Consider the following 57,671-nt stretch of genomic DNA (forward strand, 5'->3'; position numbering starts at 1 on the left):
GCACCGCGATCTTCACGAACGACGGCGGCGCCGCCCGCAAGTTCCAGAACGAGATCCAGGTCGGCATGGTCGGCATCAACGTGCCGATCCCCGTGCCCGTCGCCTACCACTCGTTCGGCGGCTGGAAGCAGTCGCTCTTCGGCTCCGCGAAGGCCTACGGCGCCGCCGGCTTCGACTTCTTCACGCGCGAGAAGGCGATCACGCAGCGCTGGCTCGACCCGAGCCACGGCGGTCTCAACCTCGGCTTCCCCGAGAACTGAGATAGCGCATGCGTAGGGCAGACCTGCGCGGGCGGGGTGCCGTCGTCACCGGTAGTGGCGGCGGCATCGGCCGTTCGATCGCGCTCGCGCTCGCCGGAGCCGAGATGGACGTCGTCGTCGCCGACATCGAGCTCGAGGCGGCCGAGCGCGTGCGCGACGAGCTGCTCGCGCTCGGCCGCCGCTCGGTCGCCGTGCGGACGGATGTCTCTCAGGCCGCGGAGGTCGAGGCGCTCGCCGACGTCGCCTACGCGGAACTCGGCGACATCGCCGTGCTCGCGAACAACGCCGGCGTTACGTGGCGGCCGTACCGGGCGAGCTGGGATGCGTCGATCGGCGACTTCGAGTGGATCATGGGCGTGAACTTCTGGGGCGCCTTCCACGGCCATCGGGCGTTCGTGCCTCGCATGGCCGCATCGCCGCTGCCCGCGCACATCGTGAACACCTCGTCGATCGCGACGCTGAAGCCGACGCCCGGCCACGCGGCGTACACGGCGTCGAAGGCGGCGATCGGCGGCTTCTCGCTCGCCACCCGAGCGGAGTATGCGGCGGCCGGGCTCGGCATCGGCGTCACGGTGCTCTACCCCGGCCCGGTGCAGACGGGCTTCGCGACGAGCGAGCGACTGCGCCCGGCGGCCGACCGCGCTGACGCGCGCGGCGTCGTCCCGTGGCAGACGTACACCGACGGCGAGCCGATGCGCGCCGGCGCCGAGACGCCCGGTGCGATCGACCCGGCCGCCGTCGGCCCGATCGTGCTCGACGCGATCGAGCACGATCGCCCGTACGCCATGACGCATCCGCTGCCGCCGTACGTGCACGAGCGCGCCCGCCTGCTCACCGAGCTCTCACCCCATCCGCCGGTCGAGTAGCCGACGAAGTCGGCGTATCGAGACCACTCCTTGTGGGCGGCCGCCCGCAGACTGAGCTCGTGGAGACGCACCGCGCAGCAGCCCCGGCCTTCGCCCGCGACCTCGACCGAGAGGTAGCGGAGGCACTCGGTCCCAGCCGAGAGACCGAGCTCGACCTCCGCTGGAACCCGCGCGGCCACCGCGAGCTCTCGACGCCGATCCTGACCGGCCAGCAGCTCGCCCTCTGGGTCGTGCTGCTGGAGCCCGGCGAGTGGGCGGTGCTCGAGCTGCCCGGCGGCGAGGAGAGCCGCTGGGCGCAGGTGATGCGCGTCGATGAGGACTGCATCGTCGAGGTGCACGACGGCTCCCCCGGCGACTGGGCGAGCCGCGTGCTGCGCGAGCGCGACGCTGGCGCCAACTCCGACGAGGCAGACGGCCTCTGGCACGGGTTCGACGCCGCCGAGATCCTCTGGGCATGGTTGCACGGTGCGCTCCCGAGCGGCTGCCGGCGCGCGCGCCTCATGCGGCGCCGCGCCGGCTCGGTCGGCGATGTCGTCTGGTGCACCGCCGACCTGCCGCACGGCTCTCGCTAGCGCCTCACTCGCCGAGGTAGCTCGCCGGTGTCATGCCGAGCTCGCGCAGTGCCTGCAGCTCCCGGCCAAACACGCTCACCGCCCACGACGCATCCGCTCGCCGCACGCGCCGCGAGAGCTCGACGAGCGCGAGCACGCCCGGCATCGTCGGCGGCCGCCGGTGAAAGGCGACCGCCCAGGCGAGATCGTCGGATGCGTCGTGCAGGTCGACGTCGGGCAGCGGGCTGAGCGGCAGCACGAGCGCGCACAGCGCGCACACGTCGCGATCGGAGTAGGGGTCAGCGGGGCGGCGGACGCCGTCGTGCGGGCAGTCGCGCTGCGCCCGAGCGATCGCCTTGAGCATCGAGGTGCCGTAGCCGCGTGCCGGGTCGGGCCAGGCCGGCGGCCGCTGGCGCCGCTTGAAGTGCTCGTCTCCGGCGAGCGGTGGTTGCACGTGCATGGGAGCTCCGTTCCCTCGGCGGGTACGGCGCGCCGCTCCCGCTGACTTGCCCAACGCGATCGCGCCGGGCCGGCTCTTCCCCTGGGGCACCCCGCTCAGCGGAGGGGGTTGCCGTGCAGCCGGCCAGGTACCGATGGCTGCAGCTCTTGAGCCTGCCCCGACGATAGCGCGCCCCGCCGACACCGGCCGTCGGTCGAGCAACCGACGAAGTCGGCGCATCGAGACCACCTCGCCGATAGTCTCGCCCCATGCCCGAGCGCACCACCTACCTGCTGATCGATGGCGAGAACATCGACGCCACGCTCGGCGTCTCGATCCTCGACCGCCGCCCCGAGCCGCAGGAGCGACCGCGCTGGAACAAGGTGCTCGACTTCGCCGAGCGCGCGTGGCAGCAACCGGTGAAGGGCCTGTTCTTCCTCGCGGTCTCGCACGAGCTGCCGGCATCGTTCGTGCAGGCGCTCATCGCGATGGGCTACCGGCCGGTGCCGCTGAGCGGCGAGGGCAAGGTCGTCGACATCGCCATCCAGAAGACGGCGGATGCGCTGGCCGCGCGGGCAGACGACGTCATGCTCGTGAGCCACGACCGCGACTTCGCGCTGCAGATGCAGCGGCTGGCCGAGGACGGCGCGCGCCGCGTCGGCATCGTGGGCTTCGGCGAGTTCATGGCCGGCGACCTGCGCGACGTCGACGGCGTCGAGTTCTTCGACCTCGAGTACGACGTCGCGGCCTTCACGAGCCGACTGCCGCGCGTGCGGATCATCCCGATCGACGAGTTCGACCCGCTGGAGTTCCTAGATTGATGCAGCACAGCTTCGCAGCCTGATCGCTGCCATGACTTCAGGCAAGGTTGCCTCGCCAGGAGTGTAACGCGAGGTCATGACTGCCGTGGCCTCAAGCAGCCGCGACCGTGCGACGAACCGTGACGGCACCTGCCTGAAAGTGTGTTCCCGATGGGTTTACCCCCATATGGTCGTCTTCAACGGGACGTTGTTGAGTTGCGCGAGGAAGGCTAACCGTGACGGGTTCTCCCATGGACTCATACGATGCGCAGTGGGTGCGCAACATAGAGGCGGCTCGAGAGTTTTATGAGCGCACCGGGAGGATGCCCCGTCTAGCGGGAGGGCAAGATACCGACCCGCATGAGCGACGGCTCGGGCGTTGGCTGCACAACGCACGCACAGCGTCCCGCAATCCAGCCGCTGCAATGCGATGGAGTGCGGAGCGCGAATCTCAGCTCGACGCTTTGCTACCTCGATGGCGGGACTACGGGACAGAGCAAGCGTCTCGCCGCCGATGGACAGCACGTCTCGCCGAACTCGCAACGTTCCTCGCGACAGAAGGGCGTGTCCCGCATGAGACACACGACTCGATCGGGCGGTGGCTGCGAGCACAGCGCCACGCCGAGCTCTCGCGGGTACAAAGCGAGGCGATCGAGTCAGTGCTCGCGGGCTGGGCGACGCCGCCGCCAGGTCGCTGGGCAGCGCGGTTGGACAGAGTTGCGCAATGGTCGGCTCAGCGGGGTCGGCTCCCAAGAGCTTCAGCGGCCGACCGCCAAGAGCGGCTCGACGGCCTGTGGTTGTCCCAGCAAAGGTCAAGATGGCGTAAGCAAGCGTTGTCGCCTATGCAAGTGGGCGCTCTCGACGAATCACTTCCAGGTTGGGAACACCCCGACGGAAGGCAAAGGGCGTCTACGCGCGCTTGATGACCAGCGACCTGCACAACGTGGACGGCATCGGCTACCTCGACCTCGGTACCATGTCGCGGCGTTCACGAGCCGCTTGCCGCGCGTCCGCATCATGCCAATCGACGAGTTCGACCCGCTCGATCTCTTGTCACTCTCTGGCGTCGGCGCATGCCGTCGCACGCGTCCGCGCTGCCGTCGGACGCATTCGCTGTAGATTGCGGCTACTCGCACCTTCACGATGACAGGACCCTCAATGGCACCACGAGCCGTCAACGGCGCCAAGATCGCACGCGTCGCGGTGGACGCGTGGCCGGTCATCCGAGGGCTGATCGAAGCCTTCGACACCCCTGAACGCAGGGTGCAATTGAGGCGCTGGCTGGCGAGGGCGGACGCGGCCATCAGGAAGCTGACGCCGGAAGGCCGCATCAGTGCGCGGATCGCTGTGCTGCGAGCGCACCTCGATCGTCTGGACGCCGATGCCGCCAACGGTCAGGTCTGGAACGAGCGGCTGTCGAAGCTAGAGGCGAAGCGGGCGCTTCTGAAGGGCCCGCTCGATGCTCGCACTCGCCGTGCGCACAACAGGAAGCTGGCCGAGGACCTCGAGTCTCTCTGGGCAGAGGTGTTCGCCGCGATCTGAGACCCGCGCGACCGATCGCGACTCGCTGCTACTCCTGTGAGTCGAGCGGCTCGATCTCTTCGAGGCCACCAGCCCGACGCCGCGCCTCCCGCCTCTCCTGCACTCGCCGAGCGAGTCGCAGAACGGCGTCGTCGCTCCGCTCTTGAACCCCCGCTCCGATGACTTTCGCGCGCGCTGCCACTTCGCCGCTGATGGAGCCAACTTGGTCCGCAGCGTCGCCGACCAGCGCCTGCGCGGCTCGATGCCACGCAGTCTGTTCGAGCCTCTGCACATCGGCGAGCACGAGGTCCGCGTGCCGAGCGAACTCCGCAACGGTGTCGTTGACAGCGTTGGAGCGCTCGGTGACCCGGCGCGCGCTGAACGGATTCGCCACCCGGTCGCGATTGGTCAGCTGGGAGGAGGCGTGGACGGACGCGTTGATCGCGTCCAGGCTGTCAGCGATGCGCTTGGCTCGTGCGGCCCGAGCAATCGTGATGCCCAACCGATGCTGCTCGAGCTGGTGAGACTCCGCCTCAGCCACGCGTGCGAGCTCTAGGACGTACTGCCGATCCTGCAGCGCGATCGTCCGCGCGAGCACTCCGAGCCAGAACGATACGTCGCCCCTAACCTCCTCCAGCACCGCAGCAGACTTGTCCGTGTCGACCCCACGCTCGTTCACCATCTCGGCCAGCGCACTGAGCTGAGCGACAGCCTCCGCCTGCATCGTCTGCAGGGCGAGAGAGTTTGCCTGCACCTTCGACCACGTGACCGACGAGACAGCGCCGGTCGCTTCGAAGATGGCGTTCGCCTCGTCGATGGCGAACATGACGCCGCCGAGCTGGCCGAGTGCCTCGATCTTGCGCTGCTTGAGCAGCCTGTCGAGCTTGGCGTCGATGACCTCCAAGTACTTCTGGATGTCATCCAGCGCCGCTTCGAGCGACGCTTGAGTCATCACCGACGCTAGGGCGAGCGGTGCCGCCGGCGTCAACAGCGCCGCGTTCTCGAACTTCAGGTGCTTGACGATCCGCCCGCCCTTGGTACGAACGACCCCGGTCATGAGCTTGTCAGCCTTGCCGAGGGACTCGCCGTGCTTCTTGACCAGCTCAGCCGATTCCCTGGTGAGCTTGACCCATCTGCCGCTGCTCGCCTGAACTTCTCCGATCACTCCGAGCGCTTTGCCCGCGGCTGAAAGTGATCGCTGCGCGACTCGACGCGTGTCGAGCCCAGCACGAGACTCGAAGTCTCGCAATGTCGTCTCGTCGCCCAGCAACAGGATCCCGTCGTCGCTCTCGATGATGGCGAGCGCGAGCTCTTCGTGACTCATGTGCTGATTCTGACGGATGCCGACCACATCGCGGCGCAACTCTGTCGGATCTAAGCCCGACGCGAAGCACTCAGCCGCTCCGAGCGACTTGAAGGGCAGCCTCCAACAGGCGCGCCTCGCTCATCGTCAGGCGGTGCGGGCCGGTCGGGCCATTGAAGGAGAACTCGGGCTCGCCAACGACCGGCGCGTCGGCCGTCGTCGGCATCTCCCCAGTCGCATCCTGAAACCGCACCGAGGATCGAGGCGCTTGCCGCAAGGCTCGGGGCCGAGGAGCGTGGGTCGGGGCTGGCGGCGCGACGATGTAGCCGGAATCGATGTCGCCGAAGACGACGAGGCGCTGACCTCCGATCGACCACAAGTAGGCAAGCCACGCACACACGATGCCGTCGACCTCATCCTCGATGCGGTTGAGCGCGCCGTGACCAGTGGCCGCCACGGCGATCGAGCGCAGTTCGCTCCACCGCGGGAGCGCGCTCACTCTGAGCGTCGCCTCCGCCTCGAGCAGGTCTAGCAAGCGCTCGAACTCCCGCTTGCGGAAGGCGAACTCGTACTTCGCCTTGTGCTTGTACTTCAGGTTCAGGTCGAGCTCCCAGAGACCGACCATGGCGGGATGCGGATACACCTCGATGGCGACACGGTTGCGCAGGCTCGGATCCACAGGCAAGCCGAGCCGCTCGGCGATCACAGCTCCTCGAGGCGGATTCATCTCCGGCTTGCCGAGGTTCGTCGAGTGCGGACTCGCGTCGAAGCGGCCGAACGCGGCGTGGATGGCCGACTCGCAGGCTCGGCGCCCGGTTCGGTTCGTGACGATGAGCGGCGCATCGATCGCAACCACACCCCGTCGCAGTGCGTGCGCATCGATCCAGTCGATGATCTCGTCATCCGAGCCGGCGCTGCCCGACGCGAGCAGACGACCGTCGGCGCCGACCGCCGCGAGACCGGTGCGGTTCTTCGGGCCCCACGCCAGATCGACTCCGACGTGCACGGTCGTGGCGAGCGTCAAGGCGCCCACCCGCACCAATCGCAGCCTGCGAGCGACATGACCTCGCCGCATCGGGGGCACGGCTCGTTGGCCACCTGGCGGGGGCTGCCGCTCCGCTCGCCACCTCCCGACTGCGCCGATACGGGATGACGCACGCCCCAGCAACCCGGCAGCCACTCACTCGGGAAGGGCTTGACGTCACCGACGAGCTCCTGCACCTCGTCCTCAGAGCGGAACCCGATGGTCGAACTGTGGTGCACCTGGAGTGCCGGCTCCCCCGAGCGCCGCTCGACGCGGAAGTGGTCGCTGTACCGCAACAACGCGGCGGCGTCGACCTTCGCCACGAAGTCGGCGATGAAGCGCTGGTTCTCGAAGGGTGTCCGGTACTCGCGGAACGCGTCCCCGAGCGTGTCGATCGTGCGATCAGTCATTCCGCCATCCTGCCCCGGAGTTCACGCGACGGTCAGCAGATAGTCGCCGAGCCGCTCACTTCTCGCGCCAGGAAGCTCCGTCGCTGCCGCCCTGGACGCATCCGCCCAGTCCGGCAGGTGCGTCTCGGCGAAGAAGTCGCGCTCGGGTCGACCGAGGTGATGCATCAGCACCAGCCGCTCCGATCGAGCATGCAACGAGCGGATGCGCTCCGGGCGCAGGTGGGACGCGGCACCGAAGAGCGAAATCACCGTCTCGAAGCGGCGCTCGCACAGCGCCTGAAGGAACCGCTCGACCGGGAGCACGTGCACGTCGCGGACCCACTGGTGCTTGAACAGGAGCGAGTGCATGAGCCCGCGGCTGCGCTCCACGGCGGTGTACCCGTGCTGCTGGCCGGCGAGGCCGAGGTCGAGCGCGGCGCCCGCGCGCGAGCCGAGATCCGTCACGTGTCGGTCCGTGAGCCCGAGCTGGCGCAGCCGCTCCCCCAGCGCGAGCACTCCGCTCGCCTCGAACGCATCGTCGAAGTCGAGGGCGGCGAGATCCCAGGGCGAGACGAGATCGGTGGCGGTCACCGGCGCGTCCTGGCGGCCGTACTCGGCGGTGACGGGCGCGATGTTGAGCGCCTTGCTCACGCTCGTGCGATGCGACATGAGCCACAGCTTGACTCCGCGCTGCATCTCGCGCTGACCGAGCGGCTCTCGACCGTAGGGCACCCCGACGTCCGGCAGGTGCAGCTCGATGTTCAGGCGCCGGTAGAACTTCCGCGGCATGCCCGCGGCGTGGATGACGCGAGCGGCGCGTTCGTAGATCGCCTCGTCGAGGTGGCGCCCCTTGATGACGTAGGAGTGCTCCGCGCCGCCCTCGAACGTCGACGCCCACTTCCACTGCCATGTCGGCACTTGCGCGGCCAGCCACGCGATCTCGCGCTCCATCTCTGCGTCAGCGGTCGCCCGCGCTGACTCTCCATCGATCACCGTCATGTGGCAACTGTCATGGGAACCGCTGACAACGCTCGATCTGCCGGGGCTTGCCGGGTGTCTGTGGCCGTCGAGCCGCTATCCCGGTTGTCGTCGCCCCAGCGCCGCGAGCATGGCGGTCGCCTGCGCATGGCCGGCCGTCGAGGCAGGCACTTGCTCGAGCTCGTCCTCAAGTCTGCGCAGCGCGTCGCGCAGGCGCCGCTCATCGTCGCTGAGCGACGAGGCGAAGTCGTCGGCGAGGAGGTAGGAGTGCGCGTCGGTCGCGTACGCGACCAGCACGTCGAGGAACACCTCGACGGCGCGTCCGTCAGGCTCTGGTCCTGAGCCGAGGGGACGCATCCGCACCTGGTCCTTCCACAGCTCGGCTGCGATCGGGTCGTCGGTCAGCGTGAGCGCGGTCGCCCGTTCCGCCATGGATGCGGGCTGCGGCAGCGCTCGACGCACGTCGTGGACGATGCGGTGGAAGTGCTCGTCGGCGAGGCCGAAGCCCACGAACAGCAGGTGATGCGTGAGCAGGTTCGCCTTCACGATCGCCGACAGCGCCTCCCGCTGCGATGCATACCCGAGGTAGTCGTCGCGCGTGAGCACGATCGACGCGGGCCTGTCGACGCTCCCGTGCAGCTTGAGCAGCCACGCGTCGCCCGTCTCGGCCGTCTCGCCGTCAGGGATGCGGACGCGCGGCAGGCCTGCGTCGTCAGACGCCTTCTCGAACAGCCGGTCGTAGTTCAGGGTGATCGCTTGCGGCGTGCGGAGGCTCGCGAGCAGGGCGGGCGCGAGCCCGTACCGGGGAACGTCGACGAGCCGCACGACTGCGTCCGCGAAGGCCGCTTCCGCGTCCTGGCTCGTCCTGCCCTGCTCGACGTGCCGCTCGATGGTGCGCTGACGCAGGAACGCAGCGCGATCGAGCTCGCCCCACTTCTCCAGCGCCTTCCGTTGCTTCTCGTCGAGCCCGACGTCGTCAGCGAGCCGATCGAGCAGGTCGTGCCAGCTCGGCGCGCCAGCGCTCATGCTGGTTCCTGCGCCGAGGAAGGGCACCAGCCGGCCACTCTTGGCGAGGCGGGCGAGGCGCTCAGCATCGGCGACCTGCTCCTGCGAGAGGTCGCTCTGCCACCCCGCGCGGCGCTTCCGCAGCTCCTGCATGCGAGCGAAGCTGCGCTCGTCGCGTAGCACGATGGCGAGGTCGACATCGTGCGCGCTCGCCATCTCGGTGCAGACGTCGAGCAGCCGCTCGGCGAGCTGCCCCCTCAGGTGCGCGCCACCGCCCTTCCCGGTTCCGAAGCTCGGCAGTGCCAGCAGCCGCTTCGTCCGCTCGTGACGAGGAGCGGCGGCCATGTGCGCGGCGCACTCCACGAACTCACGCACCGACGCCTCGATGTGCTCGATGCCGGATGCGTCGAGCACGCCTTCGAGCGGTACGGTCGCGAGCACGGTGGCCGGGCCGTCTCCGCCCGGCGCGAGGGGAGCCGCCTGGGTGTCTCCGGTCCGCAGGACAGCGGTGTCCGTCCTGTCGAGTCGTTCCTGCAGCTCCGGGAGTGCTTCGAACCATCCGTCGGTTATGGCGAGCCGCTCGTCCGTCGGCAGCAGCCACGCATCGCACTCGAGATGCGTGATGTCGCCCATGGTGATGAAGACGTGACCGCGACTCATGGCCGCAATCTATCCGGACGCGGTCGCGGCTCTCGCGAGCCGCGCGATCGCGTCCCCCAACGCATCCACCGCCCCGCCGTCGAGGTCGCCGGTGCGCTCATCCATGTACTGATCTCGTCGCAGCTCGACCATCACCGATTGCACCCGGCCATCTCGGCCGAAGTGCTTGAGCGGCACGTACGCGCCGGCGAACGGCTCGTTGTCCGCCTGCTCAAGATGGCCGAACACTTCGCGCACGCAGCTGAGCAGCGACGCCGCCATGTGGCGTTCGTCGTAGCCGACGCACAGCGGCGGCCGACGGCCATCGGCGTGCAGCTCGTACGGCAGAGCCTGGTTTGGGTACGAGTGCACGTCGATGATGAGGGCGCGTCCGTGTTGCTCGAGCGCCCGATCGACGAGCCGCTCGACCGCGCTCGAGTAGCGCTCGAAGTGCAGCAGCAGCTCGGCCCGCGCCGGCTCGGGCACCTCACGGATACGCTCTCGCCGCGCGCCGTGCGTGTACAGCACACCCATACCGACGGCGTTCATCTCCTCCTCGTCGCCGGGGAAGCGCTCGACATCGACGACGAGTCGCGAGACCTCGGCGATCACCGCGGATGCGTCGCACGACTCGAGCGCGCGGCGCACCATGCGGTCGACCGCGTGGTCGGTCAGCGCGAGCAGCTCTCGCCGGAGCCCCGCGTCGTCGATCGTGAAGTGGTCGCGGAACGGTGACGGGATGCGCGTCGATCCGTGCGGCGCGTGCAGGATGACCGGCGAGCGCTCCGCGGCGTCGACCACCGTCGGCTCCAAATCGCCAACGCCATCCGGCTCCACCGCGTGCTCATCGCTCATCCTCGGGTCACTCCCGCCAGCTCCAGCACCCGCACTGCGAGCCGGTCGATGTCGCGACCCAGCTCGTCGTACATCGTGAGCAGCGGCCGCACCCCCACGTGTCGCGTGTGCACGAAGCCATCGGTGTCGAGCACGAACGCCGTCTCGACATCCCTCGTCATCGCCCACAGCCAGGGCCGCACCTGCACCGACCTCGGATCGCCGAAGCGCTTCGCCGCATCGTCGCGATGGTTGTGCACATCGTGGTGCACGGTCTCGAACCCCAGCATCAGCGGCTCGTCCTCCGGCTCGAGGAGGCCGTGGATCATCGGCTGCACCTCGATCGGCACCGGCACCCACGGTCGAGGTGCGTCGAGGTGCATCGCGAGCAGCCGCGCGATCAGCCGGTAGACGATCGAGCGGGCCGTCGTCGCCGGCGCACGGTGCGGGATGCCGAGCCCGCTCGTCACCTCGATGCGCTTGAGCGTGTCGTGCGCGCCGGGACAGTGCAGCACCGTCTCCCACGACCAATGCGACTCGCTCTCCCCGCGATACGCGCGCACGCCCGCCTGCAGGTCGAAGAAGACGCGCGCCTGAGCGTCGTCGCCCGCCTCGGCCGCGACGAGCACCGGCCCGGTGGAGTGCATGAAGCGCTCGATCCACACCCGCGGGTGTCGGCGGCCGAGCTCGCTCGCGAGCCACCAGGCCTGCTGGAGCTTGAACCGGTCCGCGGTCATCGAGCCCCCTCCGAGGCGAGCCGGCGCACCGCGTCGACGAGGAACTGCTGCGGGTTGTAGCGGGGCATCGAGGCCCGCAGCGAAGCGAGCGCGTCCTCGGCATCGGCACCGTGGTGCCGCACGGCGTACAGTGCGGCGACAGCCGCGGTCCGCGAGCGCGACTCCGCGCAGTGGAGCAGCACCTCGTGACCCTCCGAGCGCAGCATCGCCACTGCATCCGCCGCATCGGTGAGCACGAGATCGAGGTGCGGGTTCTTCCCCGGCTGGTCGATGAGCCGCACCTCGATGTGGTTAACCGCCTCGACCCGCGCCTGCTCGCGGCCGACCCGGCACAGCGAGACGACGGCGGTGACGGATGCGGGGGCGACGTCGAGCGCGCCGAGGTCGCCGAGCCAGACGCCCGGGTCGGCGGGGTGCGGCACGAGCAGCGGCTCATTCAGCAGCGGCATGCGCGCTGCCATCGGCCAGCCGCAGGAGTCGACGCCGCGGATGGCGAGCGTAGCGAGTTCGATCAACGTGCGACGGTCGCCAGTCGCGCCCTCCCCTGCCCAGCCGTGCAGGTGCCGGGTGAGCGCGGCCGGCAGAGCGGACGCGCCGTAGACCGCTCCGGCGAGCGAGCCGGCGATCGCGGCGACCGTGTCGGTGTCCTTGCCGGAGCGCACGGCGAGCTCGAGCACCTCGGCGAGCGTCGCACCGTGGACGATCGCCGACCATGCGGCCTGGAACGCGCCGACTACCCAGCCGTTGTTCGCCGTCAGCTCCCACGGCATCCGCAGCTCGGCCTCGCCGGCGAGCTCGCGCCAGCGCTGCTGCCGCTCCTCCGGGAGCGACGCGATGGCACGCTCGAGATCGAGGCCGCCCGTAAGGATCGCGCGGCGGATGGCGAGCGTCCAGATCACGCAGGCGTCGCCGGCATCGACATCGAAGTGCGTGAGGTCGCTGATCGCGCGAGCGGCCCAGGCCGCGTCTCCCGCGCGGCCGCGCTCGAGGTAGCCGAGCGCGACGGGGCCCGTGCGCATGAGCGAGCCGTTGCCGCCGGAACGGCCGCGCCGCTGGTGCAGCTGGGCGGCCGCCGCGCGTGCAGCTGCGGCGGTGGGCTGCTGTGCATCACGGAGCACCGCACGGATCTGGATGCCGACGTCCTTCGCGGTGGCGCTCCAGCCGATCCACTGAGCGACGAGGCGGTCGAGCGTCGCCTCGTTGTCGAGCGAGCGGCCATCCGCGAGCGCGCGGAGGATCGGCAGCGCCATCGCGGTGTCGTCGGTCCACTCGCCGAGCTCCCACCCTCCCCCGGCGTGAGCCGTGATCGCGGTGGGCGGGAGCACGGCCGGGCCGAACTCGTAGGGCGCGCCGAGGGCATCGCCGGCGGCAGACGCGAGGATCGCGCCGAGCGCGCGGTCCGTCTGAGGTGAGGTGAGGGCCATGGTGGCTCCTTCCGGTCGAGTCGAGCGGGTTTGCTCACTCTTGATCTAACTCGTGGCCACTGACATTAGCGCAGGCCTGCTTGAATCGGTGCATGAGTACGAGGGCGAAGAGAGATGCGAGCCTTACCGACTACGCACGGCCGTCGGTCGCGGTCGACACCGCGGTACTGACGGTGCGTGATGGCGCGCTTTGCGTCGGGCTCTTGACAGACGAGCGGACGCGACGACGCCGACTGCCCGGCACCTTCCTCCACGAAGGCGAGGTGCTGGCCGACGCGGTGCGGCGCTCACTGCGCGAGAAGGCTGGCATCCGCGATGTCGAACCGGCGCAGCTCCACGTCTTCGACGCGGTCGACCGGGACTCACGCGGATGGGTCCTCTCCGTCGCGCACATGGCCGTCGTGCGCGCGAATGCGCTCGGCACGCTCGACGCACTCCCCGTCCCGGACGCGGTCGGTCTCGACTTCGACCACGACGCGATCGTCGCCTTCGCCGTCGAGCGAGTGCGCGCTGACTACGCCGATCGGGCCGACCCCTCGGGCCTGCTCGACGAGCCGTTCACGATCAGATCCCTGCGCGAGGTCCACGAAGCGGTGCTGGGTCACCGGCTTCAGCCGGACACCTTCCGTCGGCGCGTGCTGCCACAGCTCGACGAGGTGGGAGCAGTGCGGCGCGGCGGAGTCGGCAAACCTGCATCTCTCTTCGCGCGAAGGCCGTCGACCCGGTCGAGTTGAGCGAATGTCAGCGGTGCAGGCGACACTTGCAGCACCGCCGGATCCCGACACCGGCGGAGCGTTCGGAGGGCGTCGCCAGACGCCCGGAGGCCGAGGCCGTCGTCGGATCCAACGGAGGAAGGAGACGGCCATGGCCGACACCGACTACACCGCCCTGCTCATCGTGCTCGACCGCTCGGGCTCCATGAGCAGCATCCGCGACGACATGGTCGGCGGACTCGAGCGCATGCTCCGGGAGCAGGCCGCGCAGCCCGGGATGCTCACGGTCGACATCGTGACGTTCGATGATCAGATCGAGCACACGCACGTCTCGGCCGCACCGGAGGAGGTGCGCATCGAGCTGCAGCCCCGCGGCGGGACGGCGCTCTACGACGCCGTCGGCATCGCCGTCAACGGCTTCCATGAGCGCCTCTCCGCCCTGCCCGAGCACGCGCGTCCCGCCACGGTGCAGGTGATCGTCGTCACGGACGGCCACGAGAACCAGAGCCGGGAGTACACCGCCGCGACCATCAGGGCACTGGTCGAGCAGCGACGCAAGCAGTCGAGCTGGGACTTCGTGTTCCTCGGCGCCGACCAGGATGCCGTGCTCACCGCACGCGGCCTGGGCATCGCCGCCGACCGCTCGATGACCTACGCTCGCGGCTCCCACAACGTCGACGCCATGGCGACGTCGGTCAGCCGGCACCTGACCCAGACCCGACGCCGGGAGCAGCCGCTCGGCTTCACGGAGGCCGAGCGCGCCGCAGCGGTCGAGCGCGAACCCGACGACGAGTCCTGAGGCGCGCACGCGCATCCCTGACGAATAGGAGCGATCGTGATCCTCGAAGACGAGACCCTGCTGCTCACTGCGAGCGACCTGACCCGAGCGAGCGGATGCGAGTGGCAGGTCTTGACCGCGCTCGACGCGAAGCTCGGGCGGCGAGCGCCGGTGCCCGAGGAGCAGGACGCGATGCTGGAGCGCACCGCCGTGCTCGGCGACCTGCATGAGGCCACGATCCTGGATGCGCTGCGCGCCAAGGGTGAGGTGGTCGAGATCGAGAAGGGCCTCGATCGAGCCGGTCGCGAGGCCGCGGTCGCGGCGACTCGCGCCGCCCTCGATCGGCGCGCGCCCGTGGTCTTCCAGGCGGCGTTCGAGGGCGAGCGCTTCTTCGGCTACGCCGACTTCGTCGAGCTCGTCGACGGCGAGTACGTGGTGTCGGATGCGAAGCTCGCGCGGCGAGCGAAGGTCGCGGCGCTGCTGCAGCTCGCCGCTTACGCGCGAGCCCTCCGGTCCATAGGCGCTCCCGTGGCGGATGAGGTACGGCTGCTGCTCGGCGATGGGACCACCAGCGTCCACCGGCTCCGCGACATCGAGCCGGTGCTGCTCGAGCGGCGCTCGAGGCTCGAGCGGATCGTCGACAGGCGCCTGGCCGCCGAGGCCGCACTGCCCTGGGGAGCCGAGGGCGTTCTCGCCTGCGGCAAGTGCGCTGCCTGCGAGGAGCAGCTCGAGCCGCACGACGACCTCTTCCAGCTCGCCGGCATTCGACGCGATCAGCGGCAGCGGCTCCGCGCCGCTGGGATCCCCACGGTCGCAGCACTCGCGACGGCAGCCGAGCCACCGGCGGGGATGGCGGCGGCGACGTTCGCCGCGCTCCAGCGCCAGGCTCGCGCGCAGCTGCGGTCCCGCGATGAGGGCACGCTCGCGTTCGAGCTCGTCGACCCCACTCCGATCCGCGAGCTGCCGCAGCCGTCCCCCGGCGATCTCTTCTTCGACTTCGAGGGCGATCCGCTGTGGCAGGAGGGCCCGTTCTGGGGCCTCGACTACCTGTTCGGCGTGCGCGACGCGTCGGGCGCGTTCCGCGGATTCTGGGCGCACTCGCTCGCCGAGGAGAAGCAGGCGCTCATCGACTTCCTCGACTTCGTCCGCGAGCGCCGGGCGCAGCATCCCGAACTGCACATCTACCACTACGCCTCCTACGAGCGCACGCACCTGTTGAGCATCGCCGCCCGGCACGGCGTCGGCGAGGAGGAGATCGATGACCTGCTGCGTACGGGCGTGCTCGTCGACCTCTATCCGGTCGTGAAGCGTTCGCTCGTGATCGGCAGCCCGAGCTACTCGCTGAAAAAGCTCGAGCCGCTTTACATGCCCGCAGAGCGCGCCGGCGAGGTGACCAACGCCGGCGATTCGATCGTCTGGTTCCAGCAGGCCACGGACCTGCGCGAGCAGGGCGAACACGAGCAGGCCGATCGCCTCTTCGCCCAGATCGAGGACTACAACGCCTACGACGTCGAGTCGACCCACGGGCTGCGCGATTGGCTGCGGGAACTGATCGCCGACCACATCGACGAGCGGATGCCGTCAGCACTACCGAAGGAGCTGGCACCGGAGAAGGCGGAGGCCATAGCGGCGCGCGAGCAACTCGTCGGGCGTCTGCTTGCGCGCGCCGGCGATGACCCGTCCCGGCGAGACGCCGACGAGACGGCGCTCTGGCTCGCTGCCGCCGCTGTTGGCTTCCACAAGCGCGAGGAGAAGCAGTTCTGGTGGCAGCACTTCTCGCGCCTCGACGGTGCTCTCGAGGAGTGGCGCGAGCAGCGTGACGTCATCACCGTCGACGAGGTGCTGGAGGTCGGCGCGTGGCGCCCGGAGAAGCGGAGCGTTGTACGAAGGATTCGGTTCCGCGGCACCGTCGCCCCAGGTTCCCGTCTCAGCGAAGAGGCGAGGGAGATGTACGCCGTCTACGCGCCGCCGACGGTGATCGACCCGGGCGCGGTCACGGCGCTCCGCGCCCATCGCCGGACCGCGCTGACCTGGAACGGCGACATCTTCGAGCTCGCCGAACGCCAAGGTGTGGTGCCCGAGCCGTGGGACGACGTGCCCATCGCACTCACTCCGGGCTCGGGGCCCCCCACCGACTCGTTGCGCGACTCGATCCAAGCCTGGGCGAGCCGAGTCGCCGCCGCCTCAGAGCACGACCGGCCCCTCGCTACGGCCCTGCCTGACGACCCCGCGCTCGACGTTCTCCGGCGTCGAGCGCCTCGAACCCTCGCCCCGGTCGGCGGGGACGACCGGGGCACCATCGATGCGGTCACCGAATCGCTCGCGGAGCTCGATGCCCGATTCGTCGCCGTGCAGGGTCCTCCCGGAACGGGCAAGACCTACGCCGGCGCACGCGTCATCGCGGCGCTCTTCGAGCGCGGCTGGCGCATCGGTGTGGTTGCGCAGTCACACGCCACGGTCGAGCACATGCTCGACGGCGTCATCCAGGCGGGCGTGCCCGCCCACCGGGTGCTGAAGAACCCGAAGGGCCGCGACTCGCCGACCCGCTCCTGGACGACGTCGACCGATCCGGAGCGCGACCTCGCCGATGAGCCGGGCGTTATCGGCGGAACGGTGTGGGACTTCGCCGGTCTTGCGAACAACGGCCGCCGCGAGCTCGACCTTCTCGTCGTCGACGAGGCCGGTCAGTTCTCTCTCGCGAACACGATCGCCGCCGGCCGCGCGGCCGCGCGTCTGCTCCTGATCGGCGATCCGCAGCAGCTTCCGCAGGTCAGCCAAGGCATTCACCCGGCACCGGTCGACGACTCCGCGCTCGGGTGGCTGTGCGACGGCGCCGCGGTCGTCCCACCCGAGTTCGGCTACTTCCTCGGCACGTCGTGGCGCATGCATCCGGCCCTGTGCGAGGCGGTGTCCGATCTCGCGTACGACGGCAGGCTCGGCGCGCACGGTTCGGAGCGCGACATGCCCGGCGTCGAGCCGGGGCTCGTGCCGCTGCCCGTGGAGCACAACGGCTGCACGACCACCTCGACGGAGGAGGCGGACGAGGTCGTGCGCATCGTGCACGACCTCGTCGGTCGCGAGTGGATCGATAATCACGGCCGACGGCCTCTCACCGCGGCTGACGTCATCGTCGTCGCGCCGTACAACGCGCAGGTCGGTCTGCTCCAGGATCGCTTTCGAACAGCGGGACTCGGCGCGGCCTCCGTGGGAACGGTCGATCGGTTCCAGGGCCGAGAGGCCGCGGTAGTCATCGTCTCGCTTTCTGCGTCGAGCGCCGAGGAGGTGCCGCGCGGCGTCGACTTCCTCCTCTCGATCAACCGCCTCAACGTCGCGATCTCGCGCGGACAGTGGCTCGCCTACCTGGTGCACTCCCCAGGCCTGCGAGCTCACCTCCCCTCGACACCGGATGGGCTGGCGCGGCTCAGCGCATTCCTGCGGCTCGTCGGAATGTCAGAGGACGGACGACCGGTGCCTCCCGCGACCGCGTCTGGCCATCATCAGCGCTGAAGCCCATCCGCCGAATCGATCGCGAATCGCCGCGCCGCTCGGGCGTCGCACGCCGCCAGCTGCCTCGCGCCGTACCCATTGCTCGTAGCCCGCGTAGCTCGGCCGCCCTCCGCGCTCCAGCGAGGACTCGGCGTAAGCCACGACCGCTTCGATGTACTCGTCGGCGGTGAAGTGCAGGAGACCCTTCGGCCGACCGGCGCGCCTGATCTCGAGCCCCATGGCCTCGAGCGCGTCCTTCCATGAACCGTCGCCCAGACGCCTGATGATCGTCTGCTTCGTCGGAGGCCATGGGGAGCGCCCCTTCGCGGTCGACAGTCCCCACCGATCGAGGATGTGCGCGCGAACCGCGTCGTAGCGAGCTGACGCGATCGTCACACTCGGGTCCGCATCGGCGAGATCGCGGGCGGCTGCCACTGTCGCCGCGATCTCGTCGACAGGCAGGCCATCCTGTTCCTCCAAGAAGCCGACCACGTCGGCGCCAAGAGCAGCCCTCGCGACCGCGATGTCGTCGATCGGGCGCACGCGGTGGTCGACGCCGATGGCGTACCAGACTGCGGCGCTGAGGGCATTCTCTGGGAACAGAGCGCGGACGCCCCCTGGCACGAACGCAACCGGAAGCCGCCGCAGCACCCGCTCGATGATCTCCTCAGGGAGTTCCTGGTGCCGGACGACCAACCGCTCGATCGTCGCGCGCTTGCTGAGCCCCTGCTCCGAGTAGCGGGCGACATCGTCGCTGATCGCCGCCTGTGCCGCGGCGACCGCGGCGGCGTCGATCTCGAGCGCACGCTGCTGGCGTTTCGCCCTCATCTCGGAGGCAGGTGGTGCTCCGAGCTGCTTCAGAAGCTGACGGATCCGCTCCCGCGTTAGACCGACCCGTGCGCCGATCTCATCCAGGGTCAGCAGCTCGTCGGTCCACAGAGCGAGGATCTCGGCATCTCGCTGCTGACGATTCCCGCCCGCCGCGGCAGTAGCGGGACGACCGGTCGGGCTTCCCTCCAACGGCCACGCTGACTCATCGAGCGCCCACTGCTGCGCGTCCGGCTCCTCGAGGGTCGGTTGGTGCCGCGGTGTTGCGAGCGCGTCGTCGAGCAACTGCGAGGGCGCCTCTACCCACGACACCGCAAGCTGGTCGCGGGCGCGGGATGCCGCAACGTACAGCAGCGATCGCTCTCGGAGCAGCGCGTCTTCGCGATCGCTCGTCGCTTCTCGGTCGATCCACCAGGAGTTGGGCACCGCCGTTGCCGAGACGTCGAACAGGACGACACGCGAGAACTCGAGGCCCTTGGAAGCATGCATCGTGAGGACCTGGGGACGCGAGTGCTTCCCGGTGCGCGAGCCGAGATCGACGTCGAGCCCTCGCGTTTGCAGCTGCCGGACGACGTCCTCGGCCGTCTTGGTCGTGCGTACGAGCACCGCGACCGACTCTGGCTGCACGCGATCGGTCTCGATCCACTCTTGGATGAGCGCTGCGACCCCGTCGAACTGCTCCTCCATGGTCTCGCTCGGCAGCGAGGCCGGCTCGGGACCGGTGAAGGCGCTCCGGTAGCCCGCGATCGAGTCAGGATCGTCGCTGGAGTCGAGGTAGCTGCCCCCGGTGAGCACAGCGAGCGCGTACCGCAGGTTCTGCGCGGTCGTTCGGTAGTTCAGCTTCAGTCGACGCGACCGGCCGACGATGCCGATGCCCAGCCGAGAGAGCGTGATGTGCTGACCGTAGATGCGCTGGTGCGAGTCTTCCGCGATGAAGAGGTCGTCATCGCCGGGCGCGACGAGGGCTCGCAGGAGGAGCCACTGCGCTGGCCGGAGATCCTGCCCCTCGTCAACCAGGACGTGATCGGCGAGCGTCGTGTCGCTGGATTGCAGCCACCGTGCTGCGACGGCGGCGATCTCGCCGTACGTTACGCGATCGAACATGCGCGAGGCGCGTCGATACGACTCAACCACGAGCCAGACAGCGTCTCGCCGCCGTCGATCGAGCGGCACTCGCCGGCCGGCGCGTGTGGCCTTCCGATAGTCGTCCCTGGTCACGATGAACTGCGGCAGCACGACCTGCTCGTACTCGGCGATGAAGAACGAGACGGATGCGAGATCAGGACCGAGCGCGTCGATGTGGTCATCGATCGCCTCGCGCCAGGCGGTCTCATCCGCCTGACCCGCTGCGGGGCGAGCGGAGCCGATCGGCGAACCCAAAACCTGAAGTGCGGCGTCGTCGAAGGCAGACGGCCCCGCCTGCGCGCGCACCGCGGCCGCCAGTTGGTCGACGCCGAACACGCCGATACCGGGCTCGCCCGGGATAGTCGCGCGAGCGACGTCGGGATCGAGTCGGTCCAGGTCGCGCTGAAGGTTGTCCGCGAGCGTCCGGGTGAACGTCGTCAGCAAGGTGCGCGCATCCGGATTCTCCCGCGCAAGACGGCGCGCTCGGTGGAGCAGCACAACGGTCTTGCCAGTGCCCGCGCCGCCGGAGACTCTGCCTGGGCCGTGGAACGTGCGCTCAACCAGCGACTGCTGCTCGGGGTGCAGGAAGACCCGCCATGCGGCGATATCGCCGCCCTCCACGATGCGTCGGAGCTCTTCGTCATCCTCGCCGTCGACGAACGCGAACTGCATGCGCGCAGCGGGTTGCTGCATTGCCTCCAGCAGGGCCTGGTCGCCAGCCTTGGCAGGCTCGGCAGGATGGGCATCGTCCGTCAGGGGCTCGAGCTCGAGGGACTGGACGATGTCCTCGACGGCTTCGCCCGCGGCGAGGGAGAGCAAGACTTCGGCGTGGTATGGCACCTCGGCGATCACAGCTAGGTCCAGCAGCTCGTCAGCAGTGCGGCATGCGAATGCCAGCTCGACGATGTCCTCAGGGAGGCCGAAAGTCTCGGTCAGGAGCTCCGGCTCGTATCCCGCACCTGCAAGATACGAGTCATCCGACGCATCGTCCTGGACGCTCGACGCCTCGGCCGGGGTGACCGCGGCGCTCGAAGGAGCCGCTGAGCTCGAAGCGTCCGCGCTCGCGACGCGCAGTTCGGACTCAGCCTGAGCTCGCGCCGCGTCGGCCGCGGCCATGGCCGCCTCGAGCGACTCGGGCATGACCGGGACACCGAAGCGCAGCTCGGCGACGCCAGTGATCGGATTGATCATCAGCTGCACCTTGCGTGCGATGTCGATCGCCTCGTCATGCTCGTACGTGCCGAGGTAGCAGTAGGTCGGGTCGCCTTGCGCTCCCTCGAGCCGCACGAGCACCGCGCGGAGCGACTGACTGACGCGGCCGGTCCGAGCGCGCGGATCAGCAGCGTGCCGCATTGGCTCGATGTGCAGGCCCGGTGCTTTGTGGTCCGCACGCAACTTCATGAGGAAATCGAGGACGAGCTTCGGGTGCTCCTGGTCCTTCTCGCGGTTCTTTCGAGCGGACTTAACCATCACGACGTTTGCCATGACTCAGCTCCTTCCAAGCGCGCGCAGCGCCGCTTCGACGTCGGGAGCCACCGTCCACCCGGCCGCTTCGAGCCGAGATCCAAGTTCCGCAGCATCGCGGTCCACGAGGACGAGCCGCTCCGATTGCCATGCGATCGGCACCAGCTCACCCTCGATCTCGGCGCCGATCTCGGGCTTGGGCGCTCCTCCGGCTGCGAGCGCGCGGAGGAGAGGCAACTCGTCGGCTTCCGCTCCTTCGATCAGCTCGAGCCACTCAGGCGGGAGACCGGTCTCGTCCCGCGGCAGCGGTTCGTATTCGACGGAGATCGTGGGTTCGTGCATCGACCTCGCAAACAGGTCGGCGGGCGCGGCGGCGTGCGCAAGGAGGTTGCTCAGTCGCAACCAGATGCGCCAGCGGTCTGCGAAGCCGGAATCGCTGACGGCCGCCGGGCTGTCGTCGAGGGCGAGCGCGGCCCGTGATCCCGACTGCGCGATCACTGCCCCCAGCGCCAGCGCGCCGTCGCGTGAGACGAGGCGTGACTGGAACGACTTCGCGACCTCAAGGCTGCCATCGAGCGCGGCGATCGCCAACGAACGAGGGTCGGCATGCACGCTGCTGGCTTGCGTCGGCGACGGTGCCGCGAAGGGGACGAGATCGGCGATCCGCTGCCATTGCTCTCCAGCCAGCTTCGGCGCGCGGATCCAATCGATGAGCTGGCTGACCGGATCGGCAAGCGCGAGCTCCACCGTGGAGGCAGCCACCCCGGCCTTCTGGGCAAGCGCCCGCAGGCGGGACATATCGAGCCACTGCGCTTTCGCGAACCATTGGGGCTCTTCGAGGTCTCGGTGGGTCACTGCAACTACGTGCAGGCCGTGCTCCCGCAGGTTCGCCCGCTTGGCAGCGTCGTCGGCCAGCCGGTTGACCGCCGGGCTGGCGTGATAGGCGTAGCCGTCGGTGTAGATCGCCACCTCGGGAAGCGCGCCCCCGTGCCTGCGGAGAACGTAGTCGGGCACGGTCCCGTGAAGGTGCATCTGGGGCTTCAGGATCCACTGCGCCCCGTCGACTGTGATCGTGAGCTGCACCCCGCCGGCGACGGCGGTCTCCGTGATCGTCGCACCCAGCGTCTCCTTCAGCCGATCGGCGAAGTCGACCCTGAAGCGCTGTTCGAGCAACGACTCCGGAGACTCCGCTCCGGGGTCCGTGGTCGTGACGCTCCACTGCTCCTCACCCAACAGGGTCGCGAGACCCTGCAGAGCGCTCTCTCGCGAGATGAGCGGCACATCGCTCGACCGGCGCGCCATCGGGATGAGGCAACGATGGCATGCCGCCTTGCCCTCGCCCGCGCATTCGCACCGCTCGAGCACCTCCTTGGCGCGCTCCAGCATGCGGCGGACACGCACGTGATCCGTCAGATCGGCGAGGTAGCCCGTGCCGCCAGGCACGGTGTCATGCAGCAGGAGGGCGGGCAGCGGCACATCCGAGCCTCGGACCGGCTCGACGATGTGCTCGATGTCGAGGTGGTCGGGCTCGCCGCCGATCTCCTCTCGAAGCCCGAGCCGGATCGCCGCGATGAGCGAGGGCAGCCCGAGCGAGCTCATCGTGATCACGGCCGGCAGACGCAGCACGCATCCTTGCGTGCGGAGCGTGCGCTTGAGCGCCAGGCTCCGCGTGTGCTCATCCTTCGCGGTGCGGCGGGAGCACCAGGGGCGATGCTCTCGCACCGAGTTCGTGTCACCATCCTCGTCGAGCTTGCCGCATTCGGCGCATACGCGGAACAACGGCGCCGCGCCGTCGAGACCGGCCACAGCGAGCGTGCTCGCGCTCTCGCCGCGGCCGAGGTTGAGCCATCGAATCGTGAGGTCGCGGTAGAGCTGCACGCCGAACCCGTTCTCCTCGACGAACCAGCCGTGCGAGCGACGCGAGGGATCGAGATCGGCCGCGACTCGCAAATGGAACTGCCGGTTGATGCGATCGTCGCTCGTGTCGGCGATCACCGACTCATCGCGCCTGACCTCCGCCGAGACGTTGCGGAGCTCCGCGACCTCGATCCGCTGCCCGACATCTGCGATCGCTGCGCTACCGCATCGCGGGCATTGCGTGGAGGGCGCGGATACGTGCTCGAGGTCCTCGGCATAGCCGCAGGCGGGGCAGAATGCCCAAGTCTCGACGCTGTCGCCATCGACACCGAGGTCGACAGCGTCGACATCGACCTGCATCCCTCGGGCGTAGAACGTGGCACCGGGCACCAGCTCACGGATGGCGTTGCTCGCCCCCCGATCCAGCTCGAAGCTGTCGTGCATGAACTCGCCGGTGTCGGGGTCGAGCCACGAGACCACCACGCCCAATTTCACCGAATCATCGATCAGCGAGTAGTTCGGCAGCAGGCCGGCGCGCTCGAGCGCGCCGATCCAGTGGGTGTTGCGAAGATCCTTCAACGCGCCTCGGTAGTAGCGCCACGCGGCCTTCGCCGCATTCAGCGCCGCCTTCTCCTCGACTCCGGCAGTCGGATGCGCCGCCTCCGCTTCGAGGTCGGGCAGCGCGGCTTCGACGTGCTGACGCCGGAACTTCAAGTGCTGTTCCTCGACGAGCCACCGTTGCACAGCTGCCACCGCTGCGTTCGCTAGGCCGCTGGTGCCGGGTCCGCCATGAGGCTTCACCCACTCGCGCAGGCGCTCTCGCGCAGCCGGGCGAAGCGCGGTGTCGTCGAAGGTGGACAGGAAGCGCTCGACGGCCGCATCGTCGGCTTCCGCTGTTGCGACGATCTTTCCGAGAGGGGAATCCGGGTCGACCGACCGGAGGACGTCGGATGCGAGCCACGACTCCGACTGCCCCTGCGCGACGAGCGCATCGAAGAGGGAGGCGGTCAGCTGCCGCTGCAGTATCTCCTCCGCGTCGAGGTACGTGGCCGGTGGCCGCACGTCGCCGTCTATCGTCGCGAGTGGATCGGCCAGGCGCGCGAGCTGGCTGCCGCGACCTTCCACGAAGGCCAGCAGCAGCGCGTTGCCGCTCAGTCGGCCGGCGCGGCCGACGCGCTGCACGTACGAGGCGATCGTCTTCGGCAGCCCTGCGAGCATGACCGTCGAGAGGTCGCCGATGTCGATGCCCATCTCGAGGGTCGGCGTCGCGACGAGTACGTTCGGCGCATCGGGGCGATCCGACGATGCCTTGAACGCCTCTTCGTACTCCAGTCGCTGGGCGCTCTCCAGCAAACCGGTGTGCTCACGCGCGACAACACGGCGCACGTCGCCGTCGGAGTACAGCTCGCGATAGAAGTTGGGCTCCGTCGGCATCGGGCGGAGGCGGCCCGGGCAACGAGCGGCGAAGCAAGGGCCGCTCTCCAGAGCCTGCGCCACCTTGGCGCCGAGCGGTGAAGGCGCGTTGCACACGTCGCATCGCAGCCCGAGCTGTTCGCCGAGCTGACGGGCGGCAACACGGATGCGATGCGGCTGCAGCGCGTACGCGCGGGCGGCGCTGCCCACGGGCGTTCCGTCGAGCAGGTCCTCCGCTTCGAGTTCCTCGAGCAGTCGTGCCGTCAGGAGGGCTCCGTCGGCGCTGGTGACGCGCAGCGAATCTCTGGCCCAGAGGGCGAACCAGCTCTTCGTCGAGTTCACGGGATCGAGCTCGGACTTGCTGGCTTGCGTCGCCGTCGCCCCGACGCGCGGGAAGGAGGGGGCATCGCGACCAGGCGGGAAGGCGGGCATGCCGTCCTTGTGCTGCCGACCGCCCCAGATGCGCCAGCGCCTGCCGTCGTCCTCGATGTAGGGCTTGAGCCAACGGTGACTGATCGCACCGCGCGACCGCATGCGCTCGAGCACCCCGTGGGCCCAGCGCAGCAGGTCGGCGTCGAGATCAGCGGACGTCGGCGTGACCCCGATCTCGACAGCGCGCTCGGCTCCGCGAGTGACCCTCTTGGCGGCCGCCAGCAGGGTCGCATCATCGATGTCCACGAAGGCACCGGCAGCCCCCGTGAGCTCGAGGGTTCGACCGATCGATGCTTGAAGGCCGAACTCGAGCGCGAGATCGAACTGGAGTCGACGCAGCACGCGCTCGCGCAGCGCCGATGAGACCTTCTTGGCGTCCTTGGCCCAGAAGTCTTGGAACCGGTCGCGGCCGACGATGTCGGGCGGGAGCAGTCGGTATCGCTCGTGGGGCGTGACCGCGCCGTCGATCATGCGATCGGCGAGCTCGCGAAGCGACGCGGGCCCGGCATCGAGTGCCCGGCGAATCGCATTGCGAAATGCGAAGACGTGCGCGCGGGATTGGACGAAGCCGGCGCGGTGCGCGGCGTCCTGCACCGAGTCGGTGAACACGAGCGCCTTCTTCTCGCGCTCGTCGAGCGCCTGGTCGCCGAACACGGTCGTGATGGCGACCGAGAGCATCGTCGCCACGGCCGATCCGATGAAGCGGATGCCGTCCCGGCGTTCGCACGCCGGGCACCACCCACGTCGGGAGCGGTCGTTCGCGCGCTGGTCGAGGAACGTCAGTACGGGGAGCGCCCAGGTCTCGCCGTTGGACCTATCGTGGGACGGCTGCGCGGAGAGCGCTCGATTGCGCACGTCGAACCAGGTGAGCCCCTCGACGGTCTCGCCCCTGGACGCAGCATCGGCTTCGGCCGGCGCGAACAGCAATGCCCGCTGCCGTGCACTGCCTTCGAGCACCTCGCGGCGGATCGTCGCGTCGTCCTGGCCGAGTGCGTTTCCCGTCGGCGCCAGATGTACCATCCAGCCGTTGCGACCGCAGTGCCGGCAGTAGATCGCCGGGAAGGCCGGTCGACCGTCGTCGGCGAACGGGTCGTCGTTGTCGCCGGGCTCGATGCTACCGTCGTCGAACCAGCGAAAGCTCGGCGTCGGGCCGGCGATGCGGTCAAGGCGGCTGACGGATCGCATCCAGAGGTGAAGATCGACGGAAGGCTCAGACCTGCCCTCGGCTGCGCGGACCTCGCTGAGCACAGCGAGGAGCGCGGAGACCGCGTCCTTGCGCAGCGCGGCGAGCTCCAGATCAGAGCGGGCCGTCGACGATCGGGATCCGAACAGCTCGACGGCGAGCTCGTCGACCGGCCGGGGCGATGAAGTCGCGCGGAGCAGATCCCGCATAATCGCTGAGCGTCGGGTCGCTTCTGCCGGAGTCGCGGCTCCGATGAGCGCCGCGAAGGCCTCGGGCCGTTCCCCCGCGGGCACGTCCAGCAGCGCAGCGTATGCGGCGAGCGCGTCCTCGCCCGGCGTGACCGCATCGCTCGGTGCAGCGCTCCACGCACCGACCTCGAGACGCGTCTCGCCGATGACCGCATCGGCGGAGAACGGAACACCGAAGACGGTCTGCGCAAACCGGATCATCGCAGCGGGGTCGCCATCGGTGCCGAGCGTCGCTGAGGTCGCAACGGGTGTGGGGCGGACCGCGGCCGCGCCTCCCGCTGCAGCGTACCGATCGAGCGTCAGCTGCAACCTTCGCAGCAGCATCGCCACGTCGGTGCCCTGAGCGCCGTCGTACGTGTGGAACTCGTCGAGCACGATGTACCGCAGGGTCTGCACGCTGCGCTGCCAGATCGGTCGGTCGAGCTCGCGCAGCAGCAGCTGGTCGAGCATCTTGTAGTTCGTCAGCAGGATGTCGGGCGGATCTTGCCGGATCGCCGAACGCTCGGTGATCAGGCCGTCCGGCGCCATCGCCGATCGCTGTGGTCCCCCCTCGCCCGTGTACAGCGCCGCGCGGATGCCGGTGAGTGCCTCCTCGTTATGGATCAGCTGGGCGAGACGCGAAGCCTGATCGTTGGCGAGCGCGTTCATCGGATAGAGGATCAGCGCCTGCACGCCGCGAATGCCCCGTCGGCGAGCGCGCTGCACGTGGTCGAGGATCGGGTAGAGGAACGACTCGGTCTTACCCGAGCCGGTGCCCGTGGTCACGAGCGTCGGGAGGGGTTCGGGACGCCGCTCGTCCAGGTTGGCAGTGCTGAGCCGCGCGAAGGATTGGGCCTGGTGACCGTACGGCGTGAACCCGCCGTTCCACTCGAGGTGTCGCTGCCAGCCATCGGCGGCCGGCGCGAACGGCATGCGGGTGCGGACGTAGGGTCCTAGGAAGATCCCGTGCTCAGGGTCCGCGAGGAACTCATCGAGGGCGCGCCGTGAGCCCGGATCGACGAGAGCGAAGGTCGTTCGGAGATAGTCGCGGATGCCATCCTGGACCTCCCCGACCTGGAGCGACGGGATCAACTCGCTCACGAGCGATCCTCCAGCAGCCGCGTGAAGTGCGCATGCGCCTTCCGCATGTCGGCTTCCCGATTGAGCGTAACGAACGGCAGCTCATTCGTGTAGGCGATCCCCGACCCCGGGTGAACTGCAGTCCGGTCTTCTTCGCTGATCGAGTCCCCCAACTTGCGCCAGCGCTGAAGAACTTCGTTGCTCACCAGCCGCCCAGCGCTATCGAAATAACTCGACCGCCGATCCTGATCAAACAGGACTGAGAACTGGGAGCGATACAAAGAGCAAATCTCGTCGGCCGTCAGCCCGAGAGACACAGCCACAATCGCGTCGATCTCGAGAAGCGCCTGACGACGGTCCGATGCCCTCCTGAAGGGAGTAGCGCGCCGCCAATTGGGTCCTGCAGCCATCAGCGGTCGATTCGCATACTCTAAGCCACCTGACCAGACCGAAGCGAGCCACTCTTCTGTCCATCGCATTCTCCACAAATCCGAGAATGCTTCTGTCAAAGCATTCAAACGAAGCAGCCGCAATTCAAGTTCTGGCAGCAACTCATTGTCAATGAGTGGAAGGCGGTTAATGGTGGACGAGGAAATTGTTGCGCGGGGAACCGACCGAACGAGATAGTCGCCCACTAGAGAAGTCGCAATTGACGCGGCCTGCATCAAGCTGCGGGCATCCGCAGGCGATCCAACCGCGGAGATCCCATGAATATGGGCGGCGCCTGGTGGAATAATCGCGGGGATCAGTGTGCGCGCACCCGTATTCGCAGCCATGTATCTCCAGGCAAGCCGGTAATGATCACGCGCGGAAGATCTGCCTCCAGACCACCGGGCGTAAGTGGAGTCGTATACGGTTCGATCCCCGGCCGGGCGGTACGAGGTGACGGGCACCGCGTCAACCTCAAGCGCTTCGAGGTCGACCGAAACCCAGTCTTGGTTATGAAGCATCGTCGGATTTGGCACCTTATAGAACGGGCTCGCCACATGGATGTGAGGGCCCTGTAGAATCACGTCCGGCCAGTCCTCAACCCGGCCCCACGTCACGTCGAAGCGACCTTTCGAACGATCGTCCTTCTCCTGCCACCCACCCGAGGTCTCCAGCCGCAGGGCCGCGACGCGACGAGAGTCCGCAAGACGCTCGAGAACCTTCGCGGAGGTGGAATTCAGAGCGTAAACCATTCGAGTGAACTCGATGGGCGTATCCTCGTCTTCGAGCATTCCATGCCAAACAGCTAGGGACTCATGGGTAACTCGTGCAATACGACTGTGATGTGGTCGTAAATCCCATCCGCCCTCAGGCGTCTTCAGACCCGGCTCCGGCCCCTCCCCATCATGAAGCAATGACCTCTTGACGGTGTCTGGGTGATACATGTTGACGGCGTTTCGGAAAGCGATTAGCTCCCTCCGGGATCCAAACACGCTGACCGCATAATGCACGAGGTGATGAATATCGAACAGCTGCAACTCGTTGATGAACTCCCAGTGGCGACGAAGGCGATGGTAGTTCTCGGCTCGGAACATTCCAGCTCGTTCGTCCGTGAAGTGCGTATCGGAGTGGATCAGTGCTGACACGCCGGTCGCCGCTGCATTTCGCCAAACCAGCTCGATGAAGCACCTGTACAAGTCGGGCTGGACTCCTCTCAGCGTCGGGAACTGTGTGGCCGCACCTACGAAGCTGGCGAGTGCGAACGTCTCACCTACCGCCTCACCCACGGACTGTCTTGCTCTCGGGGACGCCAGGACTTCCCGGCGTTTCTGGTCGAGGTCCGCTTGCGAAACCTTGGCCTTGAGCTGCCACCATGGGTCTTCCTCAGCGAACAGCGACTCAAGATCGATCCTTGGACGCACCCAAGGCGGGTTGCCCACTTGCAGGTGAAATCCTCCGCTGGCAAAGACACCAGCAAAGTCGAGTTCCCAGTGGAAGTAGCCCTGCCGCTGCGCGATGTCCTCAGCGACCCGCAGCCACGGGTGCGCATCGAGCGCGTCGTCGATGCCCTCAGCGCTGGCGTACCCCAGGTCGATCGCCTCGGCATCATCCAGCTGTGACCAAGACGTCGGCGGCGCGATGCTCGTCTGTCCTTGCGCTCGCTGTCTTGCGCTGGATTCCGCGTGGATGCCAAGGAGCGACTCGAGTCCGTTGATCCACTGGTCGAGGGTCGGCGGCGTGAACGTCGTCTGCGTTGCGGGCCAAAACCAGAGCGCGCACCATGCATCCATGACGCGGCGAAGTCGCCGATACGGGCTTGCCGGGTCACCGAAGAGGGACCGTTCGATCTGCTCGCGTGTCACCGCTCCCGCGCCCGCGCTTTCGCGACCCCAGACCCCAATGTCGCGCCGGATCTCGCGCTCAGCGATCTCGATGCGGCGGAGGGCGAACTGCCACAGCGTCTCAACGCGCAAGGCGAGGCGCTGGAGGCGGTCTAGCTGCGACTTCGATGGTTTGCCGGTGACTCCGCGCCGCCAGGCTTTCACTGCCTTCGCGGCATCGGGGGCAAGCTGCGCCGCCTCCTTGGCATCGGCGGTCGAGCCCCAGCCGGCCGCGGGCAGCAGGAAGTGGTGGACGGCGCCGGCCATGCCGCTCGCGAGAGCACCGCTTTCGAGATCGCCGCGCAACGATGACATCGGAACGTCCCGCGGCGCCTCTGTCAGCCATGATTTTGAGGTGATGGCCTCCTTGGAGTACACCGCTCGACGGGCACCAACGAGGGAATTGCCTCGTCGAAGGTGCAGCCCGAACCAAGGTGCTTGCAAGCCCTCGACCATAGTGTCGAGCCAGAGCGAGACCTCCGCGAGCTCGACTGCGGTCGCATTGAGATCGACGCCGTAGACCTGGTGCAGGGCGATGTGCGCTTTCACACGCTGGAGCTCCCGCGGATAGTCCTCGGGATCGATGCGTTCGTCGAGTTCCTCCTGGCGCCGCGATAGATACTCCTCCGCCAGCTGGCGTACCGCCTCGATCGCGAACGCGCCAGACCCGAGCGCGGGCTCGCACACTGTGAGCTGGAGGATCTCCTCGGCGGTCGTGCGGGTGCCGTCCTGGTCGAGCAGTTCTTCCAGTGCCTGGGACACCGTGAATCGCGTCAGCACCTCGGGGGTATAGAACGACGCGGACTGCTGCCGCTCACGCCCGGCCAGGCGGAACACGAAGCTGCCGGGCTCATGCACTACCGGCTCCATCGTGCCCGTCTTCGGGTTCTCGGCCTTGACGAAGTCCTTGCCAGCGATCGACGACGACCGCTCGACAGGCACCACCCAGGATCCCTTCGAGGCATCGCCGTCCTTGGCGACCTCGTGCAGGCGCTCGATGGCGAAGAAGCCCGTGTAGGACATCAGCCCCTCGTAGACGGCGCCCAGCTGGTTGATCCCGAGCTCCGCGTAGGAGATGAAGCCGCGATCCTTGCCTCGCTGCTCGCGCGAGAGAAGCAGCAGGCTCAGTACGCGGTGCAACTGCCCGTCGCCAAGACCGACCTCGTCGATGTAGGCAGTGGCCGAGGGCCGGAAAAGATCTGCTTGCAGGCTCTCGAAGCGAAGGCCGTCGGGGATCTCGTCGTCATCCCGTTCCGCGGCGCCCGAGTCGACGAGGCGGAAGAGCACGCCGAGGGAGGCGTGGAGGTGGGTGCCGTCGTCATCGTCGTCGACGCTGGCGAGGATGAGCTCGCGGAGCCGGTCGAGGCTGTAGCCCGCCTCGTAGTCGCCCGTCCCGAGCGGCAGCACCCCCATCTCGGGGCTGGCCTCCGCGTAGAGGAGGAAGAGGACGCGGTAGATGTATCGCAGCGCCTGACGCGCGAGCGGCTGCGCCTGGTCGGCGGGCAGCGGCGCGAGGCCGCGTCGAGCGCGCCGCCGGACGACCTCGTTCGCGATGATCTCGATCGAGTGGCGCACGCCCTCGCGCAGATCCTTCGACACGGACACCGTGTGCTTCGCCGATTCGTCGAGGGTCTCCCGCCACCATGTCGTGCCCTCGGGGGAGGGCAGCAGGGAGCCTGCGTCGATCGAGGCGATGAGGCGATCGATCTCGCCAGTCCGGCGCGTGTCGTTGCGAGCCAGCACTGCCTGGACGTCGACGGCGAGGTAGCGGCCCTCGGCCCACCGCTCCTGCTCAGCGACGAGCACCCAGGCGCCAGCAAGGACGAGCGCGAACGGCGGCGCCTCGTGGCCGAGGAAGATGCTCGAGAGGAGCCTCGCGACCGACTCGAACGTCTGCTCGTCGTCATCGACGTATCGCTCGAGCAGGGAGCGTGCGTCCTTCTGCAGCAGCGCATCCGGAGCGTCGACCGGGCGCGCTTCGACCAGCACCAGGGACGCTCGCTCGTCTCCTGCGACTCGCACCTCCGTCACCGGCCCCCGCCGAAGGTGATGCTGCGCGAGACCGTCGGAGTATCCGAGCGCACGGAGGAGCGGATGCGTCACCTCGGCGCGCAGGAGCGTCGGGTCGATTCCGTCCACGAAACCGTCATCGTCGGCATCTGGGATCCGGGCGAGCGCCGCCTCGAGGGCGCTTCGCGCAGTCGACAATCGCGAACGGGACGTCTCCTCACCGTCGGCACTCAGCGCATCCCACGACTTCCGGAGCGACGTCAGACGAGCTTGGAACGACTGCGACTTGGCGTCGGACGAGAAGTAGTGCTCCCCGATCCAATCCTCACCGACGATGAATGCATCCGAGACGCTCATGCGGCCTCCTCCTCGACACTCGCGTAGTCCAGCGGCACGACGACCAGCAACGGGCGCACGAGGTGCCTGCTCGGCTTCATCGAGTCGGCGATCGCGGCTTCCTGCTCGACCGACACGCGCCGCTCCCGAAGGTCCTGGCGCTGGATGAGCGCGTCTGCTTCGGTCTCCCACCGTTGCACGCGACGTGCCCACTGGTCGACCTTCGCGTCGACCCAGCTGCGCAGCGACGCGATCTGCGCGTCCACGGCAACGCGCGTCTCCGCGACGGCAGGCGCGATCAGGGGCTGCAAGAAGCCGGCGTCGACCGCCCCAGGGTTGATGGCCTCGCGGCCGAGCCCCAGCTCTTCCATCGCCTCCGCCAGATCCACGGCCCGCGCGAGCGCGAATTCCGGCGACCCGTTGGGGAAGGTGACGGTCGAGTAGCTGGCGCCGATCGTCTGGCCCCGCCGGTTGGTCAGCGTCGCGAGGAGCAGCACCGTCGGTGCTCCGACATCGCCGCGGATCGCGAACACCTCGTTGCGGCCGAGCTTGCCGAGCACGCGATCGCTCGCCCAGTCGAGCACGGGGTGCAGCGGGGCGAGGTAGTGCGCCTCTGGCCAGTTGGACGTGCTGTCCGCCGACTGGCGAGCGTGCGCGAGCGAAGCCGCGGCGCGGCTCGTCGTGGTCGCGAGCACGAGGCGATCATCGACGCCCCGCTCAGCGCGATAGGTCTGCGGCAAGACCTGCAGACGCCGAGCGAGCGCCTTGTCGGGCTCCAGCTGCAGCGTGCCGTGCTTGCGGTCGCGGGTGAAGCCGACGCCGCCTCGGCTCGGTGGAGCGGCGGGGTCGACGAAGACAGCGCGCAGCGCCTGCTCGAGGAAGTCGGCGTCGCTCTCGTACAGCGAAGCCGTCGCTGGCGTCTTGTCCTCCGCTAGTTCGGAGGTGCTCGCCGCGTCGCCCCCGAACAGCAGCTGGGCGATGAAGTCGTTGGACAGTGCCTGCTCGATGGGCTGCACCACGTCATCGATCGCCTTGCCGCTGGCGAGCGCTTGGCGGATGGCGTCCTCCTCCGCCTCGACGGAGTGCTTGCCCATCAGCGATGCGACGTCGCCAAGGGCGCCGTGCGCTTCGTGCTCGCGGCCGATCAGCTTCTCGAGCACCCGCACGTCACCCGCGAAGCGCTCGTGCTCCGGGTCGAGGAGCAGCGTCGTGATCTGCGGGCGATGCCGCTGGCCGTATCGGTCGATGCGGCCGTTGCGCTGCTCGATGCGGATCAGGCTCCAGGGGATGTCGAAGTGGATGAGGTGGTTGCACTGTGCGTGCAGGTTGACGCCCTCGCTCGCCACATCACCCGTGACCAAGATTCTGAGCGGCGCGCTCGCCTGCTTGAAGCGGTCGACGATCTCGAGCATCGAGGTGTCGGCCAGTTGGCCGTGCATGACCGCGACCTGGTCGGGCTTCATCTTGAGATCGCGCTCGAGGCGCGTCGCAAGCCACTCGAGCGTCGGCACGCGCTCCGAGAAGATCACCACTCGCTTGTCGCTCGTGCGACTGATGCCGATCGTGCGCAGCTCGTGGAGCAGCGCCGCGTACTTCGCGCTGGCGTCGACGCTCCCGGCGTTGAGCGCCTGCAGCCGCCGAAGCGCCTCCCGCTCCCTGCGCGCCGCTTCCGAGGCGTCACCGACGCGACGGATGCGCTCCTTGAGGGTCTCGGCGAGCGCTGCCGGCGATGACAGGAAGGCCTTCGCGAGGGTCCACGGGAAGAGTCCCTTGTTCTCACCCGAGTACGGGGACGCGCCGCTGGCGGGATGCAGCCAGACTTCGGCCAGTTCCGTCGCGACCGCCTGCTCGGCGTGCGACGGCTGCACCACGCGATGCTGCGGGTCGAGCCGCTCCGCCCAGGCATCCCCGACCTCGCGGGCAACCTCCTCGCTGTGGCGGTGGCGGCGCACGATGAGGCGATCGAGCTCGTCGCCCACCAAGTCGCCGTCAGGCGTGACCGCGGTCGGCTCGAGCAGTCGGATCAGCTCGGCGAACGACTCCTTGCGGCCGTTGTGCGGCGTGGCGCTCGCGAGGATGAGCGCCTCCGCGTTCGGGGCCAGAATGCGCGCGAGGCTGTTGTTGAGTGTGCGGCCGGTGATGTTGTGCGACTCGTCGATGACCACCGCATCCCAGCGATGCTTGCGCAGGTGCTGCAGGTAGCGCGGCTGCTTGAGAGTGTCGATCGAGATGATCGCGCGGCGGTACATGCTGAACGGGTTGCGCGTGGCGGGCAGCTGCTGGCGGACCTTCTGGATCCCGACCGAGTCGAGCCGCACGAACGGCAGCGCGAACCGCGTCCACATCTCGTGCTGCATCTGCTCGAGCACATGGCGAGGCGTCACGATCAGGATGCGCTCGCCCCGGCCGCGACGGACGAGCTCTGAGAGGATCATCCCGATCTCAATCGTCTTGCCAAGCCCGACTGCGTCGGCGATGAGGATGCGCGGGCGCAGGTTGTCGGTGTCCAGTGCCTTCGCGACCGCGGAGCGCTGGTAGCCGAGAGCATCCGCAAGCCCTCCGGTGGCCACCGTCAGGCGAGGCTCGTACAGGGGCACAGGAGACTTCCTGATCGTCGCCTCGAGCCAGAGTCGAGCGTCGCGGTTATGGCTCGATGCGTCGCCGCGCACTCGCGCCTTCGCGGGGTCAAGAACGACGATCCCGTCCTCACCCTCGAGGTCCTCGAAGAACACCGCGGTCTGGTCCTGCACGATGCCTCGCAGACCCTGGCATTCGATGCGAAGGCCGCTCTTCGACGGCTCGGCCTTGGTGACCAACCACTCTGCGTCGCGCACGACGATCGTCGATCCGGGCGAGACGTCGAGAGTCGAGACAGCTGGGGACGACACGTAACTCCTCTGTAAAAGCGTGACTTCTCCTCAGCGTAGGCGACGGAGGCGACATTCGACGCGCGCGCACGGAGTCAGTCGTCGCACATAAAATCCGTTGAGGACCTCTCATCGAAAGCGTGGCACGCGAATGACCAGTGGAGCAGAGCGGCTCGACGCACGCCTCGAATCACTTCTCTTCTCACTCGATGAATTGCTCGCGGAGCACTTCGCCGACGAAGCAGGGGATCGCCCATGGCCGACCGCGCTGCTCCGAGGCCTCACCGACGCGGAAGCGGTGGCGTGGAAGCGGCAACCCACACACCTACTGCGCGCCGCGATGCTTGCCCGTCCGCTGCCTGGCGCCATGATGGCCGACGCGAACCTCATCATCGACGCCATCGAATCCCGGGTCGAGCTCAACGATCAGCAGACCGAGCGGTTCGAGGCGACGATCGAAGCATTGAGGCGGGCGTGGGGTCTCGAGGACGCCACGGAGTTCACGACCTTGAGCTCCAGCACGCTCGGAGGGGCGTCGATCCGAGTATTCGCACCGCAGACCGTGTCGCTCAATCTCGCCGCCACCGCAAGCCCGATCCGTGCGCACATCGAAGTTGCCGCCGGCTCAGTCGACGCGCGCCAGGCTCAACTGGACGTCGCGCTCATCGCCGACGGGATCCGACTCACGATGCCGATGCGCGACGACGTCTCGCTGTCACCAGGGGAGAAGACGCGCCTCAACACTCACGAACTCGCGTTCGACAGCAGCAGCATATGGGCGCTCGACCGGGTGACGCGCGGCGTGCTGCAGGCCCGTCTCCTCGACGGCGAGGGAGGCGTCATCGCCGAAGCGAGCGCCGGCCTCGATGTGTTGCCGCCGCGCGCGTGGCACGAGTTCGATCGCACACTCGAACCTTGGGAGACTCTCGCCGCGCACGTGCAACCGCATTCGCCCGCAGTGCAGCAGCTCATCCCCGCTGTGCAGGCGAAGCTGCGTGCGCACACCGGCAACGGATCCATCGACAACTACCAGTCCGGCGACGCGACTCGTGTCGACGCGATCGCCCGCGCCGCGTTCGAGGCGCTTCGCGATTGGCAGTTGGGGTATGCCGAAGCACCGGCAAGCTGGGATGTGCGGGGACAGCTCGTCCGCACTCCGGACGAGGTGTCGGCAACCCGTCTGGCGACGTGCATGGACTCGACGGTGCTGTTGGCTTCCCTGCTCGAGGCGCTGGGCGTCATGCCGTTGCTGGTCGGCTTCCCCGACCACATCCTGGTCGCCTACTGGCGGGTCAAGGGGAACGCCCCCTCGTCGGCCGTCCGCGCGCACGACCTACCGGCCCTGCTGACATCAGAGGTCGGTCTCGTGGAGACCACCATGGTGTGCTCATCCGCGGGGGCAGTGAGCTTCACCACAGCCACGGAGGCGGCCCGTGCCAAGGTCGAGTCCTCGTTGCCAGCGGGGATCGACGCGATCGTCGACGTGCACGTCGCCCGACGCCTGGGCGTTCGCGCCATGCCAGCACGGGTGCTCCTGCCTGACGGCAGCGTCACCGTCATCGAATACACAGCCGAGGTCTCGAGTCAGCGCATCGAGTTCCAGGGCGCGAGTCAGGCGCGAAGGACCAGCGCTCCTTCCCGCGTCGAGCGCTGGAAGTCGTCGCTCCTCGATCTGTCGCTGCGGAACCGCCTGATCAACTTCTCTCCCCGATCGCAGACGAGACTCGTGGTGCCAGCGGACGGGCTCAGCCGCTTGGAGGACGGCCTCAATGCCAACGCCGTCGTCCCGATCACGCACGACCGCGACTTCGATCCAGTCCTTCAGGACCGCATTGGACGGCTGCAGCGGCAACAGGACTTCGAAGGCAGCGCTGCCGAGATCCGCAAGGCGATCGCACGACGCTTCGACGAGCGCATGACCGTCTTTGTCAAGCTGCCGCGAACCCCGGATGAGGGTCCGAATCCGGTGACGACCTTCACGACCAAGATGCGCCGCCTCACCTCCGAGGCGCAGCGCGTCGAACGCGAGCAGGGCACCAACAACCTGTACGTGTGCTTCGGGATGCTGCGATGGAACCTAGGCGGCAAGCCGCTCGAATCGCCTCTCATCCTCGTGCCGGTGCATCTCACCTCAACGCACCGGGGAACGAAGTTCCGACTGCAGCTCGACGAGTCGGGCGCGTCCACGCCGAACTTCGCGCTGCTCGAGAAGCTCAAGACCGAGTTCGATCTCGACCTACCGGGGCTGGCGGACCCCAAGGCCGACGAATCAGGGATCGACCTCGAGGCACTGTTCGCGTCCGTACGTGAATCGATCGCTCAGCGGGGCCTAGGCTTCGCGGTGGACGAGGTCGCCGTACTCGGCCTACTCGCGTTCGGCACGTACCGCCTCTGGAAGGACGTCGCCGACCACTGGGAGCAGTTCGCGGCGACACCCCTCGTGCGGCATCTGATCCACACGCCGACCGAGGCTTTCGAGGACCCTGTGCCCGCTCGCGCGGGCACTGATCTCGACGACCTGGGACTGCGTACCCCGATCCCCGCGGATGGATCGCAGCTCGAAGCAATCGCCGATGCGGTGCACGGCACGACGTTCGTGCTGGAAGGACCTCCTGGAACGGGCAAGTCCCAGACCATCGTCAATCTGGTCGCGCATGCGATGATGGAGGGCAAGCGAGTGCTCTTCGTCGCTGAGAAGGCGGACGCGCTCGAGGTCGTCGACCAGCGACTCCGCGCGTCGGGCCTCGACGCGTTGACCCTGAACCTCCACCACGATGACGCGAAGCCGAAGCAGGTGAAGGAGGCGTTGCTCGCCGCCCTCGACCTGGCGCCGGAGTTTGATGCCGATGGACTCGCCACGCGAGGGGAATCGGCGCGAGCGAGTCAGCGGGTGCTGCAGCGCTACGCCCGCGCGCTCCACGAGCAGAACGCTGCGGGCCACTCCATGTACTCGGCTCACAATCGCGTGCTCGCGTCGCGTGAAGTCGGCGATGCGGCGGTGCCGTTCGCTGATGCGGTGGCCGCGGTGCCCGCGGAGCGCATCCAGCAAGTCCGCCAAGTCCTCGCTTCTGCTGGCGAAGCGATGGTGGCGGCCCGCCCTCGGCCCGACCACCCGTGGTCGTTCATCAACCATCCTGTCGCGGACATCGCGTCGGTCGGGCGAGCGTCCGTCGCTCTGGACAGTGCTCTGCTGGCGAGCCGCGCAGCGCCGGAACTCCACTCCTACCTGCTGACCTCGGCTTCGCTTGCGGACCGACAGCTGTGGCTCGGTGTGCAGCACGCGCCCCCCTGGCACCCCGAGACGTTGAGCGCGTGGGCGAGCTCCGATGCGCTCCAGATGGTCGAGCAATTGCGCTCCGACGTCGCGCAGTTCGTCGGGCGGGAGCGCCGCTGGTTCCGCGAGCTTCGCCCGGAGACCCTCGACCAAGACCTGCTGGGCTGGCACGCCGCAGCCGAAGCCGCCGGTCGGGGGAACCCGTTCACGCGGAAGCGTCGTCAGCGCGAGGCCGCCGAGGCGCTCAGCCCGTGGCTGCGCCCCGGCGAATCGATGAACGAGGCGACGTTCGGCTCGAAGCTGCAGGAGCTCATGCTCGACCGCAGCCAACTCGAGCATCTCCGAGATCGCCTGCGGCAGCTGCCGCTCAGCGCTGGCGCGGCAACGGCCAACCCGCTCATGGCGGCACATGGGGAGCATCTCGCCGTCGAGCTGAAGCTGTTGGCAGAGCGGCTTCGCATCCTGCTCGAGGCCGGAAGGAGCGCGGGTGCTGCAGCAGTCATTGCGGCAGCCCGCCGTGGTCGGCTCCACGAGGAAGCGCGACTGGCATCCGCCGTTCTGGAAGCTTGGAACGAGGTACAGCGCACGCTCGCGCCCGCAACGGACGGAGTCACCACCCTCCAAGCATGGGAGTCATTGCGCCTCGGCGGGTCCGCGCCGATCTCCGCCGGCGCTATCGAGTGGAACGACCTGCTGCTCGCGATCGATCCACTTGCGTCGCCTCCATTCGACGACCTGCGCGCACGCATCCTCTCGGGCAAGGAAGATCCGGATGCGATCGTGCTCGCCTTCGACCACGGAGTCGCGGCCGCGTCCGCACGGGAACGCTTCGAAGCGATGCGCATGGACTCGTTCGACCGCGCAACCCACCACGCGGCGATCGATCGGTTCGTTGCGAGCACGGAGGCCATCCGTGGCATGCTCCCCCAGCGCATTCCCGCTGCAGTGGTCGAGCACCGGACCTTCCACGGCGGCGCGCGGAGCGGCCGCATCGGCGAGTTGCGGCGCAAGCTCGGCAAGCAGCGCGGCGGTGACACGATCCGCGAGATCTTCGCGTCCCACGGGGACTTGATCACGCAGATCGCGCCCTGTGTGCTCACCAGCCCGGACGGGGCAGCTCGCTTCCTCCCACCGAACGCAGAGCTCTTCGACATCGTCGTGTTCGACGAGGCCTCGCAGATCAAGGTTGCCAACGCCATCGGCGCCCTCGGGCGCGCGCAGGTGGCCGTGGTCGTGGGCGATAGCAAGCAGATGCCGCCATCTTCCGTGTTCGACTCAGCCCTCTCCGAGGACGAGGCCGACGAGACAGCAGTCGTTGATGAGGAGTCGATCCTGCGCGAGTGCGTCCTCGCCAACGTCCCGCGACGTTGGCTGAGCTGGCACTACCGAAGCAAGGACGAGACCCTCATTGCCTTCTCGAACGAGAAGTACTACGAGTCACGCCTCGCGTCCTTCCCTTCCCCCATCGGCGCCTCCGGCAGCGGTCTCAGCCTGCGCCGCGTCGACGGGACGTTCGATCGCACGAGCCGTGGCGCGAGTGCTCGCACCAATGCGGTGGAAGCCGACGCTATCGTCGCCGAGATCGAGCGCCGGTACGCCGAATCGCCGGATGCGCTGCCTTCGATCGGTGTGATCACGCTGAACATCCAGCAACGAGACCTCATCAGAGAGCGGCTCCTCGCTACTGCCGATCCCAGGATCAGTGCCACGCTCGAAGACCCCGACAATCAGGCACTGTGGGTGCTGAACCTCGAGAGCGTGCAAGGCAAGGAGGCTGACCTCGTGCTGTTCTCGATCGCGTTCTCGAAAGACGCAAGTGGGAAGCTTCCGCTGCACTTCGGTCCAATGAACCTTCCTGGCGCGGAACGACGGCTCAACGTGGCCGTCACCCGCGCGCGGGCGGAATCGATCGTGTTCTGCTCGTTCGAGCCCATGGAGCTGCAGGCTCGGCAGCCCGCCAGCCTGGCTCTGCAGCACCTGGCGGACTTCCTCATCCGGGCGCAGGGTGGAGCGACCGCGGCCCTGCAGAGCGGGCTCCGGCGGACAACTGTCGATCGCCACCGCGACGAGCTTGCAGCGGCGCTGAACGCCGCCGGCTTCACTGCGACGACTGACGTGGGTCTGTCCGACTTCCGAGTCGACATAGCGCTCTCAGACCCGGCGGACCCCGACCGTCAACTCGTGGCTGTGTTGCTCGATGGACCGGGCTGGCGCGATCGGAAGACGGTGCACGACCGCGATGGGCTGCCGATCTCAGTCCTGTCCGATTCGATGGGCTGGCCAGCGGTCGAGCGCGTCTGGCTTGCGGACTGGATGCGTGACCGCGACGGCGTGCTCGAGCGGCTTCGGGCGGCCGTCGATCGAGCGATGACTGGCCAGCCCCTCTCCGCCTCCCCTGCGGCGACCGTGCCTGTTGCGCCATCTCGCGCAACCGCGGCCGTCGCGTCGAACGATCCCGGCGGAAGGGGGTTCGCTGTCTCGCCAACGAGGGCGCGGGCGCGCACAGCAGCCGACTCCATGCTGGCCCGCCATGCGAGCGAGTATCGACCGTGGGATCCAGAGGCGGCACGCAGCCCCCGCTACGAGGTCGATGATCTGCCCGGCTCGCGCGAACACCAAGAGGTGTCTGCCTACGCGGACCAGATCGTCGCGGCGGAAGGGCCGATCGCGTTCACGCGGCTCGCTCGGCTGATCGGCGACGTCTACGGTTTGGGGCGCGTGACCGCTGGCCGACAGGCCAAGATCCTGCGGTGCGTCTCCGATGCCTACCGCCGCTCGGGTGACCCCGATTTTGCCTGGCCTCGCGCCATCGAGCCGGCGAACTATGCCGGCTTCCGCGTACCTGCGCCCGACGAGGTCCGGTCGGTGCAAGAGATCGCGCCGGAGGAGATCGCCAACGCGATGGCGGTCATCGCGAAGCAGAGCGGTGGCGCGACTGCCGCTGACCTCATCAGTGAGGCGTTGTCAATCTTCGGCGGTCGGCGACTCACCGCGCAGGCTCGCACCGCGCTGGAAGCAGGGCTCGACCGCGGACTGCGCTCGGGACGACTGCGCAGCGACGGCGACCTCATCCATCCGACGTGGCATGGCGGTTCCGGGGATGTCGGCGCGGCCGCCGAGGACTGACATCGAAATGGGCCTGAACCGCCTCAGCGTCGACGTCGTCGGCGGATTCTTCAGATCAAGGAGCCTGGCGCCTAGGGATCCGAAGGAAGTGTGCGCTCGCCCGTAAGGTCATGAGGAAGAGCTCCGGAACGCGGAGGGCTCTTGCGCAAGGAGGAGCTGTGGTGTCACTCGTGTCGTGGTTGGACGTCTCGGCTGAGGAACACCGACGCATGCGTGAGCTTGCCGCGCTCTTCGAGCTCGGTGAGGCGCGGGAGGAGCTCGGGCTGGCTTCGCTCCGTGACGACATCGCTGACGCACTGTTCCCTGGGACGTCGACACTGCACACACGCGCGCGCTACACGTTGATCGTGCCCTGGTGTTTCCAGGCCGCGGCAAAGGCGGGCGGGTCGATGGAAGACCTCGCCCGTGTCGAGCGCCAGGCGATCGAGACACTGCGCAATTCGAAGCTGGAGATCCCCGGCCTGCTGGGCCGGACCGCCGGGGCTGGGCTCAAGACGCTTCCTTCGAGCCTCTATTGGTCTGCGCTGCAGCGGTGGGGCATCGTCGCCGAGCGGATGTCGCGACCTGATGCGCTCGCGAACTCTCGGGATCGCCGCCATGACGCTGAGGACGAATCGAACGACCAAACGGAGTCGATCTGGGATGTCTTGCCAGCGCCAGACGGGTTCCCCAAGCGGATAGACGGCGGGCTCGATCTCACGCCTGCAGAGCAGGTGTGGCTTAGGGAGAGGTTGCTGACCAGCGCACCTGACTCGCTGCTGGCCCACTTCGCGAAGCACGCGCCCTCCGCCGAGTCCTCCGCGCCGTGGGACGACCCTGCCGCTCTAGACGCCCCTTCGCGGGTTCGCGAGCTGCTCGAGCTGGCCCGAGGCTTCTCGGCCCTGATGCACGGCGCGCAGCTCCTGTACAACCTGCTGCTAGCGGAAGCGAGGCTCGCAGCACGCCCCAACGACGCGTCGTTCCAGGAATCGGTTCCCCTATTCCGGGCGGCATTGACTTCATGGGCTCAGCACGAGGACCTCGCAACGACCCTGGAAGGGTGGCGGCTCGAGGCGCTGGAGGGTGCCCTGCGGGGTGTCCTCGCGCGACCGCGTAAGACCGACGACGACACTGCTGACTTCGTGCGGCAGTGGCAGCGCCTCATGAACGGCAGAGACCTCAACGGAGTCGCCGACGATGACTTGGCGCGCGAGCTCGTCGCACGGCGCGAACTTCACGTGAAGGGCACCAAGGCCCGGCTTCGCAGCGAGCGGCGCCTCCTGTCTTGGGGCGGCTCGTCGGGCGCCGGTGCCCTCACCTACCGGTGGGGGACCGTGCGCGGCTTGATGCTCGACATCCACGCGGGAGCAGCGAGTGTTTGAGCCCAGTCACCGCAGTCTCCTCTCAGAACTGATGAGGCCTCCGACCGGCTTCCGTCTCGAGCATGCCGTCGGAACCACATTCACCCTGCACCTGCCGAGCGTGCTTCCGATCCCACTGGCCTTCGCATACACGCAGACGCCAGACGACGATCCGATCGGCGTGCTCAATGCGCTCCGTCAGTCGACCGACCGCATCGACATCTTCTGCCAGGCCGGATCGATCTCGATGCCGCGCTTGAATGACCTCGTCGCGCTCCTTGAGCCGTGCATCCATCCGGTCGTTCCAGACCGCGGACTCTTCCATCCTAAGGTGTGGTTGCTCGAGTTCGGGAACCAAGACGAGCGCCGATACAGGCTCATAATCGGCAGCCGCAACCTGACGCAAGACTCGACCTGGGATGCGGTGGCGTCGTTCGACGGGGTGGTCGTCGGCGATCTCGATGAATCCGAGCGCGCGAGCAATGAAGCAATCGCCGCCTTCGTCGCGTGGCTGACATCCCGCTCGCAGCCGTCGTTGTCAACCGAGCGCGCTCAGCGGCTGGCGGCGTTGGCTGAGCGTTGCCATGCCATCAGATGGGACAAGCCGGACGCCGTTGAGGCGCTCACCATCCACGTACTGGGCATCGAACGCGCCGGTCCCGTAGTCGACGCGAGCAACCGGGCGCTCATCATCTCCCCGTTCGTGAGCGACGATGGCATCCGCCGGCTCGCGTCTGCCGACGGTGAGACCGTGCTCGTGTCACGGCCGGAGCAGATCGATCTCCTGTCACCTGAGACGCTTCGTCGCCTGAGCCTCCGCATGCTGGACGACGGAGCGGACCTCCCGGTCGTCACAGCCCGCGCGTCCCCCGATTCCGACGAGCAGACGACCGTGCGTCCCGCATCCGACTCGCTGCTCACCGGCTTGCACGCGAAAGTCGTGGTGCATGACGTCGCGCGCGGACGCTCGCGGATTCTGATCGGTTCGGCGAACGCAACCGGCAGCGCCTGGGCGGGGAACGTAGAAGTGGTCGCGGAGTTGCTCGGCAGGACGAAGGCGATTGGGGTCGATGCCACGCTCAACGCGATGGGGGACCTCGTCGAGGAGTATGCCAGCGACGGCGGTCGAGAAGCCGACCCTGAGCAGGTGGCGACGCGGAAACTGGAGAGAGAGCTGCGGCGGATTGCTGGCCTCAGCCTCGCCGTCGCGTTCGATGGTGCAGGCCCGTTCACCTTGACGATGCGGGCCGAGAGCGACTGGCAGAGCTCCACCCACCACCACGACCTCACCTACACCTGGCGGCTCGTCACGCGAGACGCACCAATCGCCGCCGGTCCTCTCAGTCCAGGTGCGCCCGTCGTCGTGAGCGACCTCGCGCTGCGCGAACTCACGCCGTTCGTCGTGCTCGAACTCGATGACACTGACGGGCACCGCGCTTCGGCGATCCTGGTCGCGCGGATCGACCAGGACGTGGAAGGTCGGCGAGATCGCATCATCGCGCAACACCTCGACACCCCCGAAGCCTTCGCGCGGTTCCTCCGCCTGATGCTCCAGTTGCCTGCAGCGGAAACACTCGGTGGCGCAGGCGGGTGGGGGATGCTCAAGGGCGTCGGATCGTCTGGGGGCGGCATGCTCGAGCTCCTCATGCGGGCGGTCGGCGGCACGGGCCAGCCCCTCGCCGAACTGGACCGCATCCTGCAGCAGATGACGGACGAAGAACGCCAGACCGTGCTGCCTCAGGGCTTCGACGAACTGTGGGCGAACTTGAGGGCAGCGACGGAGGATCGATGACCGACTTCTCGGCGGACGACATCGTCGAACGGCTCAAGCCGTTCCAGCGGGATGCCGTGGAGCACGTCATCGAGCGCTTCTACGGCTCGAGCGGGGGATCGCGCAGCGGGCGGTTCCTCGTTGCGGACGAAACCGGGTTGGGCAAGAGCATCGTCGCTCGCGGCGTCGTTGCGCGGACCATCGAGCGGTTGCAGGATGACCCCGAGGTCGAACGCATCGATGTGATCTACATATGCAGCAATCAAGATCTCGCTCGTCAGAACCTGCAGCGGCTGAACGTCACCGGCGACCCTCACGTCAGCATGGCCACGCGGCTCACGCTGCTGGCGAGGGAGTCCAAGCAGCTGAACGGGCCGAGTCGCGACGGGCGCAAGCGGGTCAACCTCGTCTCGTTCACACCCGACACGTCATTCAGGACCGGAGGGTGGCGCATGGGCGCGGCGCCGGAGCGGGCGCTGCTCACCGTCGTCCTCGACCGCCACCACCGTCACGATGAGGCACAGAAGCACGGCACCCGGGTGCTGTTCCGAGGTGCCGCCCGAGAGCTGAAGAACTTCGTGCGGCACGTCGACAACCTGAACTTTGATCTCGACCATGGGCTGGAACTGGACGACTCGATCGTCCAAGGCTTCCTCGAAGCGTCGGAGGAGAGCGGCACCGCAGCGGCCTTTCAGAATCTGCGGGATCAGCTGACGGAGGTCGACAGCGTGCCTGGCGAGCTCTGGCATAGCGCTCAGGATCTGATCGCGCGGCTGCGGCAGGAGCTTGCAAAGGCGGGCATCGCTGCGCTCGAACCGGACCTCGTCATCCTCGACGAGTTCCAACGTTTCCGACACCTCATGGACCCCGACGCCAGCGACGCCGCTGATCTCGCCAACAGCCTCTTCACGCATGGGGATGCGAAGGTGCTCCTCCTGTCGGCCACGCCGTACAAGCCGTACACGGCCAATGGCGAGGCGGAGGACGACCATGCGCGCGACTTCTTGGCGACGCTCAAGTTCTTGGCGGGCGGAGATGAAGCGTTCGTCAGCGATGTCCGCGAGGCGTTCGCGGCCAACCGAGCCGCCTTGACCCTGGGACAAGGGCAGGCGCAGGCAGCGGATCGGATCCGCGAATTGCTGCAGTCGGTGATGTCCCGTTCGGAGCGACCGCCGCTTCAGGACAAAAAGGACATGGTCATGGAGCGACCGCTCCACGGCAGCGTGCCGTCAAGCGAAGACATCCAAGACTGGCGGGCACTCCAGCGTCTCGGCCGCGCCATCGAGTCGCGCTTCGAGCTCGACCACTGGAAGTCGATTCCGTACTTCGCGAGCTTCATGGAGACCTACCGCTCGGGAACGCGCACACGGGCCCTCCTCGAGACGGGGGCGAAAGAGGTCGCGGACGCACTCGACGCCACCCGAGGGATCACGAACAGCGCTGTCGACGCTCGGGAAGAGGTCGACCTGGGCAACGGCATGTTGAGAGCGCTAGCAGAGGAGACGATTGGTAAGGGCTGGTGGAGGCTGCTGTGGATGCCGGCCTCGATGCCTTACCTGGAGCCCGGACCGACGTACCGAGATCTCAGCGCCGACACGACGAAGCATCTGGTGTTCTCGGCCTGGAACGGCGTACCGACCGCCATCTCCGCACTGCTGAGCCACGAGGCGCATCGCCGAGCATCGACGCAGCCGGGTTCCTCTGAGGCGCCTTCATCAAACACGCGACGACTCGCGTGGAGCATGAGCGATGCTGGCAACCCCGAGCTTCGCACGCTGATGCTGTTCTGGCCTCACCCCGGCGTCGCGGCACTCGCTGATCCGCTGCAGCTCGCCCGACGTGCAGGGAGGTTGATCACCGCCAAGGAAGCCCGCCAGATGGTCAGGCCGGGCACGGCGGAGCTCACCGAGTCCCCCTGGTCGGCGTTCTTCTCTACGGCGAACGCGATCCCCGAGGACGTCGAAGACCCGGTCAAGCTCGCGACCGCAGCCCAAGGGTCTGACGACCTCGACTCCAACTTCGCGGCGCACCTCCGGGCGGGCGAGGAGTCGTCACGCGAGGATCCGCGGAGCCATGCAGCGCTTGGGGACCTCGCGCTCAGCGCGCCAGGTTCCATCGCATGGCGGAGTGTCTCGACGATCGGCGGTGACGATGTCAGCCCGGCCGCCAAGTGGCGTGCCGCGTGGCGCATCTCCCTCGCGCTTCGCGCGCTCTTCAACCGCACCGCGACCGCTCGCCTGCTCGATGGGCTCTTCCCGGGCGATCTCGACTACTGGCAGAAGGTGCTCACTTACAACACTGACGGCAACCTCCAGGCCGTGATGGACGAGTACCTCTTCCAACTGCGGAGCGAACTCGGAGGTGGGCCGCTCGACGACGCGAAGCTCCTGCAGATCGCCGATTCGGTCGCAGCAGCCCTCGGGTTGCGCACCGTCAACCTGGAAGGGCACGAGACAACTCCTGAGCGCGACGTCATCCGTTTCCCAACGCGCTTCGCCGTGCGCTATGGCGGTGTCAGCCACAGCGTCGACGGCAAGACTGAGCAGCGCCAAGCCGATGTGCGCGCGGCGTTCAACAGCCCATTCGCGCCGTTCATCCTCACCTCGACGAGCGTCGGTCAGGAGGGAATCGACTTCCACTGGTGGAGCCACGCAGTGGTGCACTGGAACCTGCCGTCGAACCCTGTGGATTTCGAGCAGCGGGAGGGCCGAGTGCATCGTTTCCTTGGGCATGCCATCCGCAAGAACTTGGCGCAACGGCACCGCGACGATGTACTGGCTTCCACCCTGCCGCCCTGGGACGCCGCCCTGCAGGCAGCCGAGCAGGCGTCGGAACAAGAAGGGAACGCGTTCGCGCCCTGGTGGGTCTACGAGGGCGACGCCCGGATCCTGCGACGAGTCGCAAGTCTTCCGCTCAGTCGCGAGCCGGCACGTTACGAGCGTCTACGGCGAGACCTCACGCGTTACCGACTGACACTCGGTCAGCCGCGCCAGCAAGACCTGCTTCGCGTCCTCGAAGAACAAGGCGACTCCCAAGGGAAGCTCAAGACCATCGATCTCAGTCCTCCGCGGTGGAATGAGGCCCAGCGATAGCGGTGTCCGCTGTGCTGACCCGAGCACAGCGGCGCACCTCACTCGTGCGGATCAGCCAGCCTCGGATGGCTGCGGGCCTGCTCCCTTCCGACAGCAACATGCACCGCCGGGTGCGGCCGTCCAACACGACGCCCAGTCCAGCGACCCGCCGGAGTCTTCAACAACCTCCCGGTTCTCGAGCATCGCAATGATCTGCATCTTGCCGATCGAGGCGAAGCAGGTGCTCTCGCGATGCGCCGCTAACGCCTCCGCATCGTTCCAGACCTCGACGATCGTGAAAGGCGTTTGGGCGCTAGAGGTTCAGCGCGATCGGCTAACAAAGTTGCCGGGCCCTTGCCGGTTCTCTTCCGCGAGCGCTGGCAGGAGCTTCGCTACGCGGTCGGCCGCCTAGCGCTTCGGCGGCGTAGGCGCCGATCGCAACGAAATGCTCAGCGTTCCAAGTTTGCGCAATCGCGGTTGGCAAACCGGCACGCGACGCTCAGCGCGAAGGCGGCGCCACCGACTCCCGCTCGATGAGGTGCTGCTTCAGCACGCGCGTCACTGGTGGACGGCCGTCGCCCCTCACGCGGCGGATGAGCAGCTCCGCCGCCTCCGCGCCGATCTCGTGGATCGGCTGCGCCATCACCGTGATGCCCGGCGTCGCGACGCCCGTCCAGTCGGCGTCGTCGAACGCGACGAGCGAGAGGTCGCGCGGGATCTGCAGGCCGAGCTCACGCGCGGCCCGGAAGACGCCGAGGGCGATAAGGCTGTCGGAAGCGACGATCGCGGTCACAGGGTCGGCACCCGTGAGCAGGCGAGTCGCCATCCGCTCCACGCCCTCGCGGCGCGCATTGAGGTGCACGTGCCGCTCGGGGTGCTCGATGCCCCCGGCTGTCATCGCGTCGAGGAAGCCCTCGACGCGCTCGGCGACCGACGACGTCGGCAGCACATCGGTCCGCGCGAAGGCATCGGCCGGATGGGTCGTGGTCGAGATGAAGGCGATCTGGCGGTGCCCGGCGTCGACGAGCAGCGAGGTCAGCTCGCGCGCCCCGCTGCGGTTCGCGGCGATGACGCTGTCCGCCTCAACGCCTTGCGCGGTGCGGTCGAAGAGCACGAGCGGACGCCCTGCGTCGATGACGGTGCGCAGGTTCTGCGTCTCGACCGAGGACGCCGCGGCGACGAGCAGCCCGTCGACACGCTTCGCAAGCTGCACGCCGATCGCCTTCGCCTCCGTCTCGAGGTCCTCGTCGGAGTTCGAGAGGATCAAGTCGAAGCCCGCGGCAGCTGCGACGTCGGCGGCGCCTCGCGTCGCCTGCGCGAAGAACGGGTTCTCGATGTCGCCGACGACGATGCCGAGCGTGTTCGAACGGCCGGTGCTCATCGTCTTCGCGAGCGCGTTCGGGCGATAGCCGAGCCGATCCGCGGCCCCGAGCACCCGGTCGCGCACGGCATCGCTCACGGCGCCGTAGTCGCCGAGCGCGCGGGCGGCGGTCGCCTTCGACACGCCGGCCGCGGCCGCGACGTCGCTCACCGTGACTTCGCGCCGCCCGCTGCCCGTGGCTGCCGGTTCGCTCACCGTTCCTCCGATTCGAGTGTTGACGTCTCGCCGCGTCGTGCCGTACTGTCCCAGCAAACGGGTTGAGACCGGTCTCAACATAACCGAGTGAGACCGGTCTCAGCAACGGGACCAACAGCATCCGATGCAGCACCACCGGCGTTGCACCATCGAGAGGACCACCATGAAGCTCCGCCCCAACCACCGCCGCTCGGCGCTCACCGCCGTCGTGGCGGCCGCAGCCGTCGGGCTCGCGGCCTGCTCGGGAGGCGCACCGAGCGCTTCCGACAGCGCGACCGAGGACAACCCCTACGGCCTCATCACGCCCGGCCAGATCCGCGTCGCGAGCCTGGGCGACGCCCGCCCCTACACGTTCACCGACGAGTCGGGAGAGTTCACCGGCTTCGACGTCGAGCTCTTCACCGACGTCGCCGAGCGCATCGGCATCGAGGACGTCGTCTTCACCGGCCAGGACTTCTCGGGCCTGCTCGCCGCAGTCGCGAACGGGCAGTTCGACGTCGGCGTCGCCGCGATCGGCATCACCGAGGAGCGCCAGCAGACGGTCGACTTCAGCGACGGCTACCTCGCCGGCTACCTGACCGTCATGGCGAACCCCGACGCGGGCATCGCCGACGAGGCCGACCTCGCGGGCACGCGCCTCGGCGTCGTGCAGGGCACGCTGCAGGAGGCGTACGCGGTCAAGAACTTCACCGACACCGAGCTCGTGCGGTTCCCCGACAACAACGCGGCGATCTCTGCCGTCAACAGTGGCTCGATTGACGCGCACTTCCTCGACTACGAGGCGGCGAAGGAGTACGCCGAGCAGTACGGGCTCGAGAACGCGATCGACATCCCGTCGTTCGACGCCCCCGCCGGCTTCGCGATCGCGAAGAACAAGCCCGAGTTCCAGGCCGCGCTCAACGAGGCGCTCGCCGCCGCGATGGAGGACGGCACCTGGAAGGAGCTCTACGAGAAGTGGTTCCCGGGCTCCCCGATGCCCGAGCAGTACCTCCCGTCGAGCGAGCAGTCGGAGTAATCGAAGAGTCGGTGCCTGGCGCGGCCTGACAGCGCCGCGCCAGGCACCACCAAGCAACGGAGCACACCATGGACTGGCTCGACAACCTCATCAAGACCTTCCTCGACTTCGAGGCCATGTGGCTGGTCCTCCCCCAGCTGCTGGGCGTCGGACTCGTCAACACGCTCGTCATCTCGCTCGCGGCGACCGCCATCGGTGTCGTGCTCGGGATGGTGGTGGCGATCATGGGCATCTCGCCGTCGAAGTGGCTGCGGGTCCCCGCCCGCGTCTACACCGACATCTTCCGCGGGCTGCCCGCGATCCTGACGATCCTGCTGATCGGTCAGGGCTTCGCGCGGATCAGCCAGCAGATCTTCGGCCCCTCCCCCTATCCGCTGGGCATCCTCGCCCTGAGCCTCATCGCGAGCGCCTACATCGGCGAGATCTTCCGCGCCGGCATCCAGAGCGTCGACCGCGGGCAGCTCGAGGCCTGCCGCGCGCTCGGCATGAGCTACGGACGCGCGATGCGCCTCGTGGTGGTGCCCCAGGGCATCCGCCGTGTCCTGCCGGCGCTCGTGAACCAGTTCATCGCGATCGTGAAGGACTCGAGCCTCGTCTACTTCCTCGGCCTGCTCGTCAGCGAGCGCGAGCTGTTCCGCGTCGGCCAGGACGCCGCGGTGCTGACGGGCAACCTCTCGCCGCTCGTGCTCGCGGGCGTCTTCTACCTCGTGATCACGGTGCCGCTGACGCACCTCGTGAACTACTTCGACGACCGCTTCCGCACGGGCCGCCGCAAGCCCGCACCGCCGAAGAGCGGACTCGACGAGCTCGAGGAGCTCACGCCCACGCCGGCCCTCACCTACGGGAGCAACACGTGACCTACACCACCCCCGTCCCCATCACCGACGGACACTTCTACGCCGGCTCGAGCCTCGAGCTGCGCGACCTGACCATGGCCTACGGCGAGATCGAGGTGCTCCGCGAGGTGAGCCTCGAGGTCGAGCCCGGCACGACGACGTGCATCATCGGCCCCTCCGGCTCGGGCAAGTCGACGCTGCTGCGCGGCGTCAACCGGCTGCACGAGCCGAAGTCGGGGGACGTGCTGCTCGCGGGCGAGAGCGTGCTGACGCAGAAGCCGGATGCGGTGCGCAAGCGCATCGGCCTCGTCTTCCAGCACTTCAACCTCTTCCCCGACCACACGGCGCTCGAGAACGTCGCGCTCGCGGTGCGGCACGTCAAGGGCCTCTCGAAGGCCGAGTCGCGGCGCATCGCGGAGGCGCGGCTCGAGGAGGTCGGCCTCGCCGAGCGCGCCGACCACCGCCCGCGCGACCTCTCCGGCGGCCAACAGCAGCGCGTCGCGATCGCCCGGGCGCTCGCGATGGAGCCCGAGGTCATGCTCTTCGACGAGGCGACGAGCGCGCTCGACCCCGAGCTCGTCAAGGGCGTGCTCAACCTCATGGCGCAGCTCGCGCAGCGCGGCATGACCATGCTCGTCGTCACCCACGAGATGGGCTTCGCCCGCAAGGTCGCCGACCAGGTCGTCTTCATGGACGAGGGCCGCGTCGTCGAAGCGGGCGCGCCCGCCGACCTCTTCGAGCACCCCAAGAGCCCGCGCCTGCAGCGCTTCCTCTCGGAGGTGCTGTGATGGCGGCGAGCGCTCAGGCGCCGATCCGCACGGCGATCATCGGCTACGGCACCTCCGGCCGCATCTTCCACGCGCCGTTCCTCGCGGCCGATCCCGACTACTCGCTCGACGTCATCGTGACGGCGGATGATTCTCGGCGGGCTGCGGCGGAGGCGCAGCACCCGGGTGCGCGCGTCGTGCCGACTCCGGATGCGCTGTGGGCGCGGGCGGGCGAGCTCGACCTCGTGGTGATCGGCTCCCCGAGCGGCACGCACGCCTCACTCGCGTCGGCGGCGCTCGAGGCGGGTCTCGACGTCGTCGTCGACAAGCCGTTCGCGGCGACCGCGGAGGAGGGCGAGGCGCTCATCGCGCGGGCCGAGCGCCTCGGCCGGCGCATCACCGTCTACCAGAACCGCCGCTGGGACGGCGACTTCCAGACGCTCCGGCAGCTCATCGGGCAGGGCGCGCTCGGCGAGGTGCGGCGCTTCGAGTCGCGGTTCGAGTGGTGGCAGCCCGAGCCGCGCGCCGGCTGGAAGTCGGAGGCGACCGTCGGCGAAGCGGGCGGCATCCTGTACGACCTCGGCACCCACCTCATCGACCAGGCGATGCAGCTCTTCGGCGCCGTCGGCGGGCTGCACGCGGAGGTGTTCCGCCGCCGCGCGGGCGCGGCCGCCGACGACGACGTGTTCCTCGCGCTGCAGCACGAGTCGGGCGTCGTGTCGCACCTGTCGATGAACGCGGTCGCGCCGACCTTCGGGCCGCGCTTCCACGTGCTCGGCGCTCGCGCCGCCTACACCTCGTGGGGACTCGACGGCCAGGAGCCCGCGCTGCTCGCCGGCGCGCGCCCCGGCGACGCCGGCTTCGGCGAGACGCCCGAGGAGCGCTGGGGCGTCGTCGGCACCGGCGACGACACCCGCCGCGTGCCGACGCTGCGCGGCGACTACGGCGCCTTCTACCGCGGCCTCGCCGAGGCGCTCCGCACCGGCGGGCCGCTGCCCGTCGACCCGGCCGACGCCGTCGCCGCCCTCCGCGTCATCGAGCGGGCGCACGCCGCCTCGGCAGCCCTGCTCTGACCTCCCTCTCACCAGAAAGCGAAGCATCCGCATGACCACCTCCCCCTCCCACGTCGTCGTCCTCGGCGGCGGCATCCTCGGCGTCTCGACCGCCGCGCACCTCGCGCGTGCCGGCGCATCCGTCACGCTCGTGACGTCCGGCGCCCTGGCCGACGGCGCATCCGGCCGCTCGATCGCGTGGCTCAACTCCTCCGGCGACCGCTCGGCCGCCTACCACTACCTGCGCCTCATCGCCCTCGACCGCTACCGCACGTGGAGCGCGCGCCACCCCGAGAGCAGCTCGTACCTGCGCTTCGACGGCGCGCTGAAGTGGGGCAGCGCTGACGAGAGCTTCGCGCAGACGTTCGCCTTCGAGCGGGCGGGCGGCTACGACGCCGTCTGGGTCGACCGCGACGACGTCGCGGCGATCGCGCCCGACGTGAACCCGGATGCGGTGGCCGACGAGGGCGCGATCTTCAACCCGGGCGAGGGCTGGGTGAACCTGCCTGACCTCATCGCGGCGCTCGTGAGCGAGGCCGTCGCGAACGGCGCGCAGGTCATCGAGCAGGCCGGCGACGCGCGGGTCGACGTGCAGGACGGCGCGGCCGTCGGCGTCGTGCTCGGCGACGGCACCCGCATCGCCGCAGACCGCGTCGTGCTCGCGACCGGCGGCTCGGTGCCCGCGCACCTCGCGGCGCTCGACGTCGTCGTGCCGGATGCGACGCCCACGGCCTTCGTGCTCGTCACCGAGCCGGTCGACGTCGAGGTGCGGACGGTGCTCAACACGCCGCGCGTCGCGGTGCGGCCCATGCCCGACGGCCGCCTCGTGCTCGACGCGGACTGGGCCGAGAAGTCGATCGTCGTCGGCGACGACGGCTCGATCACCGTGCCCGAAGCATCCGTCGAAGGACTGCTCGAGGAGGCGTCGAAGGTGCTCGCGGGCAACCCGACGCTCACCGCGCAGCGGGTCGCCGCCGGGCTCAAGCCCATCCCGGGCGACGGCGAGCCGGTCGCGGGCCGCGTGCCGTCGATCGACGGGCTCTACACGCTCTTCACGCACTCGGGCGCGACGCTCGGCCTCATCCTCGGCGAGCTGCTCGCGGAGGAGATCGTCACGGGCACGCCGTCGCCGGTGCTCGCGCCGTTCACGCTCGACCGGTTCAGCGGCGAGCAGGAGCGCGACGAGGTCGGCACCGGAGCGTGGGCGCCGGTGCGCTGACCACTGCGACTTCGTGCTGGAGCCCGGGTCGGACATCGTCCGACCCGGGCTCCTCGCTTCGCGCAGACCCTCGGCGCGTCAGCCGTCGACGCGCTGCGAGATCCCCAGCGGGTTCTCGTCGCGCAGCGCCTCGGGCAGCAGCGCCGCCGGGAAGTTCTGGAACGCGACTGGGCGCAGGAAGCGAGTGACGGATGCGGTGCCGACCGCGGTCGTCGTCGGCGCGGTGGTCGCGGGGTACGGCCCGCCGTGCTGCTGCGCGAACGTCACCGAGACGCCCGTGGGCCACTGGTTCCACAGCACGCGGCCGGCCCGGTCGACGAGCGCCGGCACGAGGCGACGCGCGACTTCGAGGTCGGCCGCGTCGCCCTCGTCGGCGACGATCGTCGCCGTGAGCTGGCCCTCGAGCCCGCGCGCGACGCGCTCGAGCTCGGCAGCGTCCGTGTAGGTGACCACGAGGCCCGCGGGGCCGAAGACCTCGCGCACGAGCGCCTCCGGGTCCTCCAGCACCGCGTCGATGGTCGTCAGCAGCAGCGTCGCCTCGGGCGGCGACTGGCGGCTCGCCTCGCCCTCGCGCAGCACGGAGACGTCGGAGCGGCCCGTCATCTCCTCGAGCCCCGCGACGAAGCCCTCCTGGATGCGGTCGTTGAGCAGGGGCGCGGGAGCCGGCACGGCCGCGCCGCGCAGCGCATCCACGATCTCCGACTCGGCGGGCACGAACAGCACGCCGGGCTTGGTGCAGAGCTGGCCCTGGCTGCCCGTGACCGACGCGAGGTACTCCTCGGCGATCTGCTGGGCACGGCGCGACGCGGCGGCGGGCGCGACGAACGCGGGGTTCACGCTGCCGAGCTCGCCGTAGAACGGGATCGGCTCGGGGCGCGCGTTGGCGATGTCGAACAGCGCGCGGCCGCCGCCGATCGAACCGGTGAACGACGCGGCCTTGATCGCCGGGTGCTTCAGCGCCTCGACGCCGTTCTGCGTGCCGTGGATGACCGACACGAGGTCGGCCGGCGCCCCGGCCTCGATCGCAGCCTTGCGGATGACCGCGACCGTCGCGTCCGAGAGGCGCGGGTGGCCCGAGTGCGCCTTCACGAGCACGGCGTTGCCGGCCGCAAGCGCCGCCGCCGTGTCACCGCCGGCGACCGAGAAGGCGAACGGGAAGTTGCTGGCAGCGAAGTTGAGCACCGGGCCGATCGGCACGAGCATGCGGCGAAGATCCGGCCGCGGGGCACCCATCGGCCACTCGGCGTCGGGCCGGTCGATGCGCACGTCGAGGAAGTCGCCGCGCTCCACCTCGTCGGCGAACAGGCGCAGCTGGAACGTCGTGCGCTTGAGCTCGCCCTTCAGGCGCGCCTCGGCGAGCGCCGTCTCCTCCTGCGCGATCGCGATGAGCTCGGCGCCGGCCGCGTCGAGCGCGTCGGCGATCGTGCGCATCACGCGAGCGCGCTCCGCGTAGGGCGTCGCGGCCCAGACGGCGGATGCGTCGGCGACCGTGAGGACGGCCTCGTCGGTCGTGCGCGCGATCGTCGTGGTCTCAGTCATCGGGTCCTCCAGTCGTCGGCAGGCACGGGGACTGCACCGTGCCGTCCCCCATTGAAACCGCCGCGCGGCTAGAGTGATGCCATGAGTTCCGATGAACGGAACGCTCCGCGCTCGATGATCGGCCGTGTCGCCGCCGTGCTCGGCGCGTTCAGCGGCGAGCGCCCGGTGCTCGGGGTCAACGACATCGCGCGCTCCGCGGGGCTCGCGAAGTCGGTCACGTCGCGCATCGTCAGCGAGCTCGTCGCCGTCGACTTCCTCGAGCGCGCCGACAACGGCGTGCGCGTCGGCATCCGGATGTTCGAGCTCGGCGAGCTCGCGCAGCGCTCGAAGGAGCTGCGGCAGCTCGCGCTCGCGGCGATGGCCGACCTGCGGCAGGCGACGGGCATGACCGTGCAGCTGAGCGTGCTGAAGAGCCCCGATCAGGTGTACGTCGAGATCCTGCGCGGCCGCGACGCCGACATGCCCATCCGCTCGCGGATCGGCGGGCGAGTGCCCGCCTACGCGACCGCCGGCGGCAAGGCCGTGCTCGCGCACTCGACGGACGAGGTCGTCGCCGGCGCGACGCCCCAGCTGTTCGAGCAGCTCGGCCCCGGCACCGTCACCGACGAGGCGGCGCTGCGCCGCCAGCTCGACGCCGTGCGGGCCAACGGCTTCTCGCACGAGGTCGAGGAGTCGAACCCCGGCGTCGAGTGCGTCGCGTGCCCGCTGCTGCGAGCCGACGGGACGCCGATCGCGGCGATCTCGATCTCCGGCCCCGCGCACCGCGCGAACATGCTCCAGTACGCACCCGCCGTCCGCATCACGGCCCTCGGCCTCAACCGACGCATCCGCGCCAACTCCGCCTTCAGCTCGCTGTAACCCGATCCGCTGACCGGAACGCGGTTTGCGCCGCACCGGCACCGCGGCCCTACGTTGAGCGACGTCGTCAGACATCGACTGCTGCGCACGGCTGCGCACAGGGCCATCCATCGGCATCGATGCACAGCGACCGATCAACGAGGAGGCGCCGCGTGAAGGCGATGGTGATGCACGAGACAGGTGCTCCGCTCGTGCTCGAGGAGCTCGAGCTCGACCAGCCCGGTCCCGGCGAGGTGCGCGTGCGCATCGAGGCGGCCGGGGTCTGCCACAGCGACGTCCACTACATCTCCGGCGGCCTCGCCGCCCGCACGCCGATCGTGCTCGGCCACGAGGGCGCCGGCATCGTCGAGGAGGTCGGCGACGGCGTGAGCGGCTTCCGGCCGGGCGACAAGGTCGTGCTGATGTGGCGACCGCGCTGCGGAGAGTGCGAGTTCTGCCTCACCGGCCAGCCGGCGCAGTGCGCCCTCGGCAAGGTGCACGGCCAGACGAACGGCCTGCTGCGCGGCGGCACGCGCCTCAGCAAGGACGGCGTGCGCTACCACCACCTCATGGGCGACGCGTGCTTCGCCGAGCACGCGGTCGTCTCGCAGGAGTCGCTCATCGCGATCGACAGCGACATCCCGTCGGAGATCGCCGCGATCGTCGGCTGCGCCGTCATCACCGGCATGGGCACCGTGCTCAATAAGATGCCCGACCTGACGGGCAAGTCGGTCGCAATCATCGGCGCGGGCGGCGTCGGCCTCTCCGCCGTGATCGCCGCGCAGCTCGTCGGCGCCGCGCAGATCATCGTCTCCGACGTGGTCGCCTCGCGCCTCGAGAAGGCGCGCGAGCTCGGGGCGACGCACACGATCGACTCGTCGACCGAGGACTTCACCGACCGGGTGCTCGAGCTCACCGGCACGGGCGTGCACTACGTGCTCGAGGCCATCGGCCGTCCCGCGACCATCCGCGCAGGCTTCGAGGCGCTGCGCCCCGGCGGCACCGAGGTCGTCGTCGGGCTCGGCGCCGTCGGCGAGGAGCTCTCGATCCCCATCAACCTGCTCGTGCAGGGCGACCGCAAGGTCGTCGGCGCGCTCTACGGCTCGTCGAACACGCCCGTGCAGCTGCCCGAGATCCTGCGCCTCTACCGCGCCGGCCGGCTCCCGCTCGAGAAGCTGCTCGACCAGTCCTTCGCGCTCGAGGACGCCAACGAGGCGATCGAGCACCTGCGCACCGGCGCGGTCGGTCGCCCGATCCTCGTCCCCTGAACTCCCCCTTCAACCGCACCAACGCATCCGCTTTGCTTATCAAAGGAGAGAGCATGACCGCCATCGACGACAAGCCGCCGACGACGCCTGACATCGTCGTCT

At 68.7% G+C, this 57,671-nt stretch carries 36 protein-coding genes and 1 riboswitch (1 of these 37 running past the window's edge); of the genes, 21 read left to right on the forward strand and 15 right to left on the reverse strand.

The window, feature by feature from the left end:
- From L332_RS27410 to L332_RS27415, 3 genes are all read left to right on the forward strand, one after another.
- The coding region (locus L332_RS27410; protein ID WP_041204155.1) for an aldehyde dehydrogenase family protein at positions 1-260 on the forward strand (260 nt) is incomplete at its 5' end.
- A gap of 8 nt (positions 261-268) precedes the next feature.
- On the forward strand, positions 269-1,126 hold the full coding sequence (locus L332_RS0115730; RefSeq protein ID WP_021011555.1) for an SDR family NAD(P)-dependent oxidoreductase: 858 nt from the start codon (positions 269-271) through the stop codon (positions 1,124-1,126).
- A 59-nt stretch (positions 1,127-1,185) separates the two neighbouring features.
- Positions 1,186-1,698, forward strand: a complete 513-nt coding sequence (locus L332_RS27415; protein ID WP_021065119.1) for a hypothetical protein — start codon at positions 1,186-1,188, stop codon at positions 1,696-1,698.
- 4 nt (positions 1,699-1,702) lie between these two features.
- On the opposite strand, the gene L332_RS27420 is transcribed toward L332_RS27415, so the two are convergent.
- Positions 1,703-2,137 carry a hypothetical protein gene (locus tag L332_RS27420; RefSeq protein ID WP_021011557.1) on the reverse strand — a complete coding sequence of 145 codons (435 nt, stop codon included), beginning with the start codon at positions 2,135-2,137 and terminating at the stop codon, positions 1,703-1,705.
- Positions 2,138-2,174: 37 nt separating this feature from the next.
- Positions 2,175-2,289: riboswitch (SAM riboswitch) on the reverse strand.
- Between the two features lie 96 nt (positions 2,290-2,385).
- Here L332_RS27420 and L332_RS27425 point away from each other — a divergent pair.
- From L332_RS27425 to L332_RS27430, 3 genes are all read left to right on the forward strand, one after another.
- Positions 2,386-2,937 (forward strand): NYN domain-containing protein, encoded by a 552-nt coding sequence (locus L332_RS27425; RefSeq protein WP_021011558.1) that lies wholly within the window; start codon positions 2,386-2,388, stop codon positions 2,935-2,937.
- Between the two features lie 230 nt (positions 2,938-3,167).
- The gene (locus L332_RS30990; RefSeq protein ID WP_144061104.1) at positions 3,168-3,839 is read left to right on the forward strand and encodes a helicase associated domain-containing protein; all 672 of its coding nucleotides are present in this window, start codon (positions 3,168-3,170) and stop codon (positions 3,837-3,839) included.
- A gap of 235 nt (positions 3,840-4,074) precedes the next feature.
- The gene (locus L332_RS27430) at positions 4,075-4,458 is read left to right on the forward strand and encodes a hypothetical protein (protein ID WP_144061105.1); all 384 of its coding nucleotides are present in this window, start codon (positions 4,075-4,077) and stop codon (positions 4,456-4,458) included.
- 28 nt (positions 4,459-4,486) lie between these two features.
- Here L332_RS27430 and L332_RS27435 read toward each other — a convergent pair whose 3' ends face one another.
- The 8 genes from L332_RS27435 to L332_RS27465 all read right to left on the reverse strand — a co-directional run bounded on the left by L332_RS27435 (position 4,487) and on the right by L332_RS27465 (position 12,770).
- On the reverse strand, positions 4,487-5,761 hold the full coding sequence (locus L332_RS27435) for a hypothetical protein (protein ID WP_021011560.1): 1,275 nt from the start codon (positions 5,759-5,761) through the stop codon (positions 4,487-4,489).
- A 70-nt stretch (positions 5,762-5,831) separates the two neighbouring features.
- Positions 5,832-6,764 (reverse strand): DUF429 domain-containing protein, encoded by a 933-nt coding sequence (locus L332_RS0115735; RefSeq protein WP_158316742.1) that lies wholly within the window; start codon positions 6,762-6,764, stop codon positions 5,832-5,834.
- Positions 6,761-7,174, reverse strand: a complete 414-nt coding sequence (locus tag L332_RS27440) for a hypothetical protein (RefSeq protein WP_021011562.1) — start codon at positions 7,172-7,174, stop codon at positions 6,761-6,763. Before L332_RS27440 ends, L332_RS0115735 begins: the two co-directional genes overlap by 4 nt.
- Positions 7,175-7,195: 21 nt before the next feature.
- On the reverse strand, positions 7,196-8,152 hold the full coding sequence (locus L332_RS27445) for a hypothetical protein (RefSeq protein ID WP_144061106.1): 957 nt from the start codon (positions 8,150-8,152) through the stop codon (positions 7,196-7,198).
- A 75-nt stretch (positions 8,153-8,227) separates the two neighbouring features.
- On the reverse strand, positions 8,228-9,796 hold the full coding sequence (locus L332_RS27450) for an SIR2 family protein (protein ID WP_021011564.1): 1,569 nt from the start codon (positions 9,794-9,796) through the stop codon (positions 8,228-8,230).
- 9 nt (positions 9,797-9,805) lie between these two features.
- Positions 9,806-10,576: an N-formylglutamate amidohydrolase gene (locus tag L332_RS27455; protein ID WP_021011565.1), complete on the reverse strand. Its 771-nt coding sequence runs from the start codon at positions 10,574-10,576 to the stop codon at positions 9,806-9,808.
- A gap of 50 nt (positions 10,577-10,626) precedes the next feature.
- On the reverse strand, positions 10,627-11,346 hold the full coding sequence (locus L332_RS27460; protein ID WP_021011566.1) for a TY-Chap2 family putative peptide chaperone: 720 nt from the start codon (positions 11,344-11,346) through the stop codon (positions 10,627-10,629).
- On the reverse strand, positions 11,343-12,770 hold the full coding sequence (locus tag L332_RS27465; RefSeq protein WP_021011567.1) for an ADP-ribosylglycohydrolase family protein: 1,428 nt from the start codon (positions 12,768-12,770) through the stop codon (positions 11,343-11,345). Before L332_RS27465 ends, L332_RS27460 begins: the two co-directional genes overlap by 4 nt.
- A 92-nt stretch (positions 12,771-12,862) precedes the next feature.
- On the opposite strand from L332_RS27465, the gene L332_RS0115740 reads away from it, so the two are divergent.
- The 3 genes from L332_RS0115740 (at position 12,863) to L332_RS27475 (ending at position 17,768) form a co-directional block, all read left to right on the forward strand.
- Positions 12,863-13,504, forward strand: a complete 642-nt coding sequence (locus L332_RS0115740; protein WP_031224280.1) for an NUDIX hydrolase — start codon at positions 12,863-12,865, stop codon at positions 13,502-13,504.
- Between the two features lie 130 nt (positions 13,505-13,634).
- Positions 13,635-14,282 (forward strand): vWA domain-containing protein, encoded by a 648-nt coding sequence (locus L332_RS27470; protein ID WP_021011568.1) that lies wholly within the window; start codon positions 13,635-13,637, stop codon positions 14,280-14,282.
- 414 nt (positions 14,283-14,696) lie between these two features.
- Positions 14,697-17,768, forward strand: a complete 3,072-nt coding sequence (locus tag L332_RS27475; RefSeq protein WP_235045097.1) for a TM0106 family RecB-like putative nuclease — start codon at positions 14,697-14,699, stop codon at positions 17,766-17,768.
- On the opposite strand, the gene L332_RS0115745 is transcribed toward L332_RS27475, so the two are convergent.
- From L332_RS0115745 to L332_RS27490, 4 genes are read right to left on the reverse strand one after another with little or no spacing between them, the layout of a single operon-like run.
- Entirely contained in the window at positions 17,712-21,185 is a 3,474-nt protein-coding gene (locus L332_RS0115745) for a 3'-5' exonuclease (RefSeq protein WP_021011570.1), read from the reverse strand. The genes L332_RS27475 and L332_RS0115745 overlap by 57 nt on opposite strands.
- A gap of 3 nt (positions 21,186-21,188) precedes the next feature.
- Positions 21,189-27,377: a DEAD/DEAH box helicase gene (locus tag L332_RS27480; protein ID WP_021011571.1), complete on the reverse strand. Its 6,189-nt coding sequence runs from the start codon at positions 27,375-27,377 to the stop codon at positions 21,189-21,191.
- The gene (locus L332_RS27485; RefSeq protein WP_021011572.1) at positions 27,374-32,032 is read right to left on the reverse strand and encodes a DNA methyltransferase; all 4,659 of its coding nucleotides are present in this window, start codon (positions 32,030-32,032) and stop codon (positions 27,374-27,376) included. The genes L332_RS27480 and L332_RS27485 overlap by 4 nt, the downstream gene beginning before the upstream one ends.
- Positions 32,029-34,899 carry a helicase-related protein gene (locus L332_RS27490; protein ID WP_021011573.1) on the reverse strand — a complete coding sequence of 957 codons (2,871 nt, stop codon included), beginning with the start codon at positions 34,897-34,899 and terminating at the stop codon, positions 32,029-32,031. The genes L332_RS27485 and L332_RS27490 overlap by 4 nt, the downstream gene beginning before the upstream one ends.
- A 130-nt stretch (positions 34,900-35,029) precedes the next feature.
- Here L332_RS27490 and L332_RS27495 point away from each other — a divergent pair, with 130 nt between their 5' ends.
- The 4 genes from L332_RS27495 (at position 35,030) to L332_RS27510 (ending at position 47,481) form a co-directional block, all read left to right on the forward strand.
- Positions 35,030-41,278 carry a DUF4011 domain-containing protein gene (locus L332_RS27495; RefSeq protein ID WP_021011574.1) on the forward strand — a complete coding sequence of 2,083 codons (6,249 nt, stop codon included), beginning with the start codon at positions 35,030-35,032 and terminating at the stop codon, positions 41,276-41,278.
- A gap of 161 nt (positions 41,279-41,439) precedes the next feature.
- Entirely contained in the window at positions 41,440-42,639 is a 1,200-nt protein-coding gene (locus L332_RS27500) for a DUF6361 family protein (protein ID WP_144061107.1), read from the forward strand.
- 31 nt (positions 42,640-42,670) lie between these two features.
- Positions 42,671-44,410: a phospholipase D family protein gene (locus L332_RS27505; protein ID WP_021011576.1), complete on the forward strand. Its 1,740-nt coding sequence runs from the start codon at positions 42,671-42,673 to the stop codon at positions 44,408-44,410.
- Complete coding sequence (locus L332_RS27510; RefSeq protein WP_021011577.1) at positions 44,407-47,481, forward strand: helicase-related protein; 3,075 nt, start codon at positions 44,407-44,409, stop codon at positions 47,479-47,481. Before L332_RS27505 ends, L332_RS27510 begins: the two co-directional genes overlap by 4 nt.
- Positions 47,482-47,959: 478 nt before the next feature.
- Here L332_RS27510 and L332_RS27515 read toward each other — a convergent pair whose 3' ends face one another.
- Entirely contained in the window at positions 47,960-49,036 is a 1,077-nt protein-coding gene (locus tag L332_RS27515) for a LacI family DNA-binding transcriptional regulator (RefSeq protein WP_031224287.1), read from the reverse strand.
- Between the two features lie 163 nt (positions 49,037-49,199).
- On the opposite strand from L332_RS27515, the gene L332_RS27520 reads away from it, so the two are divergent.
- From L332_RS27520 to L332_RS27540, 5 genes are all read left to right on the forward strand, one after another.
- Positions 49,200-50,051 (forward strand): ABC transporter substrate-binding protein, encoded by an 852-nt coding sequence (locus tag L332_RS27520; RefSeq protein WP_021011578.1) that lies wholly within the window; start codon positions 49,200-49,202, stop codon positions 50,049-50,051.
- 68 nt (positions 50,052-50,119) lie between these two features.
- On the forward strand, positions 50,120-50,908 hold the full coding sequence (locus L332_RS27525) for an amino acid ABC transporter permease (protein WP_021011579.1): 789 nt from the start codon (positions 50,120-50,122) through the stop codon (positions 50,906-50,908).
- Positions 50,905-51,675 (forward strand): amino acid ABC transporter ATP-binding protein, encoded by a 771-nt coding sequence (locus L332_RS27530; RefSeq protein ID WP_021011580.1) that lies wholly within the window; start codon positions 50,905-50,907, stop codon positions 51,673-51,675. Before L332_RS27525 ends, L332_RS27530 begins: the two co-directional genes overlap by 4 nt.
- Positions 51,675-52,727 carry a Gfo/Idh/MocA family protein gene (locus L332_RS27535; protein ID WP_021011581.1) on the forward strand — a complete coding sequence of 351 codons (1,053 nt, stop codon included), beginning with the start codon at positions 51,675-51,677 and terminating at the stop codon, positions 52,725-52,727. The genes L332_RS27530 and L332_RS27535 overlap by 1 nt, the downstream gene beginning before the upstream one ends.
- 31 nt (positions 52,728-52,758) lie before the next feature.
- Positions 52,759-53,925, forward strand: coding sequence for an NAD(P)/FAD-dependent oxidoreductase (locus L332_RS27540; RefSeq protein ID WP_021011582.1), 1,167 nt, complete (start codon positions 52,759-52,761; stop codon positions 53,923-53,925).
- Positions 53,926-54,003: 78 nt separating this feature from the next.
- On the opposite strand, the gene L332_RS27545 is transcribed toward L332_RS27540, so the two are convergent.
- Positions 54,004-55,464: an aldehyde dehydrogenase (NADP(+)) gene (locus L332_RS27545; RefSeq protein WP_021011583.1), complete on the reverse strand. Its 1,461-nt coding sequence runs from the start codon at positions 55,462-55,464 to the stop codon at positions 54,004-54,006.
- 81 nt (positions 55,465-55,545) lie between these two features.
- Here L332_RS27545 and L332_RS27550 point away from each other — a divergent pair, with 81 nt between their 5' ends.
- The 3 genes from L332_RS27550 to L332_RS27560 all read left to right on the forward strand — a co-directional run.
- Positions 55,546-56,322 carry an IclR family transcriptional regulator gene (locus L332_RS27550; RefSeq protein WP_031224291.1) on the forward strand — a complete coding sequence of 259 codons (777 nt, stop codon included), beginning with the start codon at positions 55,546-55,548 and terminating at the stop codon, positions 56,320-56,322.
- A 167-nt stretch (positions 56,323-56,489) separates the two neighbouring features.
- On the forward strand, positions 56,490-57,569 hold the full coding sequence (locus L332_RS27555) for a zinc-binding dehydrogenase (RefSeq protein ID WP_031224292.1): 1,080 nt from the start codon (positions 56,490-56,492) through the stop codon (positions 57,567-57,569).
- A gap of 53 nt (positions 57,570-57,622) precedes the next feature.
- Positions 57,623-57,671: the 5' portion of an MFS transporter gene (locus tag L332_RS27560; protein ID WP_021011586.1), read on the forward strand. Its footprint extends 1,274 nt past the window's final position; only the first 49 of its 1,323 coding nucleotides appear in the window; the start codon lies at positions 57,623-57,625; its stop codon lies off the right edge, out of view.

It is taken from the genome of Agrococcus pavilionensis RW1, assembly GCF_000400485.1.
GTDB classification, from domain to species: domain Bacteria; phylum Actinomycetota; class Actinomycetes; order Actinomycetales; family Microbacteriaceae; genus Agrococcus; species Agrococcus pavilionensis.

Bases quoted from the DNA above. Each gene is read 5' to 3' on its own strand.
- L332_RS0115730 (WP_021011555.1), top strand. From the start codon at position 269: ATGCGTAGGGCAGACCTGCGCGGGCGGGGTGCCGTCGTCACCGGTAGT.
- L332_RS27420 (WP_021011557.1), bottom strand. From the start codon at position 2,137: ATGCACGTGCAACCACCGCTCGCCGGAGACGAGCACTTCAAGCGGCGC.
- L332_RS27425 (WP_021011558.1), top strand. From the start codon at position 2,386: ATGCCCGAGCGCACCACCTACCTGCTGATCGATGGCGAGAACATCGAC.
- L332_RS30990 (WP_144061104.1), top strand. From the start codon at position 3,168: ATGGACTCATACGATGCGCAGTGGGTGCGCAACATAGAGGCGGCTCGA.
- L332_RS27430 (WP_144061105.1), top strand. From the start codon at position 4,075: ATGGCACCACGAGCCGTCAACGGCGCCAAGATCGCACGCGTCGCGGTG.
- L332_RS27435 (WP_021011560.1), bottom strand. From the start codon at position 5,761: ATGAGTCACGAAGAGCTCGCGCTCGCCATCATCGAGAGCGACGACGGG.
- L332_RS27440 (WP_021011562.1), bottom strand. From the start codon at position 7,174: ATGACTGATCGCACGATCGACACGCTCGGGGACGCGTTCCGCGAGTAC.
- L332_RS27445 (WP_144061106.1), bottom strand. From the start codon at position 8,152: ATGACGGTGATCGATGGAGAGTCAGCGCGGGCGACCGCTGACGCAGAG.
- L332_RS27450 (WP_021011564.1), bottom strand. From the start codon at position 9,796: ATGAGTCGCGGTCACGTCTTCATCACCATGGGCGACATCACGCATCTC.
- L332_RS27460 (WP_021011566.1), bottom strand. From the start codon at position 11,346: ATGACCGCGGACCGGTTCAAGCTCCAGCAGGCCTGGTGGCTCGCGAGC.
- L332_RS27465 (WP_021011567.1), bottom strand. From the start codon at position 12,770: ATGGCCCTCACCTCACCTCAGACGGACCGCGCGCTCGGCGCGATCCTC.
- L332_RS0115740 (WP_031224280.1), top strand. From the start codon at position 12,863: ATGAGTACGAGGGCGAAGAGAGATGCGAGCCTTACCGACTACGCACGG.
- L332_RS27470 (WP_021011568.1), top strand. From the start codon at position 13,635: ATGGCCGACACCGACTACACCGCCCTGCTCATCGTGCTCGACCGCTCG.
- L332_RS0115745 (WP_021011570.1), bottom strand. From the start codon at position 21,185: ATGGCAAACGTCGTGATGGTTAAGTCCGCTCGAAAGAACCGCGAGAAG.
- L332_RS27485 (WP_021011572.1), bottom strand. From the start codon at position 32,032: ATGAGCGTCTCGGATGCATTCATCGTCGGTGAGGATTGGATCGGGGAG.
- L332_RS27495 (WP_021011574.1), top strand. From the start codon at position 35,030: ATGACCAGTGGAGCAGAGCGGCTCGACGCACGCCTCGAATCACTTCTC.
- L332_RS27505 (WP_021011576.1), top strand. From the start codon at position 42,671: ATGAGGCCTCCGACCGGCTTCCGTCTCGAGCATGCCGTCGGAACCACA.
- L332_RS27510 (WP_021011577.1), top strand. From the start codon at position 44,407: ATGACCGACTTCTCGGCGGACGACATCGTCGAACGGCTCAAGCCGTTC.
- L332_RS27520 (WP_021011578.1), top strand. From the start codon at position 49,200: ATGAAGCTCCGCCCCAACCACCGCCGCTCGGCGCTCACCGCCGTCGTG.
- L332_RS27525 (WP_021011579.1), top strand. From the start codon at position 50,120: ATGGACTGGCTCGACAACCTCATCAAGACCTTCCTCGACTTCGAGGCC.
- L332_RS27535 (WP_021011581.1), top strand. From the start codon at position 51,675: ATGGCGGCGAGCGCTCAGGCGCCGATCCGCACGGCGATCATCGGCTAC.
- L332_RS27540 (WP_021011582.1), top strand. From the start codon at position 52,759: ATGACCACCTCCCCCTCCCACGTCGTCGTCCTCGGCGGCGGCATCCTC.
- L332_RS27545 (WP_021011583.1), bottom strand. From the start codon at position 55,464: ATGACTGAGACCACGACGATCGCGCGCACGACCGACGAGGCCGTCCTC.
- L332_RS27550 (WP_031224291.1), top strand. From the start codon at position 55,546: ATGAGTTCCGATGAACGGAACGCTCCGCGCTCGATGATCGGCCGTGTC.
- L332_RS27555 (WP_031224292.1), top strand. From the start codon at position 56,490: ATGCACGAGACAGGTGCTCCGCTCGTGCTCGAGGAGCTCGAGCTCGAC.